43 protein-coding genes and 4 pseudogenes (2 of these 47 only partly in view) are annotated in these 57671 nt (G+C 73.3%); 29 read left to right on the forward strand and 18 right to left on the reverse strand.

Annotation, left to right across the window (positions count from 1 at the left end):
* A pseudogene (locus AB0910_RS13550) lies at positions 1 to 701 on the forward strand (SAM-dependent methyltransferase); its annotated part reaches 67 nt to the left of the window's first position; the annotation flags it as partial.
* Between the two features lie 66 nt (positions 702 to 767).
* Here the strand turns inward: AB0910_RS13550 and AB0910_RS13555 are convergent.
* From AB0910_RS13555 to AB0910_RS13575, 5 genes are all read right to left on the reverse strand, one after another.
* Positions 768 to 1061: a hypothetical protein gene (locus AB0910_RS13555; protein ID WP_366744789.1), complete on the reverse strand. Its 294-nt coding sequence runs from the start codon at positions 1059 to 1061 to the stop codon at positions 768 to 770.
* Positions 1062 to 1152: 91 nt separating this feature from the next.
* Entirely contained in the window at positions 1153 to 2223 is a 1071-nt protein-coding gene (locus AB0910_RS13560) for a prenyltransferase (protein WP_366744790.1), read from the reverse strand.
* A gap of 34 nt (positions 2224 to 2257) precedes the next feature.
* Positions 2258 to 2989: a class I SAM-dependent methyltransferase gene (locus AB0910_RS13565; RefSeq protein WP_366744734.1), complete on the reverse strand. Its 732-nt coding sequence runs from the start codon at positions 2987 to 2989 to the stop codon at positions 2258 to 2260.
* Between the two features lie 244 nt (positions 2990 to 3233).
* Positions 3234 to 4625 (reverse strand): glycosyltransferase family 4 protein, encoded by a 1392-nt coding sequence (locus AB0910_RS13570; protein ID WP_366744735.1) that lies wholly within the window; start codon positions 4623 to 4625, stop codon positions 3234 to 3236.
* 275 nt (positions 4626 to 4900) lie between these two features.
* Complete coding sequence (locus tag AB0910_RS13575) at positions 4901 to 5326, reverse strand: excalibur calcium-binding domain-containing protein (RefSeq protein ID WP_366744736.1); 426 nt, start codon at positions 5324 to 5326, stop codon at positions 4901 to 4903.
* A gap of 277 nt (positions 5327 to 5603) precedes the next feature.
* On the opposite strand from AB0910_RS13575, the gene AB0910_RS13580 reads away from it, so the two are divergent.
* The 3 genes from AB0910_RS13580 (at position 5604) to AB0910_RS13590 (ending at position 8324) form a co-directional block, all read left to right on the forward strand.
* A complete protein-coding gene (locus AB0910_RS13580) occupies positions 5604 to 6488 on the forward strand; it encodes an LLM class F420-dependent oxidoreductase (protein ID WP_366744737.1) in 885 nt (294 codons plus the stop codon).
* A gap of 123 nt (positions 6489 to 6611) precedes the next feature.
* Entirely contained in the window at positions 6612 to 8042 is a 1431-nt protein-coding gene (locus AB0910_RS13585; protein ID WP_366744738.1) for a prenyltransferase/squalene oxidase repeat-containing protein, read from the forward strand.
* A 123-nt stretch (positions 8043 to 8165) separates the two neighbouring features.
* On the forward strand, positions 8166 to 8324 hold the full coding sequence (locus tag AB0910_RS13590; protein WP_366744739.1) for a hypothetical protein: 159 nt from the start codon (positions 8166 to 8168) through the stop codon (positions 8322 to 8324).
* Between the two features lie 59 nt (positions 8325 to 8383).
* On the opposite strand, the gene AB0910_RS13595 is transcribed toward AB0910_RS13590, so the two are convergent.
* On the reverse strand, positions 8384 to 9562 hold the full coding sequence (locus AB0910_RS13595) for a 4-hydroxybenzoate 3-monooxygenase (RefSeq protein WP_366744740.1): 1179 nt from the start codon (positions 9560 to 9562) through the stop codon (positions 8384 to 8386).
* A gap of 152 nt (positions 9563 to 9714) precedes the next feature.
* Entirely contained in the window at positions 9715 to 10518 is an 804-nt protein-coding gene (locus tag AB0910_RS13600; protein ID WP_366744741.1) for an AraC family transcriptional regulator, read from the reverse strand.
* Between the two features lie 159 nt (positions 10519 to 10677).
* Here AB0910_RS13600 and AB0910_RS13605 point away from each other — a divergent pair, with 159 nt between their 5' ends.
* The 3 genes and pseudogenes from AB0910_RS13605 (at position 10678) to AB0910_RS13615 (ending at position 11966) form a co-directional block, all read left to right on the forward strand.
* The gene (locus AB0910_RS13605; RefSeq protein WP_366744742.1) at positions 10678 to 11097 is read left to right on the forward strand and encodes a nuclear transport factor 2 family protein; all 420 of its coding nucleotides are present in this window, start codon (positions 10678 to 10680) and stop codon (positions 11095 to 11097) included.
* A gap of 236 nt (positions 11098 to 11333) precedes the next feature.
* Positions 11334 to 11770: pseudogene (locus AB0910_RS13610) on the forward strand (Scr1 family TA system antitoxin-like transcriptional regulator); the annotation flags it as partial.
* A pseudogene (locus tag AB0910_RS13615) lies at positions 11760 to 11966 on the forward strand (DUF397 domain-containing protein). The pseudogenes AB0910_RS13610 and AB0910_RS13615, both read left to right, overlap by 11 nt.
* 94 nt (positions 11967 to 12060) lie before the next feature.
* Here the strand turns inward: AB0910_RS13615 and AB0910_RS13620 are convergent.
* From AB0910_RS13620 to AB0910_RS13630, 3 genes are all read right to left on the reverse strand, one after another.
* Complete coding sequence (locus AB0910_RS13620; protein ID WP_366744743.1) at positions 12061 to 14226, reverse strand: bifunctional glycosyltransferase 87/phosphatase PAP2 family protein; 2166 nt, start codon at positions 14224 to 14226, stop codon at positions 12061 to 12063.
* Positions 14227 to 14574: 348 nt separating this feature from the next.
* Positions 14575 to 15291 carry a hypothetical protein gene (locus tag AB0910_RS13625; RefSeq protein WP_366744744.1) on the reverse strand — a complete coding sequence of 239 codons (717 nt, stop codon included), beginning with the start codon at positions 15289 to 15291 and terminating at the stop codon, positions 14575 to 14577.
* Positions 15291 to 15953, reverse strand: a complete 663-nt coding sequence (locus AB0910_RS13630; RefSeq protein WP_366744745.1) for a hypothetical protein — start codon at positions 15951 to 15953, stop codon at positions 15291 to 15293. Before AB0910_RS13630 ends, AB0910_RS13625 begins: the two co-directional genes overlap by 1 nt.
* Before the next feature lie 362 nt (positions 15954 to 16315).
* Here AB0910_RS13630 and AB0910_RS13635 point away from each other — a divergent pair, with 362 nt between their 5' ends.
* Both AB0910_RS13635 and AB0910_RS13640 read left to right on the forward strand, forming a co-directional pair.
* A complete protein-coding gene (locus AB0910_RS13635) occupies positions 16316 to 17701 on the forward strand; it encodes a peptidoglycan-binding domain-containing protein (protein WP_366744746.1) in 1386 nt (461 codons plus the stop codon).
* A 311-nt stretch (positions 17702 to 18012) separates the two neighbouring features.
* Positions 18013 to 18687, forward strand: coding sequence for an HAD-IA family hydrolase (locus AB0910_RS13640; RefSeq protein ID WP_366744747.1), 675 nt, complete (start codon positions 18013 to 18015; stop codon positions 18685 to 18687).
* Positions 18688 to 18746: 59 nt separating this feature from the next.
* Here the strand turns inward: AB0910_RS13640 and AB0910_RS13645 are convergent, their stop codons facing one another.
* Positions 18747 to 19334 carry a TMEM165/GDT1 family protein gene (locus AB0910_RS13645; RefSeq protein WP_366744749.1) on the reverse strand — a complete coding sequence of 196 codons (588 nt, stop codon included), beginning with the start codon at positions 19332 to 19334 and terminating at the stop codon, positions 18747 to 18749.
* A gap of 517 nt (positions 19335 to 19851) precedes the next feature.
* Between AB0910_RS13645 and AB0910_RS13650 the strand changes: the two are divergent.
* The 13 genes and pseudogenes from AB0910_RS13650 to AB0910_RS13710 form a co-directional block, all read left to right on the forward strand.
* Positions 19852 to 20283: pseudogene (locus AB0910_RS13650) on the forward strand (hypothetical protein); the annotation flags it as partial.
* 54 nt (positions 20284 to 20337) lie between these two features.
* The gene (locus AB0910_RS13655) at positions 20338 to 20901 is read left to right on the forward strand and encodes an HNH endonuclease family protein (protein WP_366744791.1); all 564 of its coding nucleotides are present in this window, start codon (positions 20338 to 20340) and stop codon (positions 20899 to 20901) included.
* 70 nt (positions 20902 to 20971) lie between these two features.
* Positions 20972 to 21256 carry a hypothetical protein gene (locus tag AB0910_RS13660; protein WP_366744795.1) on the forward strand — a complete coding sequence of 95 codons (285 nt, stop codon included), beginning with the start codon at positions 20972 to 20974 and terminating at the stop codon, positions 21254 to 21256.
* A gap of 727 nt (positions 21257 to 21983) precedes the next feature.
* On the forward strand, positions 21984 to 30158 hold the full coding sequence (locus AB0910_RS13665; RefSeq protein ID WP_366744750.1) for an amino acid adenylation domain-containing protein: 8175 nt from the start codon (positions 21984 to 21986) through the stop codon (positions 30156 to 30158).
* Positions 30155 to 31855 carry a thioester reductase domain-containing protein gene (locus tag AB0910_RS13670; RefSeq protein ID WP_366744751.1) on the forward strand — a complete coding sequence of 567 codons (1701 nt, stop codon included), beginning with the start codon at positions 30155 to 30157 and terminating at the stop codon, positions 31853 to 31855. The genes AB0910_RS13665 and AB0910_RS13670 overlap by 4 nt, the downstream gene beginning before the upstream one ends.
* A gap of 120 nt (positions 31856 to 31975) precedes the next feature.
* On the forward strand, positions 31976 to 33067 hold the full coding sequence (locus tag AB0910_RS13675; RefSeq protein ID WP_366744752.1) for a cytochrome P450: 1092 nt from the start codon (positions 31976 to 31978) through the stop codon (positions 33065 to 33067).
* Between the two features lie 47 nt (positions 33068 to 33114).
* On the forward strand, positions 33115 to 34380 hold the full coding sequence (locus AB0910_RS13680; protein ID WP_366744753.1) for an acyltransferase domain-containing protein: 1266 nt from the start codon (positions 33115 to 33117) through the stop codon (positions 34378 to 34380).
* A 26-nt stretch (positions 34381 to 34406) separates the two neighbouring features.
* A complete protein-coding gene (locus AB0910_RS13685; RefSeq protein WP_366744754.1) occupies positions 34407 to 39782 on the forward strand; it encodes an SDR family NAD(P)-dependent oxidoreductase in 5376 nt (1791 codons plus the stop codon).
* Between the two features lie 68 nt (positions 39783 to 39850).
* Complete coding sequence (locus AB0910_RS13690; protein WP_366744755.1) at positions 39851 to 41440, forward strand: MFS transporter; 1590 nt, start codon at positions 39851 to 39853, stop codon at positions 41438 to 41440.
* A gap of 79 nt (positions 41441 to 41519) precedes the next feature.
* A complete protein-coding gene (locus AB0910_RS13695; RefSeq protein WP_366744756.1) occupies positions 41520 to 42122 on the forward strand; it encodes an NAD(P)H-dependent oxidoreductase in 603 nt (200 codons plus the stop codon).
* A gap of 7 nt (positions 42123 to 42129) precedes the next feature.
* Entirely contained in the window at positions 42130 to 42996 is an 867-nt protein-coding gene (locus tag AB0910_RS13700; RefSeq protein WP_366744792.1) for a thioesterase domain-containing protein, read from the forward strand.
* Positions 42993 to 43532 carry an NADPH-dependent FMN reductase gene (locus tag AB0910_RS13705; protein WP_366744757.1) on the forward strand — a complete coding sequence of 180 codons (540 nt, stop codon included), beginning with the start codon at positions 42993 to 42995 and terminating at the stop codon, positions 43530 to 43532. Before AB0910_RS13700 ends, AB0910_RS13705 begins: the two co-directional genes overlap by 4 nt.
* Before the next feature lie 40 nt (positions 43533 to 43572).
* Positions 43573 to 44436 carry a hypothetical protein gene (locus AB0910_RS13710; RefSeq protein WP_366744758.1) on the forward strand — a complete coding sequence of 288 codons (864 nt, stop codon included), beginning with the start codon at positions 43573 to 43575 and terminating at the stop codon, positions 44434 to 44436.
* A 139-nt stretch (positions 44437 to 44575) separates the two neighbouring features.
* Here AB0910_RS13710 and AB0910_RS13715 read toward each other — a convergent pair whose 3' ends face one another.
* The 5 genes from AB0910_RS13715 to AB0910_RS13735 form a co-directional block, all read right to left on the reverse strand.
* Positions 44576 to 44851 carry a hypothetical protein gene (locus tag AB0910_RS13715; protein WP_366744796.1) on the reverse strand — a complete coding sequence of 92 codons (276 nt, stop codon included), beginning with the start codon at positions 44849 to 44851 and terminating at the stop codon, positions 44576 to 44578.
* Positions 44852 to 45074: 223 nt separating this feature from the next.
* A complete protein-coding gene (locus tag AB0910_RS13720) occupies positions 45075 to 45497 on the reverse strand; it encodes a peptidase M23 (protein WP_366744759.1) in 423 nt (140 codons plus the stop codon).
* Between the two features lie 118 nt (positions 45498 to 45615).
* Entirely contained in the window at positions 45616 to 46212 is a 597-nt protein-coding gene (locus tag AB0910_RS13725) for a hypothetical protein (protein ID WP_366744760.1), read from the reverse strand.
* Positions 46199 to 46765 (reverse strand): RNA polymerase sigma factor, encoded by a 567-nt coding sequence (locus tag AB0910_RS13730; RefSeq protein WP_366744761.1) that lies wholly within the window; start codon positions 46763 to 46765, stop codon positions 46199 to 46201. Before AB0910_RS13730 ends, AB0910_RS13725 begins: the two co-directional genes overlap by 14 nt.
* A 63-nt stretch (positions 46766 to 46828) precedes the next feature.
* Complete coding sequence (locus AB0910_RS13735) at positions 46829 to 47407, reverse strand: TIGR03668 family PPOX class F420-dependent oxidoreductase (RefSeq protein WP_366744762.1); 579 nt, start codon at positions 47405 to 47407, stop codon at positions 46829 to 46831.
* 201 nt (positions 47408 to 47608) lie between these two features.
* Here AB0910_RS13735 and AB0910_RS13740 point away from each other — a divergent pair, with 201 nt between their 5' ends.
* The 3 genes from AB0910_RS13740 to AB0910_RS13750 all read left to right on the forward strand — a co-directional run bounded on the left by AB0910_RS13740 (position 47609) and on the right by AB0910_RS13750 (position 51163).
* Positions 47609 to 49279 carry an alkaline phosphatase D family protein gene (locus AB0910_RS13740; RefSeq protein ID WP_366744763.1) on the forward strand — a complete coding sequence of 557 codons (1671 nt, stop codon included), beginning with the start codon at positions 47609 to 47611 and terminating at the stop codon, positions 49277 to 49279.
* A 365-nt stretch (positions 49280 to 49644) separates the two neighbouring features.
* Positions 49645 to 50100: a DoxX family protein gene (locus tag AB0910_RS13745; protein ID WP_366744793.1), complete on the forward strand. Its 456-nt coding sequence runs from the start codon at positions 49645 to 49647 to the stop codon at positions 50098 to 50100.
* Positions 50101 to 50407: 307 nt separating this feature from the next.
* Positions 50408 to 51163 (forward strand): VTT domain-containing protein, encoded by a 756-nt coding sequence (locus AB0910_RS13750; RefSeq protein WP_366744764.1) that lies wholly within the window; start codon positions 50408 to 50410, stop codon positions 51161 to 51163.
* A 10-nt stretch (positions 51164 to 51173) separates the two neighbouring features.
* On the opposite strand, the gene AB0910_RS13755 is transcribed toward AB0910_RS13750, so the two are convergent.
* Positions 51174 to 51413 carry a DUF2277 domain-containing protein gene (locus tag AB0910_RS13755; protein WP_366744765.1) on the reverse strand — a complete coding sequence of 80 codons (240 nt, stop codon included), beginning with the start codon at positions 51411 to 51413 and terminating at the stop codon, positions 51174 to 51176.
* 144 nt (positions 51414 to 51557) lie between these two features.
* The gene (locus AB0910_RS13760) at positions 51558 to 52634 is read right to left on the reverse strand and encodes a LacI family DNA-binding transcriptional regulator (RefSeq protein WP_366744766.1); all 1077 of its coding nucleotides are present in this window, start codon (positions 52632 to 52634) and stop codon (positions 51558 to 51560) included.
* 205 nt (positions 52635 to 52839) lie between these two features.
* Here AB0910_RS13760 and AB0910_RS13765 point away from each other — a divergent pair, with 205 nt between their 5' ends.
* The 4 genes from AB0910_RS13765 to AB0910_RS13780 all read left to right on the forward strand — a co-directional run.
* The gene (locus AB0910_RS13765) at positions 52840 to 54246 is read left to right on the forward strand and encodes an extracellular solute-binding protein (RefSeq protein WP_366744767.1); all 1407 of its coding nucleotides are present in this window, start codon (positions 52840 to 52842) and stop codon (positions 54244 to 54246) included.
* Between the two features lie 19 nt (positions 54247 to 54265).
* On the forward strand, positions 54266 to 55198 hold the full coding sequence (locus AB0910_RS13770; RefSeq protein WP_366744768.1) for a sugar ABC transporter permease: 933 nt from the start codon (positions 54266 to 54268) through the stop codon (positions 55196 to 55198).
* Complete coding sequence (locus AB0910_RS13775; RefSeq protein WP_366744769.1) at positions 55195 to 56091, forward strand: carbohydrate ABC transporter permease; 897 nt, start codon at positions 55195 to 55197, stop codon at positions 56089 to 56091. Before AB0910_RS13770 ends, AB0910_RS13775 begins: the two co-directional genes overlap by 4 nt.
* Positions 56092 to 56168: 77 nt before the next feature.
* Positions 56169 to 57671 carry the 5' portion of a glycoside hydrolase family 3 N-terminal domain-containing protein gene (locus AB0910_RS13780; RefSeq protein ID WP_366744794.1) on the forward strand. The gene runs 843 nt beyond the window's last position, so 1503 of the gene's 2346 nt are visible here — the first part of the coding sequence; the start codon lies at positions 56169 to 56171; its stop codon lies beyond the right edge, outside the window.

The raw sequence follows: 57671 nt of genomic DNA on the forward strand, positions 1-57671 counted from the left end.
GCGACGTGAACCCCGTCGACCGGGAGGTCGCGGACCACGTCCTGCGCCGGACGCCGTGGATGCGCACCTCCATGCTCCGCAACCGCGAGACGATGCGGGGCATGGGCCACTGGCTCGCGGCGCGGGCGGGCATCCGGCAGTTCCTCGACATCGGCAGCGGCCTGCCGGTCGAGCCCAACCTCCACGAGGTCGTCCAGCGAGTCATCCCGGAGGCCCGCGTCGTCTACGTCGACAACGACCCTCTCGTTCTCGCCCACGCCCGCGGGCTCACCGGCACGCCCGAGGGGCGTACGGCGTACATCGAGGCCGACATGCGCTCACCGGACAGCCTGCTGGTCGCCCCGGCGCTGCACGACGTGCTCGACCTCGACGAGCCCGTCGCCGTCACCCTCATCGCGATGCTCCAGTTCGTCGAGGACGCACGCGGTCTGATCGAGGCACTGATGGCACCGCTGCCGGCCGGCAGCCACCTGGCGTTGACCACCGCCACGCACGACCTGGCCCAGGGGCAGGAACTCGTCGAGCAGACCTACGCCGCCCAGGGGATTCCGATGTACATGCGCACCCGGGAGGAGGTGGAACGCCTCTTCGACGGCCTGGAGTTGGTCGAGCCCGGCGTCGTCGGCATCCACGAGTGGGCGCCCCCGGGCCGGAGCGCCGACGGGAGCGTGACCGCCGACGAGGTGTCCATGTACGCGGGCATCGGCCGCAAACGACGAGTGAGAAGGCCCGAGCCCGGGCGCGCCTGCCCCGGCTCAGGCCCTCTCTCAGATGCGGCGCAGCCGGTTGGCCAGCCCGTGGCCGACGAACAGGTAGACCACGGCCGCGAGGCCGTAGCCCGCCACGACCCGGGCCCAGGCGTCATGGAAGGTGAACAGGTCGTAGGACCAGCCGGCGAGCCAGCGGGCAGCGTGCTGGATGAAGTTCACCAGTTCGTTGGCCCGGTTGGCGTCCAGCAGGTACATCACGATCCACAGGCCCAGGATGAGGGCCATGATGTCGGCGATGACGATGATGATCGTCGCCGCTGAGCGGTTCCCACTGCGTGAATGTGTGGCCATGACCTTCGTGTTGCCGGGTGCGCGGCGGTGAAACAGGTCACATGTGCGCGCGCCGTACGGCAGTTCGCCCGTACACCGCCGACGGCGACGCTCAACGGGCCTGCGGGCAGGGGCAGTCGGGCTCGACACCGCGCGGCAGCCGGCCGCCGCCGAACACGGCGGTGGTCGGCTCGTGGCCGCCGAGCGCGGCGACGGCGAGCAGCAGGGACGCGGCCGTCCAGGTGGTGCGCTCGCCCGGCCACACCGCCGTCTCGCCCTCGTAGACGTATCCCGTCCAGTACATGCCGTCGCCGTCCCGCAGGTGCCGGATGGACCCGAGGACGTCGACGGCGCGCCCGGACTCCCCCATCGCCCAGAGGGCGAGGGCGAGTTCGCAGCTCTCGCCGCCGGTGACCCACGGGTTGGGCACGACACACCGCACGCCGAGCCCCGGCACGACGAAGGTGTCCCAGCCCTCCGCGATACGGGACGCGGCCTCGGCGCCCGTCAGCGCACCGCCGAGCACGGGGTAGTACCAGTCCATCGAGTAGCGGCTCTTGTCGAGGAACCGCTCGGGGTGGGCGCGGATCGCGTGGCCCAGCGCACCGGCCGCCAGCTCCCACTCCGGCTGCGGCTCCGCACGCTCGGCGGCGAGGGCGAGCGCGCACCGCAGGGCGTGGTAGACGGAGGAGCAGCCGGTCAGCAGCGCGTCGTGGACGGGCGTGCCGTCCGCCTCGCGCTTCCAGCCGATCTGGCCGCCCGGCGCGCGCAGCGCGAGCACCCAGTCGACCGCGGAGCGTACGACGGGCCACATCGTGTCGAGGAACGCGTCGTCGCCCGTGGCCAGGTAGTGGTGCCAGACCCCGACCGCCGGATAGGCGCAGAAGTTGCTCTCGCGGTGCAGGTCGAGCGGGCGCTGCCCGTCCGGGCCGTCCTGGTAGGAGGCGTACCAGGAGCCGTCGTCGTTCTGGTGCGCGGCGAGCCAGGCGTACGCGGCGGCCGCCGCGGTGTGCTCGCCCGCCGCGTCGAGCGCCATCGCGGCCTCCACGTGGTCCCAGGGGTCCAGGTGGTGCCCGCGGAACCAGGGGATCGCGCCGTCGGGCCGCTGCACCGCGCGGATGCCGGCGACGGTCTCCCGGGCCTGACGCTCCGTCAGCACGCCCGGGAGTGCGAGGTGGCGCATGCGGCCGGGCTCCGCGCTCGACAGGGTCACCGGCTCACTCCGCGCCCGCGGCCTGGCGGGGCTTGGTCGCGTACGCCACGAAGCTCTTACCGATCACGGGGTTGAGGAGCTGCTCGGCCGCCCGGGTCGCGAAGGGCTTCTTCATGATGTCCCAGACCAGGAGCTTGTGGTAGGCGCGCACCGGCAGCGCCTTGTCGTTGTCGACGCCCAGCGCGCACTTGAGCCACCAGTAGGGCGCGTGCAGGGCGTGCGCGTGGTGGGTGCCGTACGGCTTGAGCCCGGCCTCCCTGATGCGGCCGAGGAGTTCGTCGGCGCGGTAGATGCGGATGTGCCCGCCCTCGACCTCGTGGTACGCGTCGGACAGCGCCCAGCACACCTTCTCCGGGCCGTAGCGCGGCACGGTCACCGCGATCCGGCCGCCAGGACGCAGGACGCGCACCATCTCGGCGAGCACGCCCTTGTCGTCATGGATGTGCTCCATCACCTCGGAGATGATGACGACGTCGAACGATCCGTCGGGGAAGGGCAGGTTGAGCGCGTCGCCCTCCATGGCGGCCGCCGTGGCGCCCTCGGGCGCCTCCCCCGCCTCCTTCATGGCGGCGAACCAGCGGGCGACCTCGCGGATCTCCTCGCCGTTGCGGTCGAGCGCGACGACGCGCGCGCCGCGCCGGTAGCACTCGAAGGCGTGCCGGCCCGCGCCGCAGCCCAGGTCGAGCACGCGGTCGCCCGCGGCGAGCGGGAAGCGGGTGAAGTCCACGGTCAGCACGGGTGCCTGCTTTCGCGGTCGGGAGTGGTTCTGTGCGGTACGGGGGCGGGCGAGGGTCTTTCGTTTGGGTCATGGCGGGCTCGCGTGCCCCGGTGCCTCCCCCAGCCTCCGGCCGGGGGGACCCCCACTCGCCGCGTTGTCGTCGGTCGCCATGGCTCCGCCATGACTCCCTCCTCCGCCTTGCGATACACAGCCACAGCACCGGACCCCGCTCCCACATCCGCCCTGATCCAAACGAAAGACCCTAGGCGAGCGGGGCGCTCCGCCGCCGCCCCTGCCGCGCGATCGCCTCGCGGTACAGCTCGACCGTGCCCTCTGCGGCCCTGGCCCAGGTGAAGCGGGCCAGCACCCGGTCACGGCCGGCCGCGCCGAGCGCGGCGCGCAGCGCCGGGTCGCCGAGGAGTCTGCCGAGCGCGGCGGCGAGCGCGCCGGAGTCGCCCGGCGGCACGGCGAGGCAGGTCTCCCCGTCCACGCCCGCGACCTCGGGGATCGCGCCGCCCGTGGTGGCGACCAGCGGGGTCCCGGTGGCCATCGCCTCGGCCGCGGGCAGCGAGAACCCCTCGTACAGCGAGGGCACGCAGGCGATCTGCGCACCGCGCACCAGGTCGACGAGGTCCGCGTCGGAGATGCCCTTGACGAACTCCACGGCGCCTTCGAGCCCGTAGCGCGCGATGGCCCGCGCCACCGGCCCGTCGTCGGCGCGCCTGCCGACGACGACGAGGTGGGCGGCGGGGTTCTCGGTGCGTACCTTGGCGAGCGCCTCCACCAGGTGCACGAGGCCCTTGAGCGGCACGTCGGCACTTGACGTGGTGACGATCCTGCCGGGCACCTCGGGCACGGCGGGGTCGGGCGAGAAGAGGCCGGTGTCCGCGCCGATGGGCACGACGTGGATGCGGCGCGCGGGCACCCGCAGGTCCTCGACGATCTCCCGCTTCGAGGAGCCTGAGACCGTCAGCACCGAGGGCAGCCGCCGCGCGACCCGCTTCTGCATGCGGGTGAAGCCGTACCAGCGGCGCACGGAGTACTGCCTGCGCCGGCCCTTGGCGGCCGCCAGGTCGAGCCTGCGGTCGACGGTGATGGGGTGGTGGATCGTGGTGACGAGGGGCGCGCCCAGGTCGCCGAGCAGGCCGTAGCCGAGGGTCTGGTTGTCGTGCACCACGTCGAACTGCCCGGCGCGCGCGGCGAGGTGGCGCCGGGCCCGGAGCGAGAAGGTGAGCGGCTCCGGGAACCCGCCGGTCCACATGGTGGCGACTTCGAGGGCGTCGACCCAGTCGCGGTACTCGCCCGCCCCCGGTGTCCTGAACGGGTCGGGCTGCCGGTAGAGGTCGAGGCTCGGCAGCTCGGTGAGGGTGACCCCGTCGGCCTCGTCGAGTACGGGATAGGGCTGGGCCCCGATGACCTCGACCCGGTGGCCGAGGCGGGCCAGCTCCCGCGAGAGGTGGCGCACATAGACGCCCTGGCCTCCGCAGAATGGATTCCCCTTGTAGCTGAGCAGGGCGATCCGCAGGGGACGCCCGCCGTCGGCGGCCGGGGTGCGGCCCGGCTCCTCCGGCGCGGCGGAACGGCGCGGCGCCGCGGTGGCCGAGGCGGGGGCCGGGTCGGGTGAGGCGGGGGACTGAGTGGCTCCAGCGGTCACTCCCGCCCCCTTCGCTTCCGGTCTGCCTCTTTGTCGACTTGACGTGCCGACGGAGCGTAACCGGCCGCTGCGAGCGCGGACAAGTCACGGCGGGCCGACGACAGGGTCCGAATCTACCGGCTGGTAGCGAGCGGGAAGCCGCCGGATCAGGTGATTCCCGCCACGCGGGCCCCGTCCTCGCCCCCGCGCCGCGCACCTGCCGGCCGCCGCGTCGCCCGCGTGCCCCCTGCGTCAGGTCCGTTGTCGGACCGCCGTGTCCTGCCGCCGTTCTTCCGCTACTCGCAGGCGACCCCGTCGCCGTCCCGGTCGAGATGGCTGTCGTACCCCGGCTGCCCCCGGTACAGGGGCGTGACACCCGCGGCGCGCGCGGCGGTGCAGTTGGCGTAGTAGGCGGAGCCGCCGCCTCCCCCGCCGCCGCCCGAGCCGCCGCTGCCGGTGGCCGCGCGCGGCGCCGCGGGCCTGACGGTGACGTGGACGGTGCGGGTCCTGGTGACCGTCACCGTGGGAGCGGGTTCCGCCGATTCGGTGACGGTGGCCGTCGCGGTCGGCTCCGCGGGCGGCGGAGTGGCGGTGACCGTGGCGGTCTCGGTGACGGTGGGCGTCACCTCGGCGGCGGCCGAGTGGGCGCCTCCGCCGCCGCATCCCGCGGCACCCAGGCCGAGGGCGGCGAGGCAGAGGGCCGCGGGCAGGAGCAGCGGCACGCGCCTCCCCCCGGCGGCCCCCCGACCGCCGTCAGATGCGTTGTACGGATGCGTCGCCCGCGGCCGTGCGGGCGGTTCGTTGCGAGCCATGTGCCCCCCCAGGACTGCTCGTTGGAGGCCCGAACGTATCGCCGTACGGCCACACAGCGGATGCAGATGTTCCACTGGTGACCAATTCGTGACGGAAGCGTGTGCGCTCTACGGCACACGGGCGGCACAGGCCCGGCGGGCACGGAACAACGGCCCCGTGCCTCCTGGTTGCACCACCATGGTCACCATGAACTCCACGAACACGACGGATTTCGGCAGGATCGGCGTCTGGAGCACGGCGCTGCGCACCGACAACCCCGAGAACGGGGACCGGGTCGGCGACGCGGTGGCGGAGCTCGAATCCCTCGGCTACGGCACGGTCTGGATCGGCGGCAGCCCCGGCGTCGCCCAGGCGGCGCCGCTGCTCGCGGCCACCGAGCGGCTCACCGTCGCCACGGGCATCCTGAGCATCTGGGACCACAGCCCCCTCGATGTGGCGGCGGCCCGCGCCGAGCTCGAACGCTCCCACCCGGGCCGCTTCGTCCTCGGCCTCGGGGCGAGCCACAGCGCGACGACCGAGCGCTACCAGCGCCCGTACTCCACGATGAAGGAGTATCTGACGGGCCTCGACGAGGCACCTGAACCGGTCCCCGCGAGCGCCCGCGTGCTCGCGGCCCTCGGGCCGAAGATGCTGAAGCTCTCCCACGACCGGGCGGCGGGCGCGCACCCGTACCTGGTGACGGTGGAGCACACCGCGCGGGCCCGGGAGGTACTCGGCAGCGACGCGCTGCTCGCGCCCGAGCTCAAGGTGGTGCTCGACCGGGACCTTGACGCGGCGCGCGCCACCGCGCGCGGCTATCTGAGCTTCTACCTCCGGCTGCCCAACTACACCAAGAACCTCGAACGCTTCGGCTTCGAGGAGGCCGACTTCGCGGACGGCGGCAGCGACCGCCTCCTCGACGCGGTGTTCGCCCTCGGCGACGCGGACGCCGTGGCGCACCGGGTCGGCGAGTTCCTCACCGCGGGCGCCGACCATGTCGCGGTCCAGGTCGTCGGTGACGACCCCCGCACGGACCTGCCCCTCGACGCCTGGCGCGCCCTCGCGAAGGCGCTGCCCACCAGGGGGGCGTGAGGGGGTCCGCGGACCGTACGGACGCGGGGCGCGCGCCCGTGCGGTCCTGGGGCGGCGGGCGGGCCCGCCACCGGTAGAGTGGCCCGGTCCCCCGCCGCCCGTCAGGGAAGTCGCGTCCGCACCATGAGCACCGCCGTCCGCCGCGCAGCCGCCTCTCTCCTCGTCTCCGCCCTGCTCTGCGGCGGCGCGGCCCTCGCGCCGTCCGCCGCGGCCGCGCCGGGCCGCACGGCCGGGGCGCACCCCTCGCCGAGCGCCGGCCAGAACGCGGCGGACAGACACGGCACGGGCGCGCACGGCAAGAAGGCGGCCGGGAAGCACCACGGCTACCGGCCGAGGCCGGGCGACGCCGCGCTCTACGGCAGGACGGACCCCGCGGGCGACGGCGTGGCCCGCCAGTCGCTCGCCCTGCTCGGCCTGTACGCGGCGGGCCTGCGCCCTGCGGCACCCGCGGTCGGCTGGCTCCAGGCGCAGCAGTGCGCCGACGGGTCGTTCACCGCGTACCGGCAGACGCCCACGGCGCCCTGCGACCCGGCCGCGCCCCGCGACACCGGCGCCACCGCGCTCGCCACGCAGGCCCTCGCGAGCGTCGGCGGCCAGCGGCCCCGGCTCAACGCGGCGCTCAACTGGCTGCGCACCCAGCAGAATCCGGACGGCGGCTGGGGTGCGGCTCCAGGCGCCCCGACCGACGCCACCACCACGTCCGAGGTGATCGGGGCGCTGGCGATGACGGGCGGAAGGCCCAGTTCCGTGCGGTCGCCGTTCACGGACAACCAGGCGTACGACGCGCTCGTCGCCCTCTCCCTCCCGTGCTCCTCCTCGCCCGGCGCCGGCGGCTTCGCCGCCCAGCCGCCCGCGGCAGGGCAGCGGCCCGTCGCCGACGCGCACGCCACCGCGGAGGGCCTGCTCGGCGGGATCGGCAAGCGCTTCGTGGTGGCCCCGGTGCAGCCGGGCCCCGCCCCGGACTGCGACCCTGCGGGCGCCGCCACCCCCGAGGGCGTGGCGCGCAACGGCGCCGCCTACCTCGCCCCCCTGCTCACGCCCGAGGGCGCGCATCTGACGACGGACGCGGGCGCGGCCGACCCCGCGGCGACGGCGGACGCGGTGGTCGCGATGTCCGCGGCGGGCTACGGGCGGCAGGCCGCCGGCGCCCTGCACTGGCTGGAGCGGAACGGCCCCGCCTGGGCGCGGCGCACCGGCCCGGCCGCATACGCCAGGCTGATCTTCACCGCGCACACGGCGGGTGTCGACCCGGCGCGCTTCGGCGGCACCGACCTCGTCACGGCGCTCCAGGCCACCGGCCTGCCCGCGGCGCCGCAGGTGACGCCGGGGCCCGGGAGCTCGGCGAGCGCGAAGCCCGCGGCCACGGCGTCCCCGAGCCCGACCCCGTCCGAGGCGGCGATGAACCCGCTGGCCGTGGCGCCCGCCGCCGACGCCGACACCAGCCCGGTGCTCTCCGGCGGGATCTGGTGGGTGGCGATCGCGCTGGTCATCCTGATCGCCGCCGGCGTCCTGTTCGTCAACCGGCACAGCGCGCACGGCCGTCCGCGCGGCTGAGGGGCCCGGCCGCGGCCCGATGTGGCATGCCCGGCGGGAAACCGGGTACGGGAGCGCTCGGCCCTGCCCACCGGCCGCCCGCCGCCGCGCGCGAGAACGCCGAGCCCGAGAAACGGACACGACATGAACGACTCCATCCACACCGTCGACGCGCTCATCTACGACTCGCTGATAGCCGAGCGGGGCGATGTGATCGCCGACGCGGCGCGCGTGGCGGAGCAGACCAGGCGGGAGGCGGATCGCGCCCTCGACTTCGGCATGCCGGACCTCCCCACCGACTGACGGCCGGGCCGGAGCCCGGCCCCGCGCGCCGCCCGCCGCCTGCGCCCCTGCGCCGTTCGCTAGTTCACGCCCGCGCTGAGCTCGCCGAACAGCCGGTTCGCCGCGGGTGAGTCGAAGACGCGGCGCAGTTCGGCGCGGGCGATCTGCTTGCGGAACTCTCCCTCGTGCGAGGCGTCGCCCGCGTTGTGCATGATCTCGGTGATCCAGGAGGCGAACGCCTGGTAGTTCCAGACGTGGCGCAGGCAGGTCTCGGAGTAGGCGTCGAGCAACCCGCCGTCGCCCGTGCGGACCTGCTGGACGAGGCCGCCTGCGAACACCTCCGCGTCGTACAGGGCGAGGTTGATGCCCTTCGCGCTCATCGGCGGCACGATGTGCGCCGCGTCGCCGAGCAGGTAGAGCCTGCCGTGGCGCATCGGGTCGTACACCACGCTCCTGAGGGGCACGAGGCGCTTCTCGGTGATCGGGCCGCTCGACACGGGGGTGCCGAACCTGGCGGTCAGCTCGCTCCACACCCGCTCGTCCGGCCACTGCTCCAGGGTGTCGTCGGCGGCGCACTGGAGGTAGAGGCGGCTGGCGTGCGCGCCGCGCGGGATCACTCCCGCGAGGCCGCGCCGGTGGATCGCCATGCCGGAGGGGTCGGCGGGCACCTGCGCGAGGACGCTGAGCCAGGAGTAGCCGTACGCGTGGGAGTAGCGGGTGAGCGCGCCTGCGGGTATCGAGGCGCGGCTGACGCCCCGGTCACCGTCGCAGCCCGTGATGTAGTCGCAGGTGAGGGTGTGCGCGGCGCCGGAGGGGTCGCGGTAGCCGACGGCGGGGTGCGCGCCGTCGAGGCCGTCGAGGGTGACGTCGGCGGCCTCGTACCTGAGGTCGCCGCCGTCGCGCAGGAAGGCGTCCGTGAGGTTCCGCACGAGGACCTGCTGGGGGCAGAAGACGCTGTCGTCGGTGTCGTCGCCCTCGAAGTCCATGGCCAGTTCCTCGCCGTCGAGCCAGAAGCCGCCCGCCATCTGCGGGAGCGGCTCGTCGTCCACGAGCACCTCCTCCAGCTCCCACGCTCGGAACATCCGCACCCCTCGGCTGTCGACGGTCCCTGCGCGCTGGCGGCGCTCGACGTACTCCCTGCTGTGCCTCTCCACGACGGTGCAGCCGATGCCGCTGCGCAGCAGGAGGTTGCCGAGCGTGAGCCCGGCGACCCCGGCTCCCACCACGACGACGGTGGTGTGTTCTTCCGTGCCGGCCATGTGTGTCCGTGTCCCCTCGGAAAGTCGGTGGTCGGACACACCACGTGCGGTGGGCCCGGGTCACCACTCTGGGCCGGGCCGCTGTTTCCGCCAACCGGCAGACGGCCAGCCGATACCGGAAACCCGCCAGGCTCCGGCGCGGGCGGCGCGGGCTACGAGGCGCCGCCGCGCAGTTCCGTCCGGTAGCGGCCGGGCGTCTGCCCGACGAGGGCCGTGAACGCCTCGATGAAACCTGAGGGGTTGGACCAGCCGCACGCCATCGCCGTGTCGGTGACCGACCGGCCGGCGGTGAGGTGGACCAGGGCGTGGTGGACGCGCAGGGTGGTGCGCCAGCTGTGGAAGCTCATGCCGAGCTCGGTGTGGAACAGCCGGCTCAGTGTGCGCTCGCTCGCGCCCGCGACGCGGCCGAGTTCGGCGAGGGTCGCCGGGGTGGCGGGGTCGGCGTGCAGGAGGTCGGTCACGGTGCGCAGCCGGTCGTCCCGGGGCTCGGGCAGGTGCAGCGACTGCTCGGGCGTCTCGGCGAGTTCGTCCACGGCGACGGCGAGCAGCCGCCGGTAGGCGCCCGGCCTGAACTCCTTGCGGTCGGTCAGCGCCAGCAGGGCCTCCCGCAGCAGCGGCCCCACCTCGAACACACTGGGGCGGGCGACGAGCCGCCCGCACAGGTCGAGGGGCACGTCGAGCAGCCGGACGTCGGTCCTGCCGTAGAAGTGGTGGGAGTGGTCGAAGCCGGGCGGCGTCCACGTCACGCGGTTGAACGGCGCGACCCAGGTGCCCCGCTCGGTCGTGGTGGTCAGCGCGCCTGCGGCCGCGTACACCAACTGCCCCCTGGCGTGGGAGTGCGCGCCGAGGTGGAAGCCGCCCGGCAGCCAGCCGGCGCCGCGCGACGGCGCGAGCGGCCCGGGCTCCCGGGGCGGCCCGGGTACGGGTGCGGGTGCGGGCTGGCTGTTTTCCGGCATCGGGCACCAGCCTACCGCCGCTACGACAGGGGGCGCGCGGCCCTCGACCGTACGGCCGCGGGGCCGCGCGCCGGGGCGCGGTGTGGTGTGCTGGGCGGACGACAGGACAAGCACCCGGCCCGGGGCCTCCCGCGTCCGGCCGGGGCGGAAGGGACCCGCGTGCCGCTCGCTCTCGAAGACCGCCTGGCCATCGCCGAACTCGTCGCGCTCCACGGCCATCTCGTGGACGACGGCTGCCTCGACCGGCTCGGCGAGGTGTTCACGCAGGACGTCGTCTACGAACTCGCCGACTTCGGCAGGGACCCGCTCGTCGGGGTGGCGGCCGTGGCGGCGGCCGCCGTCGCCCTGGGGGACGCCAACCCGGTGGCGCACCACGTCACCAACGTCGTCGTCACCGAGGCGGGAGACGGCCGCGCACGGGTCAGCTCCAAGGGGCTGGCCGTCAGGGCGGACGGTTCCTGCGGCTCCGTCACGTACGACGACACCGCGGTCCGCACCGGCGACGGCTGGCGCATCAGCCGCCGCACCGTGTCGGCCCGCCGCACCCCGCTGAGCACACCACCCGCGCCCGGGCGGTGACGGCGGGCGGATCCGGGAAGCGGGGGCGCGGGGCCGAGGGCGCGGGGGCGGGGCCCACGGGGCGTCCGGGGCGGGGTCGAGGGCGTCCGCCGGCCACCGCGCGCGGCGCCGCAGCCGGCGGAGCGCGAGCCGGTGGGACCTCGTGACGGCCCCGCCGAGGCAGACGACCCGCGCCGAGTCGCCCGCGCAGACCTCGGCGAGACATCCGGCGGCGCGATGCCCGGTCACGGCGTCACTCGCCGGGGCAGGCGGACGAGTGCGTGCTGATCCTGGCGGAGCGTCAGGCGGCGCTGGTGCGGCCCAGGCCGCCCATGGTGATGGTGGTTCTGGACGAGAGCTGCGTCCGCCGCCCCGTCGGCGGCCGCGAGGTGACGGCGGAGCAGTTGCGGGCGCTCGTCGAGTTCGCCGCGCTGCCCAACACCGTGCTCCAGGTCGCGCCGTACGCGCTGGGCAAGCGCCGCACGCTCGACCTGCCGGTGTACCTGCTGACCATGGCGGACCGCACCCTCGCCGCCTACGCGGAGGCCCAGGCGCAGGGGCACTTCGGCCGGGAAATGACGCTCCTGGCACCCCTGCTGACGGCCTACCATCAGCTACAGGCCGGGCGCCGTCCCAGGCGGCGTCCGTGGCGATGATCGAGCAGGCGACGAAAGCGATGTCCCGTGACGACTGAGCCCCGCTGACACAAGTCCTCCGACAGCAACAACGGCGGTGCCTGCGTCGAGATCGCGGCGAACCTCGCCCCAGCGCACGGCATCGTCCCCGTACGCGACTCCAAGAACCCGGAAGGCCCCACCCTCACCCTCCCCACCACCGCCTTCACGGCCTTCCTGGCGGACCTCACGTCGGACGAGCCACACACCCGCTGACCGCACGCCGAACGGCCCCGCCACGCACGCCCACTGCCGGGAAGCGCGGCGGGGCCGGACGCGTCGTACGGCGCCGCGGTGGCCGGCGCCTTCTCTAGCGCGGCGGGGCCGCCGGGCGGCCCGGGCGGTCCTGGCCTTCGGTGCCGTGCGCGCCGTCGTGCGGGCTGTGCGAGTCCCGTGTCGGCCGCGGGGGCTTGGCGGGGAACGGGTCGGGCGGGAGCACCGCGCCGAGGCCGGGGCCGCCGAGCGCGCCGGCCCGGGCGAGGCCGGGGACGAGCGCGCGCGGGCCCGCCAGCAGGTGGGTGAGGGCGAAGCCCGCCGCGACGACGGTCGCGCCGCCGACCGCGTCGAGGACCCAGTGGTTGCCGGTCGCGATGATCGCGGAGAGCGTGAACAGCGGGTCGAGCAGGGCGATCAGCTTCATCCACAGCTTCGGCGCGAGCACCACCACCGTCACGCCGCACCACAGCGACCAGCCGAAGTGCAGCGACGGCATCGCCGCGTACTGGTTGGTGACCGCGGTCATCGCGCCGTAGCTCGGGTGCGCGAGGTCCTGTGGGCCGTGCACGGTGTCGATGAAGCCGAGCCCCGGCATCAGCCGCGGCGGGGCGAGCGGGAAGAACCAGAAGCCGGCCAGCGCGAGGACCGTCGCGAAGGACAGGGAGGCGCGGGCCCAGCGGTAGTCGGCGGGGCTGCGCCAGAACAGGACGGCGAGGATCGCCAGCGGGAACGCGAAGTGGAACGTCTCGTAGTAGAAGTCGAAGAAGTTGCGGAGCCATCCGGCATGCACGACGGCGTGGTTGGCCCAGTGCTCCATGTCGATGTGGAGGGCGCGTTCGAGGCCGTGGACCTCCCGGCCGTGCGCCTCGGCCGTCGCGGGGTCGGCGGCCGCGGCGAGCCGGATCCACGAGTAGGCGGAGTAGCCGACACGGATCACGAGCAGTTCGAGCACCAGGTTGGGGCGGCCCGCCACCCGGCGCCACACCGGTGCGGCGAGCGGGACCCGGCGCAGGCGCGAGGGCACCGGCTGCGCGTGATCGGTCGGCACGGGTCTGTCGAAGTACGGGGACGTGCGGGACAGGAACGGCACGGCGCAGGCGGCGGCGAGCGCGGCCAGCAGCGGCACGTTGTCCCGTACGGGCGCGAGCACGGCCATGTTGGGCAGCAGGACGGTGCCCGGCAGGGTCATCACGAGGACCACGACGACCGGCCAGACGTACCGGTCCCTGGCCCGCCTGCCGACCCGCCCGGCGAGCGCGAGCAGTATCCACATCAGCTGGTACTGCCAGGCGGTCGGCGACACCGCGACGGCGACGCAGCCGGTGACGGCGACGGCGAGCAGCAGCTGCCCGTCCCACGCGTACCGCACGGCGCGCCGCAGCCCGGTCCCCACGACGGCGGCGGCGAGCACCCCGGCGAGCGCGCTGCCCCACGCGCCGTGCAGCCCGAAGCGGAGCAGGGCGCCGTGCAGCGACTGGTTGGCGAGGCCGGAGGCGGACTCGCCGAGGCCGATCCCCGCGAGGTGGTGCACCCAGTACGTGGTGGAGTCGGCGGGCAGGACGGCCCACGCGAGCGCCGAACACCCGGCGAAGGCCGCCACGGACGTCACGGCGGCCCGTCTGCGCCCCGTCAGCCACAGCAGCGGCGCGAACAGCAGCACGGCGGGCTGGAGGGCCGCGCCGAGGCCCACGAGCAGCCCGGCGAACCGCTCGCCGCGCGCGACGAAGCAGCCCAGCAGGACGAGCAGGACCGGGATGACGCTGGTCTGGCCGAGGTGGAAGCTGTTGCGCACGGGCAGCGAGACCATCAGCAGGCTGATGGCGACGGGGGCCGCCGGCACCGGCAGGCGGCCCGGCAGGGCGCGGGCCGCGATCACGCCGACCGCCGCGACGAGCAGCAGCGTGCCGAGGGTCCAGGTGACGCCGAGCGCCTCCTCGGCCGAGCGGGCGAGCGGCTTGAGCACGAGGCCGGCGAAGGGGGTGCCGGTGAAGGTGGAGCCGTGGCCGTAGAGGGAGCCGGTGACATGGAGGACGCCGCCGGGGCCCGTCCAGGTCTCCAGGTCGGTCAGGCGCCTGCCCGGCGGCTTGTCGAGCACGGCGGCCGCCTGGCGCACCGCGAGCGTCGCGGTGATGGCCCACAGGAGGGCGTGGGCCGCGAGCAGCCCGCTGCTCGGCCCTCTCGGCGCCGTACCGTCCCGGGCAGTGCCCTCCGCGTTCGCCACGTCCCGACGACCTCCCTCTCTGCCCGAAACCGCCATCATTGCGCCCCTTGAGCCACAGAGCCTGGCACTGTCCCCTTCGGAAGACTCAGGCAACCCCCTCTTCGCCTGCCTGTCATCCCCGTTTTGGACGCAACGGCACAGACCGCGCCAAGGTGCCGCAGGGGCTTGACACCGGTTCACCGGCTCGTAACCTGCCCAGGCTTCCGTTGTCACGAACACGTCATCCTGGGCGGCGCCCGTGCGGGCCCGCGGTCGGGCCCGCGCACACGGCGACGGGCGGCGGACCGGAGTCCGCCGCCCGTCTGCCGCTGTCCGTCTGCCTCTTGCCCCCTGTCCGTACGCGCCTGTGCCGGGCCCGGCCCGGGTGCCCGGCCCCGGGCCGTAGCCTCAGAGCGCGAGCAGCCGCTCCGTCGTCTCGCGGTAGGTGCGCAGGGCCTGGCGCAGCCGTTCCGTGTCGGCGCCCGCGGGCTCGGCAGGCGTGCCGTCCTGCCAGGAGGCGCGCAGTGCGCGCGGACGCTCGTCGAGCGCGGCCGACAGCCGCTTCGCGGCCTCTTCGAGCACGCGCGCCGCCTCCTCGACCGAGCGGCCGGGGTCGTCGACGAAGTGGGTCAGCGCGCCCTGGAGGCGCCGCCCGAACTCCTCGCTCTCGGCGCGCGGCATCAGCCGCCCCTCGGCGACCGCGGCCACGGACCCCTCGCCGCCCGCGACGCGCTCGGAACCCGCACGGCCCGCGCCCGACGTGCGCAGCGCCCCTGCGACTGCCCCGCGCCGCCCCGCACTGTCCTCGCGGCGCCCCGCGCCGTCCTCGCGCCGGTCGCGCTCCTGCTGGAGCGCGCGCTCACGCCGCACGATCCGCTCACGGTCGGCGAACAGCTCGCTCTCCGAGGTCCCCGGGCCCGTCCCGGCCCGCGCGTCCGCCTCCGTGGCCTCGCCCGCGGCCGAGCGCGGCAGTTCCTCGTCGGCGCCGGCGTCCCCCGCGCGGTCCTCGCTCCCTGCGTACTCCGCGCGCTCCCCGGCGGGCGGTTCTCCGAGCGGCCCTGCGGCCGCCTCACGGGCCGGTTCCACACCGGCCCCCTCCGTCCTGTCGTGCTTCCTGTTGAACATCAGACACCGCTTCCCTTGGGTCGTACGGACATCGCTTCCCCGCGGCCTGCGCGCCCCGCAGCGCGGCCCGCGCGGCCGCCGCCTCCCGGGCGGGCGGCGATCAGCTGCTCGAAGAGACCGCGCGCGCCGACCATCGCCTCGCGCAGCTCCTCCGTGTCGGCGCCGGACTCGCCGCCCGCGCCCTCCTCCGGTTCCTCCGGGTGCGCCACGGCGTGCAGCCTGCGGTACCCGTCGAGCCGGTGCGCGTGGTGCACCGAGAGGGCGTCGAGCTGCTCGTCGTACGCCTGCGGGCCGTCGGCCGCCGGATAGCCGCGCGCCGCGGCGAGTTCCGCGACGAGCCGGTCGGCCTGGGCGACCGCCTCGCGCGGCGACTCGACGAACCGCTCCTGGAGGCCCGCCCAGCGCGCGGTGTAGCGCTCACGCTCCTCGGCCGCCAGCGGCGCGAGCCGCAGCCCGCCGTGGCGGGCGACCCGCTCCTTGAGCTCGTGCTCGGCCTCGGCGGTGTTGCCGTCGTGCCGGGCGAGCGTCCGCTCGTACTCGGGGCCGAACCTGCGCCGCAGGCCCGCCTTGCCGCGCCCCCTGCCCGGCCCGATGTACAGGACGAGGGCGACGATGATCACGAACACCACGATCAGACCGACCACGGTCAGGACTGTGGACATGGCTCCCTTTCCCCGATTGCCGCTGCCGGGGAGGCCCCGGTCGCTCCTTGGCGTGTGTGGCCGCCCGCCGCGCGATGTTCCGTGCGTCACAGGGCGCCACAGGGCTCCGAGTTGCCCGTAATCCGCCACCGAAACGGCCCCGGGCCGGGGCGGATCCGACGGCCGGGAAGGAGGGCCCCGGACGCCGGGGCGAGCGGGGCCCTACGTAACAACTGCTCCCCATGTGGCGGTTTTTTGCACGGTTATCGCCGCGTTCTGTCTGTTTTACGACAGAGATGGCGGCCACCGGGATTCGTTTCCCGCACCCCTCGGCCCCTCAGGGGCTGCATAATCTGGGGCAGTTCCAGCGGAGGGATGCCACGGTGATCGGACAGTTCTGCCGCTCTTGCGGTACGCCGCGCGTGCCGGGCGGCGGCGCGGGCTGCTCGTGCGAGCACATGGAGCACGCGGCGCCCCCGCCGCTGCGCCCCGTGCCGCCGCACGCGTACGGTGCCACGCCCGCGTTCGTGCCGGACGGCGCCGACACGGCGGTCCTGCCGGCGTACGCGGCAGCCGCGGCGCCGTACGCCGAGCCCTGCCCGGACAGCGCGTACCCGGACAGCGCGTTCCTGCCGCCGCAGGGCGGGGGGCCGTACGGCCAGGCGCCGCACGAGAGCGCGCAGCCGTTCCCGGCGTACGCGCAGATGCCGCAGGACGGCCAACTGCCCGCGCCCTACGCGCAGCCGCTGCCCGCGTCGGTCCAACTGCCGTCGCCGTACGCGCAGGAGGCGCCGGCCGCGCCGCTCCCCTCGGTGCCCGCGCAGCGCACCCCCGAGCAGCCCGAAGCCCAACCGCCGTACGCACAGCAGCAGACGGCATCGAGCGGGGACACCGGACCCGCGGCGGAGCCGGCCCCCGCAGGGCCGCTGCCGCCGCTCGCCGCCACCCCGGCGCCGCCGGCCGGCGCGCTGCCGCCGCACGCGCCCGCCGCCAAGTCGGGGCGGCGCCCGATGAAGGCGGTCGCGCTCGGCATGACGGCCGCCGCCGTGCTGGGGACCGCCGCGTTCACGTCAGGGATGTTCTCCGGCGGCAGCGAGGGCGACGCGCTCGCCGACGCGACCCGCGCGGGACAGCCGGACAGCGTGCCCGACGACACGGCCGCAGGCCCCTCCCAGCCGGCGGCGCGCTCCGCGCTCACCACGCCCGACCGGCAGGCAGGACAGGCGCGGCAGGCCGCGAAGACGCCCGCGGTGCCCGCCGCGGCGCACCGCGCGCAGGACGCGGCGGCCACCTCGGACGGCACGCTCTCCCTCGGCGACAGCGGCCCCCAAGTGGCAGCGCTCCAGCGCAAGTTGAGCGCGCTGTACCTGTACCACGGCGCCGACGACGGCTCGTACGGCCAGTCGACGGCCTCGGCGGTGCGCATCTACCAGATGTACCGGCACGTGCAGGGCGACCAGCCGGGCGTGTACGGGCAGAACACGCGCCGCGCGCTCGAAGCCGAGCCCGCGCACCAGCAGGCGGCGCACCACTCGTCGGACACGCGGCAGGCCCCGGCCGAGCACACCGCCTCCAGCGGACAGGCGCGGCAGGCCGCGCTCGCCCGGCAGGCGCTCGCCCGTCGGCAGGAGCAGGCCGCGGAGGCGCGCATCCGCGCCGCGCAGGGCGGCGGCGGCCAGGGGGCGCACGCCCAGTCCCCGTACGGCGCCCACTGGCAGGGCGGCACCGGCCACGCCGGGGCGCACTACGGTGGGGCGCGCCACCGCTGAGCCCCCGGGCGCCCTCGCAGGTCCAGGGCCGCGGGTCCGGCCGAAGTCCCGCCGGGCCCGCGGCCCTTGGGGTGACCGGCGTCACCCGCGCTCTTGTGGTAACCAGCGTCACACCGCCACGACCTGCACGGATGCGCGTTCCCCGCCGTTCGTCTCCCGAGGGTGGCGCCGGACCCCCTCTCGTTTGTACAGTGAGGGAACAAAGTGGTTCCGCCCGTACCTCCCTGACCAGCGGGCGGAGCCGCTTGTGTCCCGGCCGCCCGCGCGCGGGCGCGCCGCCCGAACGCCGTCCCACCGCTGGAGCACCGCGCATGCAGGCCACCGCCCCCGAGACCGTCCTCACCTGCCGGGCCCTGCTGCTCGACATGGACGGCACCCTGGTCAACTCCGACGCCGTGGTCGAGCGCGTCTGGCGCGACTGGGCCGCGCGCCACGGCCTCGACCCCGAGGCGATCATGGGCGTCGTGCACGGCCGCCAGGGGTACGCGACGATGGCCGCGCTCCTTCCCGACCGGCCGATGGCGGAGAACTATGCGGAGAACGAGCGGATGCTCGCCCAGGAGACCGCGGACACCGAGGGCGTCGTGCAGGTGCCCGGCGCCGCCGCCTTCCTCGCCGCGCTCGGCGGCCTGCCGCACGCCCTGGTGACCTCGGCGGACACCGCGCTCGCCGCAGCGCGGATGGGCGCCGCGGGCCTCGCACTGCCCGCGGCGCGGATCACGGCGGAGGACGTGAGCGCCTCCAAGCCCGACCCCGAGGGCTTCCTCAAGGGCGCGGCCGAGCTGGGCTTCTCCCCCGCCGACTGCGTGGCGTTCGAGGACTCGGAAGCGGGCATCGCCGCCGCACTCGCCGCGGGCGCCCGCGTGGTCGGCGTGGGCCCGCGGGCCGCCGCGCTCGCACCCACGGCGCACGTGCGCGACCTGACGCAGGTCACCGTGGAGCGGGACACCGCCACGGACGGCATCGTGCTGCGCATCGCCGCCTGAGGGAGCGCACGGGGCGTCCGTGCGGGGGGCGGTTCGCCCCCGCACGCAACCCGGCGCCCTCAGCCCGCGATCGCCTCGTACAGGCTGAAGCCCGCGAGGGCGACCATCACCGCTGCGGCGATCCTGGTGATCAGCCGCAGCGGCACGTGCCTCATCAGGGTCCTGCCGCCGAGGATGCCGAGGCCGCCGACGGCCCACAGGCCGAGGACGGCGCCGACGCCCACGGAGACGGGACTGTCGTAGCGGGCCGCCAGGTTGGCGGTCATGATCTGGGTCAGGTCGCCGAACTCGGCGACCAGGATGAGCATGAAGCCCGCCCCCGCGACCTTCCAGAACGACTGGTCGGCGGGGCCCCTGACCGACTCGTCGTCCTCCTCCTCGTCCTTCTTGAACAGGAGGATCGCGGCGCCCGCGAGGAACAGCACGCCCACCACCCCCTGCACGAGCCGGTGCGGCAGCAGGGTCAGCACGCTGCCCGCGGCGATGGCCAGCGCGACATGGACGGCGAAGGCCGCGGCCACGCCGGCGAACACGTACGAAGCCCGGTAGCGGGTCCCCAGCATCAGGCCGGCGAGAGCAGTCTTGTCCGGCAGTTCGGCAAGGAAGATCACGCCGAAGACGATCGCCATGACGGTGAAACTGATCACTGGTCGTTTTCCTCAATCGGTCGGTCGCACCGCGCCGAGAGGCGAACCAGAAGGGATCGACCACGCCGGCACGGCAGCGTCGTCGGACCGCCGGATCGCTGTTCCGGCGGATTGCACCACGAGTCACTGCGGCCGAAGGTCTCGCTGACCCGGCACGTACGGCGGGTCTCCGGGCGCCGGCCGGGACGGGACGCATCCCTGTTCCCAGCAGTATGTCGACGGTCCGGCGGAAGGGCTTCCGTGGAGACCGCGGGCCCGCAGGCCCGGCACGGTCCGGTCGGGAGGCCCCAGGAGCTACTCCCCTTCTGACCCCCACCCTACGGCACCCGGGCCCCCGCCCGGCAGGTCCGCGACCCCCGGGTGGCTCACGTCACGCACGCGTGTTCCCGCACACGCCCCCTTGTCCTGACGTGCACACGACTTCAAGCTGTTATCCGGCGACCGCTTAGCGGAAACCCCACTTCGCCGCGCCGGCAACGGACTTGACCTTCGCACCCCACATCGAGGGAGTACGCACATGCCGCAGATCTACGCGCGTCACACGAGCCACGCCCGCCCCGTGCCCCCGCAGGCAGGACGCCGCAGGTCCCTGGCCCTGCGCGGCGGGATCGCCGCATCGGCCGCGGCGCTCGCCACCGCGGCGGGGCTGCTCACCGCCCCGGCGGCCGAGGCCGCGCCGCCCGACCCGATCGCCGTGTCGACGGCCCACAGCTACCTGAGCGGGCTGACGGTGCAGGCCGAGGGCTCGACCAGCGGCTACAGCCGCGACAAGTTCCCCCACTGGATCGTCCAGTCGGGCACCTGCGACACCCGCGAGGTCGTGCTGGAGCGGGACGGCACGGGCGTGACGACCAACGCGAGCTGCGCGGCGACCGCGGGCACCTGGAAGTCCGCGCACGACGGCGCCACCTGGACCGCCGCCTCCGACGTGGACATCGACCACGTGGTATCCGTACCCGCGACACAGACATTCGCCGTAGCCGCAGACCATCTCGTCACCGTCGTGCCGGCGACAACGGCAGCCACCGACTCCGCGGCGGCATCCGACCCGGCTCAGCAACTGGACGACCTCACCGTGGCAGCCCGCGGATCGATGGACGGCTACAGTCGCGAAAAGTTCCCGCACTGGATCAACCAGGGCGACAACTGCGACACCCGCGAGGTGGTATTGAAGCGCGACGGCACGAACGTCAAGACGGGCAGCGACTGCTATCCCACCAGCGGCACATGGAAGAGCCCGTACGATGGCGCCACCTGGACAGACCCCTCCGATGTGGACATTGACCACGTGGTCCCACTGGGAAACTCGTGGGTGAGCGGGGCGAGGAACTGGACCACTGCACAGCGCCAGGCCTTCGCCAACGACCTGACGGAACCGCAGCTGTTCGCCGTGACCGACAACGTGAACCAGTCAAAGGGTGACAGGGCCCCGGACGAGTGGCGCCCCCCGCTGAAGTCGGACTGGTGCGCGTACTCGACGGACTGGGTCGAGGTGAAGCACCACTACAAGCTGACGGTCACCGGCGCAGAGAAGACCGCGTTGAAGGACATGCTGGCCACCTGCTGAGTGGGGCCCGACTCCTCGGCCCACGGGGGTGCACGAGCAGGCCGCCCTGAAGTGCGTCTACATGGCGGCCATGTCGCTCGATCCCACCGGCACGGGCCAGGCCCGCTGGACCATGCGCTGGAAGACCGCGCTGAACGCCTTCGACACCACCTTCGACGGCCGCCCGTCAGCAACCCGCCAGCAGCCCCAACCACCTCAGGTACACCGCTCATTTGACGGCCCCAACTCCATCGAGCCCTATCAGGTCAGCGGCAATCACATCAAGTACGTGATTCGAGCCAAGAAGGGCGACGAAGGCACGCCCGACGGGTGCGGTGGAATGCCGGCGCTGCTCACATGTATGGCCGACCGCTGAACCGGAACGCAGGGGGTCGCGCGCGACCCTGGGGGCTCTCCCTCGGTCCGGCGGCGCTTGCCGGAAGGCGGAACAAGCCGGAGAGCTACCGGGGCTCACGACGACTACGACCACCCGTGAAGATGTCGGCCATGGTGACGCCGACGGTGCGACTCCGTCCATGACGGATGCCCCATGACGGAACCCGAGCCCGTGTTGCCGTTCCGCAGGCTTCCGGAACCGGAATTCAGCGAGCAGCACGGGGCTGCGGCGGGTGATTCGGGGTTGACCGTTGATTACTTTGCGTATTCGATTCCGTGCACAGCGTCACGAACTTTTGGATGAAATGCACTGTTTGTAGATCCTTTGGTAAAGGAATAGTCGGCTCAGTGCACGTGTCGCGTAAAGATTTCGGGTCCTGGGCTGTGGCCTGTTCGAGATGACGCCCGTTGACTTCTTCGGCTCTCGTCGGTGGCATTGGTTCGGGCGTCGGGGGTCGCCGCATTGCCCCTTGCGCCAGTAGTCAGGCAGTTTCGCCGACAGGCGCTCAAAGGGGGGATCAGGTATGCACGGGGGCCAGGAGTAGACGTCTTCATCGGCAGGAACGCGCGGGGCGCGGCTGCCGTTCAGTTCGCTGATTCCGCGTGACCTGGCGTGATGCCGTGGCGCGGTCGGACGCACCGTGCGCTCTGTCAGAGCCACGCCGGTGCACCCACCTTCTGGAACACGTAAGACGGAGAGAATTCTCGTGACTGACCCTGTCCGGCGCCTGCCTCTGTCCGCGGCGCAGCATGATGTCTGGATAGCGCACCAGCTTGATTCCGGAGGGAATCTGCACAACTGCGGTGGGTACGTCGAACTGCCCGGTGAGATTGATGAGAAGAACCTGGCCGAGGCGGTCCGGCAGGCCGTCGAGGAGACCGACGCGCTGCGGGTGCGGTTCGTCGTCGACCCGGACGACCGCCCCTGGCAGGAGCTCAGGGAGGCCGCTGACGCGCACATGGACCTGCGGGTACGTGACTTCAGCGGGGAGAGCGACCCGCGCGCCGCCGCAGAAGCATGGGCGAGAAGGGATCTCGCTGCCCCCGTCGACGTGCTGGCCGGTCCTCTGGTCACGCACACTCTGCTGCGCCTCGCGCCGGACCACCACCTGTTCCACCTGCGATACCACCACATCGTGCTCGACGGCTACGGTCAGGTGCTGTATTGGCGCCGCCTGGCCCACCTCTACACGGCCTTGTGCCGAGGCACGGAGGCCAGACCGAGGACCGCCGCCGGGCTGGTCGAACTGCTCGACGATGAGCGCGAGTACCAGACGTCGGCCGCACACGAGAGCGACCGGGCCCACTGGCTGGAGCACATCGCCGACTGGCCCGATCAGGTGACGCTCGGCGATGTCCACGCCGGAACGGCAGGTCCCGCTGCCCGCTTCCGGCCGCCGGTGTCCGTGCACGGGGTGGGGGCGGCCGCAGCCGCGTACCGCACCCACTGGTCGGTGGTGGCCCTTGCGGCCACCGCGGCCTACCTGTTCCGGGTCACGCAGCAGTCCGACATCGCCCTGGGGATGCCGGTGCGGGCCCGGACCACGCGCACTGCCCTGACCACACCCGGCATGCTGGCCAACATCCTGCCGCTGCGGCTGACGGTCACCGCCGACCTGACCGTTCGGGAACTCGTGCGGCACGTGACAGAGCGCGTCGCCGACCTGTTGCGCCACCAGAGGTTCCGCGGCGAGGAGCTCTACCGTGAACTGCGGCGCGCCCAGGGAGTGCAGAGCGCGCCCGGTATCGTCGCCAACGCCATCCCCTTCGACGGCGACATCGAGTTCAACGGTGTGTCCGGGAGCGTGCACCAGCTCTCCTCCGGGCCCGTGCGCGACCTGTCCTTCGAGTTCTTCGGCGGCACCGACGGCTCGGACGTGCGGGTCTCCCTCGACCCCCGCCCCGGGCTGCACGACTCCGCGGTCCTCGCCGCTCACCGCGAGCGGTTCACGGCCTTCCTGGACGCCCTCGCCGACGTGGACCCGCAGACCCCCGTCGGCGGACTCCCCCTCCTCACGGCGGAGGAGCGGCAGGAAACCGCAGTCGGCGACCGAGTGCAGGCACCGGCCTACGACCTGGGTCAGCCGCTGCACCTCCTCGTCGAGGAGCAGGCCGGGCGGACCCCCGACGCCGTCGCGGTGGAGACCGAGGACACCTCACTGACCTACCGCGAGCTGGTCGTTCAGGCCCACGCCCTCGCCGCGCATTTGCGGGCCCGCGGCGTCGTGGACGGCGATGTCGTCGGTGTGCACGACGAGCGTTCTCCCGAACTGGTCGTCGGACTGCTGGCCGTGCTCGCGGCGGGGGCCGCCTATCTGCCCCTCGACCCGGAACTGCCCGCATCGCGGCTCCGTTTCCAGATCGAGGACTCCGGTGCCCGGCACGTGCTGACGCGCTCCGCTTTCGCGGCCGGGCCCGCCTTGCACGGGGCCGAGACCATCGCCGTGGACACGGTGCTGCCCACCCTGGCGGCACCGGCGAGGCCGGTGCCACAGACGTCCGGGCCCGAGAGCATCGCCTACGTCATCTACACGTCGGGTTCCACCGGCCGTCCCAAAGGTGTCGCCGTCCCCCACCGCGGCGTCGTGAACCGGCTCCTGTGGATGCAGGACGCATACCGGCTCACCGCGGAGGACCGCGTCCTGCAGAAGACGCCCTTCACCTTCGACGTGTCGGTGTGGGAGTTCTTCTGGCCACTGCTCAACGGGGCTGTACTGCATCTGGCCGCTCCTGGCACCCACCGGGACCCGCGGGCCCTGGCGCGGACCATCGACCGGCACCGCGTCACCACCGTGCACTTCGTGCCGTCCATGCTCGACCTCTTCCTTTCCGAGCCCGCCGCCCGTGAACTGCCCGCCTTGCGGCAGGTGATGTGCAGTGGTGAAGTGCTGCGCCCAGAGACCGTCGGGCGCTTCTTCGGACTGTACGGCGGCCGCGGCAGCGCGCCGGAGCTGTACAACCTCTACGGCCCGACCGAGGCATCCATCGATGTCACCCACTGGCGCTGCACCCCCGGGGACGCGTCGCGGCCCGTGCCGATCGGCCGTCCCGTCGCAAACACCCGCCTGTACGTTCTGGACCGCCAAGGGCAGCCGCTCCCGGACGGTGTGGCCGGTGAGCTGCACATCGGCGGCGTCCAGGTCGCGGCCGGGTACCTCAACCGGCCGGAGCTCACTGCTGCGAGCTTCGTCCCCGACCCCTTCGCGGCCGGCACCCTCTACAAGACCGGCGACCTAGCCGTGCGACGGCAGGACGGCGTCTTCCTGTACCGCGGCCGTCTCGACCACCAGGTCAAGGTGCACGGCCTCCGTGTCGAGCCCGGCGAGATCGAATCGGTGCTTCTCACCCACCCGAAGATCGAGCGGGCGGTGGTGACCGCGCCCCAGTGGCCTGACGGGGAGAGACAGCTGGTGGCCCACGTGGTTCCCGTGGGCGAGGTCGCGGACACGGAGCTTCTCGCCCTACTGCACGAGAAGCTGCCCCCCTCCATGGCACCCGCCCACTTCGTCACTCTGGCGGCCCTGCCGCTCCTGCCCAACGGCAAGCTGGACCGCAAGGCGCTCCCGCTGCCCCAGGCACCCGCCGAAACCGCGCTCGTCGCGCCCGCCACCGATCAGGAGCGGCTGCTGCACACTGCGTGGTGCACGGTCCTCGGACTCGACCAGATCAGCGTCGAGGCGTCCTTCTTCACTATCGGCGGCGACTCCATGCACGCCATCCGGGTGCGGACCGAAACCGAGCGGCACGGACACACCTTCACAGTCTCCGACCTTTTCCAGGGCCCCTCGATACGCGAACTCGCCCGTCACATACGCCCGGTGGAGGCTCCACAGAGGCACGGTGCGCCCTTCGGACTGTTGACCGACGCGGACCGGGCGCTGCTCCCGAACGGCCTCGACGACGCGTATCCGCTCAGTGCCATGCAGGCCGGCATGCTGTACCACGCGGCCTACGCCGATGACTCCTCGGTGTACCGCGTGGTCACCAGCGTCCGGGTGGCGCGCCCGCTCGACCTGGACACCCTGCGCACCGCGATCGACGACACCACGCGCCGCCACCCCTCCCTGCGCTGCTCCTTCGACCTCGCCCGCTACTCCGAGCCGCTCCAGCTCGTCCACCGCGAGGTCACCGTTCCCGTCGAGGAGGGCGAGAACCTCGGCCCCCTCGGCGAGGAGGCGCGCCGCGACGCCCTCACCAAGTGGGTCGAGCGTGCCAAGTTCACCCGTTTCGACGTCGAGGCGGCGCCCCTACTGAAATTCGTGGCCCATCCCTGCGGTGACGACTCCTTCGAGCTGTCCGTGATCGAGCACCACGTCGTCCTCGACGGGTGGAGCGACATGCGGATGCTGGAGGAGATTGTCGACCACTACGCCGCCCGGCTCACCGGTGCCTCTCTCGACCTGCCGGACGTCGCCTCGCTCTATCGCGACTTCGTCGCCGCCGAGCGTGCCGCACTCGCCGACGAGGAGTCCCGCGCCTACTGGAGCGAACTGCTGGGCGGCGACACGCCCACCCGGCTGCCTGTCCGTGCCGCCGCGGGCGGCGGGCGCCCCGGCGGCGAGCCGACCGCTCACCGCCGCTACGACGTGCCGGTGAGCGGCGAGACCTCCCTTGCACTGCGGACGCTCGCTCGCCGCGAGGGGCTGCCCCTCAAGTCGCTCCTCACGACCGCGCACTTGGCCGTGATGCGTCTGGTCAGCGGCGACGACGAGGTGCTCACCGGCGTGGTGGCCAACGCCCGCCTCGAAGAGGCCGGCGGTGACGAGACCATCGGGGTGTTCCTCAACACGCTGCCGCTGCGGCTCGACCTGACCACGGCCACGCTCGTCGGCACCGCGCACCGGGTCTTCGACCACGAACGCGCCTCGGCCCCGCACCGCCGGTACCCCTTCGCGCAGATGCAGCAGGACACCGGCGGGGGGCCGCATCTGGACGCGTACGTCAATTTCATGGACTTCCACGCTCGGCGCCACCGCGGCGAGGGGACGCCGATGGCCGTCACCGTGGGCATCGCGGAGACGAACTACCCGCTCGCGGCCAACTTCATGATCGATCCAGTGGCGGGGGACCTCCAACTGTGGCTGGACTGCGACGTGGCCGCCCTCCCGGAAGACGTCTGCGACCGCCTCGCCGGCTACTACCGCCGTGCCCTGGCCGCGGTCGCCGAGCAGCCCGCCCGGCGTCTCGTCGACGCGGATCTGCTGGGGCCGGACGAGCACGCCCGGCTGGAGCAGTGGAACGAGACCACGGTCGCCTACGACCAGCGGGCCACCATGCACGCCCAGTTCGAGCAGCAGGTCGTGGACCGCCCTGACGCGGTGGCCGTGGCCCACCGGTTCGAACAGGTCACCTACCGGGACCTGGATGCCCGTGCCAATCAGCTCGCACACCACCTGCACGCCCGGGGCGTCGGCCGCGGCGATCTGGTGGGCGTCAGCCTGCGGCGCGGAACCGACCTGGTGGCCGCCCTCCTTGCCGTCATGAAAGCCGGCGCCGCCTACGTGCCGATGGATCCGTCGTTCCCCCGCGGCCGACTGGAGAACATCGCCGCCGACGCCGGCATCAGCTGCCTCGTCAAGGGTCCCGGCGCCCCTGACTCCATCGCCGCGCCACAGGTCATCGACCTCACGGGGGACTCTGAGGAGATCGCCGCACGGCCCGTCACCTCGCCGGGCACACCGGTCGGGGGCGACGACACCGCGTATGTCATCTACACCTCGGGCTCCACGGGCAAGCCCAAGGGAACCGCTCTGCGTCACCGCAACGCCGTCAACTTCTTCACCGGTATGGACCGCCGGATCGGCTGCGGACCCAGCGATGTCGTACTCGCGGTGACCAGTGTGTCCTTCGACATCTCCGTCCTGGAACTCCTGTGGCCGCTGGCCCGAGGGGCCAAGGTGGTCGTGGCCGGTGAACGCATCATCGGCAACCTGGTGCGCCGCCAAGCAGAGCCGCAGCGCCCCACCGGCTTCAGCCTGTTCTTCTTCGCCGCCTCCGCGGGCTCCTCCAACCGCGACGGCTACCAGCTGGTCCTCGACGCGGCCCGGTTCGCAGACCGGCACGGCTTTGAGGCGGTGTGGACCCCCGAACGGCACTTCCACGCTTTCGGCGGCCTCTACCCCAACCCGTCCGTGATGTCGGCGGCACTCGCCACCGCCACCGAACGCATCGCGCTCCGCTGCGGCAGTGTCGTCGCTCCCCTGCACGACACGGTGCGCATCGCCGAGGAGTGGTCGCTCGTCGACAACCTCTCCGGCGGGCGGACCGGCCTGGCCTTCGCCGCCGGCTGGAACTCCAACGACTTCGTACTGCGCCCGGAGAACTTCCCCCACCGCAAGGAGGTCATGGCCGAGCAGCTGGAGGAATTCCGGAGGCTGTGGCGCGGCGGATCCGTACGGCGCACCGGCGGGAGCGGCCAGAGCGTCGACGTGCGGATCTTCCCGGCGCCGGTGCAGGAGGAGCCCCCCGTCTGGCTCACCTCGGTCGGCACCGTGGCCACGTTCGAGAAGGCCGGCGCCTCAGGCGCCAACCTGCTGACACACCTGTTCGGTCAGAGCACCGAGGAACTCGCCGGGAAGATCGGCGCATACCGGACGGCCCGCGCGGACGCCGGACACGACGGTCCCGGCCAGGTCACCGTCATGGTGCACACCTTCATGTCGGACGACACCGAGGACGCACGGGCTCAGGCCCGCGAACCGTTCCGCGCGTACCTGCGCAGTTCCACCGAACTGTGGCGCACCCTCTTCGCCGCCACGGGGCAGGACCTGCCCGAGATGGGTGCCGAGGAACAGATCGACGCCGTCATCGACATGGCGATCGACCGCTACTTCGAGACATCGGGCCTGTTCGGGTCGCCGGACAGCTGCGCCGGGCTGGTACGCGAACTGTCCGCCGCCGGAGTGGACGAGGTGGCCTGCCTGGTCGACTTCGGCGTCGCCCCTGACGCCGTACTCACGTCCCTGACCTGGGTGGACCGGCTCCGCGACGCGCACGAGGAAGAAGTCGCCGAGAGCGCCCACTCGCTGTCCGACCTGTGCGAGCGGCACGGTGTGACCCTGCTCCAGGGCACCCCGTCACTGCTCACTGCGGTCGCGGCGGAGCCCGACGCCCTCGGCGCGCTGCGCTCGCTACGCTCCCTCCTCGTCGGCGGTGAGGCCTTTCCGTCGGGACTCGCGCGGCGCCTGCTCGACGCCCTGCCCGAGGTGCGTGTCTTCAACATGTACGGGCCCACCGAGACCACCATCTGGTCGACGGCGCACCCCCTGGACGCCACGCTCGACGGACACGCCGACACCATCCCCATCGGCCGTCCGATCGCCAACACGCAGGTCCGCGTCGTCGACGGGCGGGGCCGGCCACTGCCGGCCGGCGTCGCTGGTGAGCTGTGGATCGGCGGCGACGGCGTGGCGGCGGGGTACATCGGCCGTCCCGAGCTGACCGCCGAGCGGTTCGTGCCGGAGCCCGACGGAAGCGGTCGCTTCTACCGCACCGGGGACCGGGTCCGGTGGCGCCCGGACGGCAGCCTGGAATTCCTCGGCCGGGTGGACCGCCAGGTCAAGATCCTCGGGCACCGGGTGGAACCGGACGAGGTGGAGAGTGTGCTCTCCCGCCACACCCGGCTCGACGCGGTGGCCGTCACCGCCGTCGAGACCCACCACGGCACCGAGCTGGTCGCCTACGTGTCACCCGCCGGCTCCCTCTCCGACACAGCGGTCCAGGACGCCCACGTCCAGCGCTGGGGAGAGGTCTGGGAGAGCGCGTACACCACCCCGCCGGAGGACGGCGGCGGTTCGGAGTTCGCCGGCTGGCTCTCCAGCTGCACCGGGGAGCCGATCCCCCTGCCCGAGATGCGCGAGTGGCTTGGCCACACCGTCGACCGGATCCGCGCGCTGCGGCCCCGGGCCGTCGCCGACATCGGTGTGGGCGTGGGCCTCGTTCTGCGTTCGCTCGCCCCCGAGGTCGACGCCTACCACGGAGTGGACCTGTCCGCGGCGGCACTCACAGCCGCCGCTGCCAGCCTCGGCGGACCGCTGCCCGGCCACGTACGGCTGCGGCAGTCCGGACCCGAATACCTTGCCACGCTGGAACCCGGCAGTCTCGACACCGTCGTCATCAACTCGGTGGCGCAGTACTTCCCCGGCACCGACTACCTGCGGAACGTGCTCACGGACGCAGTACGCGCCGTGCGGCCGGGCGGTGCCGTGTTCGTCGGCGACGTGCGCTCCGTGGAGATGCTCCCGGAATTCCACACCGCCGTACAACTGCACCGCACCTCGCCTCTGCAGACCGCCGAGGAGTTGCGTGCCGCGATAGGACGGCAGCTCCAGGAGGAGCGGGAGCTGTGCCTGTCCCCCGCCTTCTTCCACCGGCTCGCGGAAGACCTGGACGGGATCATCGGGGTCCGCGCCGAGCTGAAGCGCGGGTCCTACGACAACGAACTGTCCCTATTCCGCTACGACGTGACCCTCTTCGTCGGCGGGGACGAGGCCGGGGACCGGCGCCCCGGGGAGTGCCTGGCGTGGGACGAGCTCGACGGGGGCCTCGACGCCGTGCGGGCCCGGCTGGCGTCCTGCGACGACGGTCTGCAGGTGACCGGCCTCCCCAACCGGCGCCTCACACAGGTCTCGTCGGCCGTGCGGGCCCTGGCGGAACTCGACGTCGCGGCCACGGCCTGGGACCTGGACCGGGTGCTGTGGGAGCTGGACCAGGACCCGGGCGTTCACCCCGAAGAACTGCACGGCCTCGCCGCCGAAGCGGGACTGGAGGTGCGGACGCTGGTGGGGCGGACCGGACGGCTCGACACCTTCGACGCGGTGTTCACCAGGCCCGCGGGCAGCCAGGACAGCCAGACCCACGACGACCGCGAGGACACGGTATGAGCACCAGCCGGCAACTGGCCAACGACCCTCTCACCTCCGCCTGGGCGGCCGGGCTGCGCTCGTCGCTGCGCGCCTACGCCCGGCACCAGCTGCCCGACGCGATGGTCCCCGCCCACTTCGTGGTGCTGCCCGACCTGCCCAAGCTGCCCAACGGCAAGGTGGACCGCGGGGCTCTGCCCCCGCTGACCGCCGACGAGAGTCCCGAGACCGCCTACGTGGCTCCGCGTACGGCGGTGGAGACACAGCTCGCCCGGATCTGGCAGGACCTGCTCGGCATCGCACAGGTCGGGGTGGAGACCGACTTCTTCGACCTGGGCGGGGACTCCCTGACAGTGCTGCAGATGGCCGCGCAGGTACGAGAGGTCTACGACGTCCGCCTCGACCTGCGGCGCATGTTCGAAGACCCCACCGTCGCCCAACTCGCCCGGCTGGTGAGCTCACAGGCCGACCCGGCTGTCACCGGCGCGGGCAACCCGCGCGGTGTCGGCGCCGAGGTGATGCTCGCCGACGCCGTGCTCCCGGCGGACATCACACCCGAGGAGGGTGCGCTTCCCGCCACCCGGGGCCCGTACCGCCACGTCCTGCTGACCGGCGGCACCGGCTACACCGGCGCGTTCCTGCTGCGGGAGCTCCTGGACCGGTCCGCGGCGATCGTGCACGTCGTGGTGCGCGCCGACGGGGCCGCGCAGGCGGCCGAGCGGGTGGGGCAGAATCTCGCCGAGTACGGGCTGCTGCGCGACGGGGACATGGACCGTATCGCGGGCGTTCCCGGCGACACCGGCCGCCCCTACCTCGGGATGACCAGGGCCGCTTACGCCGGGCTCGCCGCCGACGTGGAGCTGATCATCCACAACGCCGCCATCTCCAGCTGGATCGTGCCGTACCCGAAGATCAAGCCGGTCAACGTGTTCGGGGCCAGGGAGGTGCTGCGACTGGCCTGCCGCTCCCGGATCAAAGCCGTGCACTTCGTCTCCACCATCGGTGTCTACCCCGGCCGCCCCGGCGAGCAGACGTGGGGGGAGGGCCCGCTGACCGAGACGGAACACGTGGTCGGCGGCTACCGCCAGTCCAAGTGGGTGGCCGACACCCTGATGCTCCAGGCGCGCGCACGAGGCGTGCCGGCGCACGTGTACCGCCTCGGTGCCGTCACCGGCTCCCAGGCGACCGGCGCCTGTTCGTCCGACACCTTCATCAACCACCTGATCAAGGGCTGCATCCAGCTCGGCGCGTACCTCGACCTTGACCTCTTCCTCGATCTGGTGCCCGTCGACTACTGCGCCGCCGCGGTCGCCCACATCGCCCTGGGCGGAGGCAGCGAACAGGCGGTCTTCAACGTGCCGAGCGCCCGCTCCACCGCCATGACCGACATCTTCGAGCTCATCACCGGCTACGGCTACCGGCTGCGCCGGCTCGACTACAGCGACTGGTACCGGGAGCTGGCTGCCGCGGTGGAGCGCGGCGAGGACAACGAACTCGCCGTGTATCTGCCACTGTTCGGCAAGGACGAGCCGGCCGAAGAGGTCGGCTACGAGGGCAGCAGGCCGGTGTTCGCCACCGATCACCTGCGTTCCGCGCTGGACGATTCCGGCATCAGCTGCAAGCCCGTCGACCGCGAGCTGTTCGACCTCTACCTCGACCATTTCGTCAGCACCGGCTTCCTGCCTGCGCCCGACGCGGCACACCACCAGATCCCGTAGTCCGAATAAGTGGAGACCACTTCGATGACCACAGCACCCGCCTTCCCGCTACCGCGCAGACATCCCCTCGACCCCCCGCCGCGGTATCGTGAACTCGCCGCTCAGCAACCGGTGTTCCAAGTGCGTACCCCTCGCGGAGAGCTCGTGTGGGTGGTGACCCGGCACGAGGACGCCCGCGCCGTTCTCACGGACCTGCGGTTCAGCTCCGACCCGAAGACGCCCGGTTACCCGTCCTACATATCGGGCGACACACCGATCCCTCCGGGCTTCTTCCTCAACCAGGACGCGCCCGACCACACCCGGCTGCGCCGCCTGGTGACGCGGGAGTTCCTGATCACGCAGATGGAGGCCAAGCGGCCCCGGATGAAGGCCATCCTCGACGACCTCCTCGAAGCCATGGTCGCGCGCGGCAACTCGGCCGACCTGGTGCGCGAGCTCGCCTTCCCGATGGCGGCCACCGTCATGTGCGAGCTGCTGGACGTGCCGTACGAGGACCACCACATCTTCGTGAGGCTCACCGACGTCATCCTCGACCGCAGCAGCACCCCGGAGCAGGCGGGCAACGCCGCCCGCGACCTCATGGCCTACTTCGACGAGGTGGTCACGGCGCGGGAGCAGCGGCCCACCGACGACATGCTCGGTCGGCTCGTCGCGCACGAGGAGGCAGACCGGCTCAGCCACGACGAGTTCGTCGGGCTTGCCGCGCTGCTGCTGCTCTCCGGCTACGACACCATGGCCCAGATGATCGGCCTCGGCACGGCCACTCTCCTCGAACACCCCGCGCAGCTGGCCGACCTCAGGGCTGACCCGTCGCTCTACCCGCAGGCCATCGAGGAACTGCTGCGCTACCTGTCCATCAACCACGCGGGGCTGCCGCGTGCCGCAACCGAGGACCTCACTCTCGCCGGTCAGCGCATCAGGGCCGGCGACGGGCTCCTCGTGATGATCAACGAGGCCAACCGCGACGCCACGGTCTTCGAGGAGCCCGACACCTTCGACATCCACCGCAAGGACCCGCAGGCACACGTCGCCTTCGGACACGGCTTCCACAAGTGCATCGGCCTGACACTGGCCAGGGTCGAACTGAGCACCGTCTTCGCCGGACTCTTCGAGAGGGTGCCGACGCTCCGCCTGGACAGCTCCCTCGAAGACCTGCCGTTCCGTCACGACATGGTCCTCTACGGAGTGCGTGCGCTTCCCGTCACCTGGTGACCGACCGCGTTTCCCATCCCAGCCCGTTCTCCGACGAAGGACACACCATGCCGGTCAGCTCAGTCTTCCTCCTGCCGGGACAAGGGGGATACACCCCGGGCCTGTTCGCCGACGAGTATCCCAGCAACCCCCGGATCAGGGAGATCCTCGACACCGTCGACCGGGTGGCGGCCGAGTTCTCCCGCCCGGGGGTCACCACGCTGCTCACCCGCACCGACGCGCCCGATGCCGCGGAGCTGGTGCGCCAGGATCCCTTCGCGCTCCAACTGGCCGTGTTCGCGGCGGGGGCGGGCGGCTGCCACCTCGCTGAGCGGCACGGCGCACCGGACGTCCTGGTCGGGCACAGTATGGGCGAGATCGCGGCGCTGACCGTCGCAGGGGCCTTCGACCTGCCCGACGGGGCACGCCTGACGGCCCAACGCGCCGAGGCCCTGGCCGCACACTGCCCGGCCGGGGGCATGCTGGCCCTGGAGCTCTCCGCCGCCCGCACCGCCCACCTCGTCGGCGCGGTCGACGAACACGGGCTGGCGCTGGCGGTCACCAACGCCCCGCGCCAGACGGTGGTTTCCGGCCCCGCCCAGGCGCTGGCCGCCGTGCGGAAGGTGGCCTCCGCCCTTGATGTGCAGGCAACCCCGCTCAACGCCCCCTACCCCTTCCACGGTCCGATGCTCGCCGTGGCGGCACAGCGCTTCGCCGCCGCCGTCACCGGGATACGGCAGCAGCCGCTGCGGCTGCGCGTGTTCTCGCCCGTCGCCGCCGGATACGTGCACGACGACACGGACCTCAAGGCGCTTCTCGTCCGCCAGTTGACGGCACCGGTCGACTTCCTGGGTGCGGTGCGACACCTCCACGCCGACGGCGCGGAGCGGTTCGTTGAGTGCGGCAGGGCGGGTCTGTCGGGGCTGGTGCGGCGTACCGTGCCCTCGGTCACGACGGACAGCACTGCGTCGGGTGCGGCCTCCGTGCCGCGTCCGCCCGCCGAGTCGCCCGCGGCCGTCGAGCCGGTGCCGCAGCCCGTCACAGCCCCGGCCGCGGCGCCGGTCACAGCCCCGTTCGTGGATGCGGAGGAGGTGCTGCGGGAACTGCGGGAGCTGTACGCCTCGGCGCTGGAATACCCCGTAGAGGTGATCACCGCGGACGCGGACCTCGAAGCGGACCTCGGGATCGACTCCCTGAAACGGGCGGAAATGGTGGCGAAGGTGGCGGCCCACTTCGGGCTGGGCGAATCGGCGCAGGACGGCCGGTTCGTCGCCCAGTCCACTCTCGCGGACCTCGCCGGACTCGTCGTCTCCGCCCAGACACACGCACGCTGATGCGCCACCACGGGAGTCCAGCCAGCATGTCCCCACTCGACCTCTCCCACCGCACCGTGCTGGTCACCGGTGCCGCCGGGCAAATGGGCCGCGCCATCGCCCGGCAACTGGCAACGACCGGCGCGCACCTGGTGATCAGCGACGGACAGGGCCCGGACGCGGTGCGAGAGGCCCTCGTTCGGGCCGACACCCGGCCGGACGCGCTCGTCACCATGCTCATCGATACGGCAGACGCACCGGACGCCCGGACAGCACACGATCTCTTCCTCGCGAGCGCCCCGCAACAGGGTGCCGTACTCCTGACCGTGTGCAGGCCCGGGATCGAGGCCCTGGCCGCGGCCGAACTGAGCCGACTCGCCGCGGACCTCGGCGTTCCCTTCCGCGCCAACGCCCTCGTCGTGCCGGACGGAGCGGGAGAGTCGCAGGCCGAGGCCCTCGGCCAGCTCGTCGGCTTCCTCCTCTGCGACGCCGCCTCGGCGATCGACGGCAGGGTCGTCAGCCCGCACCCCGCGCCGAGCCTCGGGCCGGGCCCCGCGGGCCCGCCCGACGACGCGATCGCCGTCGTCGGCATGGGTCTGGCCGTGCCGGGAGCGAGCACACCCGAGGAACTGTGGGCCCTGCTCACCGAGGGCGAGCCGGTCTTCACCGAGCCGGGCGGCCGGCTCGACGTGGACGCCATCTGGTCGGCCGACCCGGCAGCACCGGACAAGACCTACTCCAGGGTGTCCGGCTTCATGTCCGGCTTCGTACCGCATCCGAAACTGCGCCGGGAAATCGCCTCCGGCGCTTTCGGCAGCGAGGAGTACACGGCAGTGTGGCTGCGCCACTCGCTGCTCGGCGCGACCGAGAACGTCACCGTACGCCCCGGCGACCGACAGCTGTTCGCCGTCGGACTCACCCCCGACGGCAGCCAGCACCTGGAGCAGAGCCTGATCACCTCCTCCGTACGCACCCACCTCACCCGTACGGGCCATACCGTCCCCGACACGCTCCGCGCGCACTATCCCCTCGGCGACCGACCGGCCGAGGACGTCCTGCCGTACCGCATCGCTCGCGACGCCGCCCACGACCTGCCCGCGGACGCGGAGATCGTCGTCGTCGACACCGCCTGCTCCTCCTCGCTGTACACCATCGACCTCGGGGCCCGCGCACTGCGCGCGGGCGAGACCGACATCGCGTTCTGCGGCGGGGCGTTCGCGCTCAGCGCGCAGAACCTGGTGCTCTTCGCCAAACTGCGCGGCCTCTCCCACACCGGACGCGTCCGCTCCCTCGACCGCGACGCGGACGGAGTGCTGTTCAGCGACAGCGCGGCGGTGCTCGCGCTGAAGACACACGCCCGAGCAGTCGCCGACGGGGACACCGTCCACGGCTACATCACGGGATTCGGCGGCTCTTCCGACGGCCGCGGCAAGGCCATCTACGCGCCCAACCCCGCAGGCCAGGTGCGGGCTCTGCAAAGGGCCTGGTCCGCCGCCGGGATCGCGCCAGGGGACGTGGACTGGATCGTCGCGCACTCCACCGGCACTCCGGCAGGTGACCGCACCGAGACGAACGCACTCACCCGGTGCGCGGGGGCCGGGAAGACGTGGACTGTGACGTCCAACAAATCGCTGGTGGGGCACTGCGGATGGGCCGCGGGCGCGGTCTCCGCCATTCACGCGCTGCTCGCCCTGCGGCACGGGGTGATCCCCGCGCAGCGGCAGTTCCGTGCACTGCCCGAGGACAGCCCGGCGTCCATCCGTGTGCCGACGCGTGACCTGCCCTGGCCAAAGGCCCGGGGGCACAGCCGCACGGTCGGGGTGTCCGCCATGGGCTTCGGCGGGACCAACGGCCACCTCCTCCTCAGCGACCAGCCGTCCTTCTCGCCCGGACCGCACGGCGCTCCCGGCCGGGACGACCCTGCCGTCGTCGTCGCCTGCGCCACCCATCTGCCGGACGAGCCCGACGAGGCGCGCTTGGCACGATGGCAGGCGGGCGCGGACCCGGACTGGCCGGCCTCCTTCGGCGACGACTACCCGCTGCCCACGCCTGCCGAGGCACGCCTGGCACCCTCGGCGATCGCGGCCATGGACCGCAGCCAGCTCATGGCGCTGCGCTGCGCCGACCGCCTCGTCGGCGACTGGATCCACGACACCGACCTGACCGAGCGCACCGGGGTGATCGTCGGGCACACCGGACCGACCCGGTCGGCCCGTGCCCACGCGCTGCGCTACAGCCTCGACGAACTCACGGAAAAGGTCACGGAACCCGCGGGGATTCCGGCCCGGGTACTCGGCGACCAGGTGCGGGCCACAACCCGTCCCATCAACGAGGACGTGTATCCGGGCCTGATGCCCAACATCATCGCCGCACGCGTCGTGCAGCGCCTCGACCTGCACGGACCGAACCTCACCCTCGACGCGGGCCGGGACTCCACCACCTCCGCGCTCGCCACCGCACTGCGCTACCTCCGCGACGGAGAGCTCGACCTGGCCCTCGTGCTCGGCGTCAACGCCGCCACGGAACCCGTGCCCGGCCGCGCCACGCCGGCCGAGGCGGCCATCGGTTTCGCCGTGACGCGGCTGAGCACCGCGCGTCGGCACGGCATGGAGGTCCTGGGCGAGCTCTCTCTCGCCCCGGGTACAGCCGCCACGGACGGGAACCCTCCCGGCACCGCCCGGGACCACCGCGGAGCCGAGGGCGCCGTCGCCGTCCTGCGGGCCCTGTACGCTGCCGGCACCCGGACGGCGATCCAGCCGGCGGAGGACCGGCACAGCCCGACGCTGCTGGTGACCCCGGGAGATCCGGCGGCCCGGATACCCGCGGAGGACAACCCCGCGGCCACCGCGTCCGGCGAGAGCGCCGCGCCGGTCCCCGCGGACAGTGTGCCCGCCGGGACGAGCAACCTGCGCGGGCACCTGGCCCGGCACGCCCTCGTTCTGCGCCCCGTGCCAGCCCAGAAGATCCGGGCCCGCCGGGCGGCGCTGCCGCCGGCCGCGCTCGTACTCACCGACGCCCCGGAGGGCCTTGCGGACGCCGGCATACCGGCCGATGCCCTCGTGGTGGCACCACGCACCTCCCGGCACGATGCCGACCGGGACGCGGCTCTGCCGTTCGCCGTCACGCGCGTCACCGAACCCGAGGAGCTGACTGAACTCCTCGCGGGCACTGGCCGGGAGGTTGGCGGCGACATCCGCGTCGTCGTCTCCGGGGCACCCGCGGCACCCCAGGAGGTGCCGCGGCACCTCCTCGACCTGCACGACCTGGCCTTCCTCGCAGCCCAGGCCCGGACCGGGCGGCTCGGCGCCGGCGGCAGCTACGCCGTCCTCGTCCACGACGCCGGCCGCGAGCCGACGCCCGCCCCGCACGCCGGCCTGTTCTGCGGGCTGGTCCGCAGCCTGGCGCAGGAACTCCCCGGATGTCTCGCCTACGCCCTGGTCACCGACTGCGGCGACGCCCTGACAGGACTCGCGGAACTGGCCGAGGAATCGACAGCACGCCGCCACATCCCCGTGGCCCACCGCACCGGAGGCATCCGGTACGAGTACCTGCTGGTGCCCGTCGAGGAACCCTCGGAGCGGGAACCGGTCGGCCTGCCCGACGACCCCGTCATCGTGGCGAGCGGCGGAGCGCGCGGCCTGACCGCCCATCTCGTGCACGAACTGGTCGCCGAGCGGGCCCCGCGCGCCGTATGGCTGCTTGGCACCGGGCCCGACCCCGACCCGCGCGACGCCGAGACCGACGTGGCTCCCCGCCCGCAGGCCCTGCGCGACCTGATGAGCCGCTTCCCCGGCGAGACCCCTGCCCAGCTCGGCAGGCGGTACGACCGTCTTGTGCAACACCACGAACGCGCCCGGACCATCGCCGGACTGGAGCGGGCCTGCGGTCCCGGACGGGTCCACTATCGGCAGTGCGACGTCCTCGACGAGAACGCCGTGCACAAGGTCGTGGAAGAGATCACAGCCGCCGAGGGCCGGGTGGACATCGTCGTCCACGGGGCGGGCCTCGCCCGCTCCGCGAGCCTCCCCCGCAAGAAACTCGCCGACTTCCGCGCCGTGCGCGACGTGAAGGTCCGCGGCTACGTGAACCTGCGGGACGCACTTGCCGGGCAGCGTCCCGCACTGTGGTGCAACATCAGCTCCGTCTCCGCCTTCACCGGGCTGCGCGGTGAGCCCGACTACGGCGCGGCCAACGAGTACCTGCTCCTGGCGTCCGCCCGGGCCCGCGCCGTCGAGGGCCGGGACGAGACGGCTCTCGTATCCGGGCTGTGGGTGGAGTCCGGCATGGCGGCCGCCCACACCCCCGGTGGTGCCTTCCTCGCCCGGCAGGGCGAGATCGGGCAGCTGACCGACGAGCAGGGCCGCGCGTTCTTCCGCAGCGAACTGCGTGGCCGGGGCAGTCACGGCCTCGCCACCACCTGGATCGGCGAGGCGGACTGGACGACACTCCAACGCACCGCACCCGGCTTCCGGGACATCTGCCGTGCGGCGGTCGAACACGCGCCTGAACCGCGGCACACCGTGCCGACCCGCTCCAGGCGCGCCTTCCTGCACGGCTCGCCACACCGCGAAGGCACCACCGCCGTCTGGACGTTCACCCTGGGCCTTGAGGACCACCCCTACCTCCTGGACCACCTGGTGGACGGCCGGCCCACCGTCCCCGGCACCTTCATCCTGGAGATGGCCGCCGAGGCGGCGGCCGAACTCGCCCCCGGTCTCGTCCCGGTCCGCTTCACCGACGTGAAACTGTCGCAGTTCATCCGAGCCACCCGGGCCCGCTGGCCCCGCACGCTCAGCGTGGCGGCCACCCGGGAGGACGACACGGTACGCGTGCGCGTCACCACCCCCGCGGCCGGCGCGGTACCCGAACGTGAACACACGCGCATGGTGGTGCACCTGGCCGTCGCACCACCGACCGGGCCGTGGTGCCCGCCCCTTCCCGGCTCGGGGAGCGCCGGAGCCCCCAACACCTACGAACTGCCCGGAACACCCGTCGAGCTGGGCGGAGTATTCACCTCACTGCGCTCCCCACGCCTCGAACCGGACGGCGGATCAGCCCGGTTCCAGCCGACGCCGCTTCAGGGCGGCGGCCCCTTCGGGGCATTCATCCTGCCCAGCACCGCCCTCGACTGCCTCCTGCGCACCAGCGTCCTCGACGGCCGGCAACCGGGTGAGGACATACCGGTGATCGTCCCCGTGGCCCTCGACTCCGTAGACCTCTACACGCAGGCCAACGACCTCGAACTGGCGCGGCAGTGGCCCGAGGGCCTGCAACTGCGCCACTGGTTCGGGCCTGCCGCACAGGACGAGGCGTCCGCCCTCGTCGGCCCTGACGGCCGTGCCCTGCTGCGGGTGACGGGCATCTCCGGCGCGGTACGCGACCGCTTCGATCCGGTCAACCGAACCTGGCGCACGGCGCGATGAGTTCGCGCGCCACCGTACAAGACAGCGAGAATGGCTCCCCACAGCCTTCCACCCCCGAGGAGAGCAACATGTCGGCCGAAACGACCGCCGAGGAGACACCGGCGGATCTGGCCCGCGGTGAGGCGGCGGGCCGTGCTCGCCCCTGGACTCTGGCCCTGGCCTGCGTGGCGATGTTCATGCTGATGCTGGACGTCACCGTGGTCAACGTCGCACTGCAGGACCTGCGCACCTCGCTCGGCGCCAGCTTCGCGGGGCTGCAGTGGGTGATCGACTCCTACACCCTGGCCCTGGCCGCGTTCCTGCTCACCGGCGGATCACTCGCCGACCGCCTCGGCCGCAAGCGCGTCTTCCTCGCCGGCCTTGTCGTGTTCACCCTGTCCTCCCTCGCCGCGGGGCTCGCCCAGGACGTGGTCACACTCAACATCGCGCGCGGCGCACAGGGCCTCGGTGCCGCGCTGTTGTTCTCCGTCGGTCCCGCGCTGATCGGCCACGAGTTCAGGGGCGCGGACCGGGGCAAGGCGTTCGGGCTGTTCGGCGCGATCGCCGGACTGGCGCTGGCCTTCGGCCCCCTCATCGGGGGCCTGTTGACCGACGCCCTCAGCTGGCGCTGGATCTTCCTCGTCAACGTGCCCATCGGACTGCTCGCCCTGGCCGCCGGCATGCTGCGGCTGCGCGAGTCCAGGCAGCCGGCGGCACACCGCGTCGACTGGTTCGGCATGCTCGCCTTCGGACTCGGACTCGCCCTGCTCGTCCTCGGCTTCCTGCGCGGCGAGTCGTCCGGCTGGACCAGCGCGACCATTCTCGGATGCTTCGCCGTGGGTGTGCTCCTGCTCGTCGCGTTCGTCCTCATCGAGAGGCGCCTCGGCGACCGCGCCATGTTCGATCTCTCGCTGCTGCGCATCGGCACGTTCAGCGGCGTCTGTCTGGCCACGCTGCTCTCCAACGCGACGAGCCTCGCCGCCGTGTTCCTCCAGCTCTCCTATGTGCAGAACGTCCTGGGGTATTCCCCGTGGGACACCGGCCTGCGGCTGATGCCGATGATGATGACGCTCTTCGTCGTGTCGGCGGTCACCGGCGGCCTGCTGGCCAAGGTGGCGCCCGGCGTCCTCATCGGCCTCTCCATCGCCTTCATCGCCCTCGGAATGGGCCTCATGGTCCTGGTGCACCCGCACAGCTCCTGGACGGCGATGCTGCCCAGCATGATCGTCACCGGCATCGGGATGGGGCTGTTCAACCCACCGCGCGCCGCCGTCACCATCGGGGTCGTCCGCCCCGAGAAGGCCGGTATGGCCTCCGGCATGGGAGAGACGTTCCAGCAGGTCGGTGTCGCCGTCGGTGTGGCGGCCTTCGGCGCCCTCTTCCACCACAAGGTCGTCGACGCCTTCACCGCCTCCCAGGCCGGCTCCGCCCTGGGCGGCACCGCGCACACCGTGGGCCAGGTGGTGGCCACCGGTGGTACGACGACGCTCTCCGGCAGCGTCGCCCCGGGGCAGCTCACCGCAGTCACCGAGGCGGCCCGCTCCGCGTTCGTCGACTCCCTGTCCAGCGTCATGGTGCTCTGCGCATGGGTCGCCGCAGTGGGCGCGGTCATCGCCTTCGTATGGATCCGCCGCCGGGACCTGCACGAGAGCGCCCAGGCTCCCGTGGCCGCGGACTGACGCCGCGCGAGCCGGCCCCATGCCCGGCCGACCGGCCCACACACCGAAGCACCGGAACAAAAGAGGGAGGCGCGACCCTGTGCAGCAGACCGTGAACGTGGTCGGCATCGGCGGTTCGAACCGGCCCCGATCGACGGCCGAACAGGCTCTGCGTGTCGCACTGGCCGAGGCGGCGCGCCGCGGTGCTGCCGTACGCGTCATCACGGGCCCCGAACTGGCGATGCCGCTCTACGGCGCCGCCGGGTCGGAGACCTCCCCCCAGGCCCGGCGGCTGCTGGCCGCTGTCGCCGACGCCGACGGGATCATCCTGGCCAGCCCCGCCTACCACGGCGGAGTCTCCGGGCTGGTGAAGAACGCTCTCGACCACATCGAGGAACTGCGCGAGGACACCCGTCCGTACTTCAGCGGACGGGCCGTCGGCTGCGTCTCGGTCGCCCAGGGCTGGCAAGGAGCCGTGTCCACGCTCTCCGCGTTGCGCGACGTGACCCATGCGCTGCGCGGCTGGCCCACCCCGCTGGGCGTGGCGATGAACACGGCGGCATCAGGCTTCTCGCCGGAAGGGCAGTGCCAGGACCCCCGCGTGCAGGAGCAGTTGGAGATCGTCGGGGCTCAGGTGGTCGAGTTCGCCACGCTGCGCGCGCTCAGCACGGCCGGAGCAGCGGCCGGAGACCGCGGTGTCTGAACGGACAGTGGCACCGCCGCGCCGTCCCGCGGCGGGGCGTCCGCTCCTGTCCGGAGCGGTCACGGTACCGTGCCCCGTACCCAGCGCCACCAGGCGGCTTTTCCTGTTCCACCACGCCGGCGGATCCCATCTCCTCTATCGTGGCTGGGAGTCAGATTTCCCTCCCGACTGGGAGCTGTGCCTCTTGGACGCGCCGGGGCGCGGCCGCCTCCTCGGTGAGCCGCTGATCGCCACCAGCGCCGGACTGGTGGATTTCTTCCTCAAGGAGCTGGAGCAGTGGACCGACCGGCCTTTCGCCTTCTTCGGCCACAGCATGGGTGCTTTGATCGCATACGAGTTGACGTGCCGTCTCGTGGCGGAGGAGCGGCCGGCGCCGGTATGGGCGGGGCTCTCCTCCTGCGGCGCCCCCCGCGCGCCCAGGGTCGGGTCGGGCCCGCGCCGCCATGAGTTCACGGACGTGAAACTGCGGGAGTGGCTGCGGGCGGCGGGCGGCACGCCGGACGCCGTCCTGGACCAGCCGGGCATGTGGCAAGCCTTCGGGCCGGTCTTCCGCAACGACTTCGCGCTGGTCGACACCTGGCGTCCGGCCCTCCCCGCCCTCCGCCTGCCGGTCGCGCTCTCCGCCTTCGGGGGCGCCGACGACGCCGTGGTGGGCCGGGACCGGCTCCTCGCCTGGGACAGGTACTCCCACCGCTTCCACGGCCCTCACATGTACCGCGGCGGCCATTTCTACCTCCGCGACCACCACCGCTCCGTCATCACCCGCATCGTCGAAGCGGTGGCCGCGGCGATCCCCGCGCCCGCGGGACCGTCACCCGCCGGCACCTCCGGCCCGACCGACCGCACAGACCGAAAGACAGGAAACACTCCATGAACTTTCTGGCGTTCTCCGGCAGCCTGCGGAACGCATCCCTCAACTCCGCAGTGGTCCGCACCGCGGCACGGCTGTGTCCGCCCGGCGCGGCGCTCGAGGTCTACGAGGGCATCGGGAGCCTGCCCTTCTTCAACCAGGACGTGGAGAGCACCCAGCCCCCCGCCGAAGTCCTCGACTTCCGGGCCCGGCTCGCCGCTGCCGACGCCGTGCTCATCGCCAGCCCGGAGTACGCGCACGGCACCTCGGGTGTCCTGAAGAACGCGCTCGAATGGGTGGTCGGCGGCGGCGAGCTCGTCGACAAGCCGGTCGCCGTGGTCACCGCCTCCCCTTCCATGACCGGCGGCGACCGGGCCCAAGCCTGGGTCAAGGAGACCCTGGAGGTCATGGGGGCGCGGATCCTGCCGGAATCGCTCCCCATCGCGTGTGCGGGGCCCAAGATCTCCGACGGCCGCGTCACCGACGAAACCACGCTGACAGAGCTCAGAGAAGTGATCGCAGCCATGGCGCGTGCGGCAAAAGCACGGCAGGACGCCTGACCGGCGTCACCCTTCCCGCCCCCTACCCCGGCTCAGGGACATGACGACCATCACCGCGCGCGAGGCCAGGCGCTGTTACAACGCGCACCACCCCCTCCACGCCGCCTACTACTTCGCCCCCGAGCACGACGACCTGTACGCAGGACTCGGCCTCGAACGCGGCCCGATGTCCTACCTGGCCGGACGGGCCGCGCCCCTGGGGCCCTGCACGGCCGGTGTGGTCACCGCGGTCTTCTACACCTTCCACCCCGGGCTCGTCCGGAAGCTCCTGCCCCCTGCGTGGCGGACGGCCACACCGGAACGCATACTCGACACCCGGCTCGAGATCGTCGACGCGTGTCTGACCCGGCTGCTCGGAGCGGAGGCCGTCGCGTCGCGAGAGATGGCCGAAGCCGCGGAACTCGCGCTCCGAGCGGCCGAAGCATGCACACAGCCCGGCCGCCCCCTGTACGGCGCCAATGCCGGTCTGCCCGTGCCGGCAGCGGCGCACCTGGCGTTCTGGCACGCGACGACCCTGCTCAGGGAACACCGCGGGGACGGCCACGTGAGCACTCTGGTATCCGCGGAGCTCACCGGGCTGGAGGCGCTCGTCACCCACACGGCGACCGGCACGAACTGGCGGCCCGCCTTCCTCCGGCGCACCCGGGGCTGGGCCGAGGCCGAGTGGATCGACGCACGCCGGAGCCTTCACGAGCGCGGACTGCTCACCCCCGTCGGCGCCCTGACCCCGCAGGGCGCCGACCTGCGCCGCGCCGTCGAGGCGGACACCGATCGCCTGGATGTCGCGCCGTACCGCCACCTCGGAACGGCGGGCACCGCCCGCCTCACCCAACTGGCCAGCGCCTTCAGCAGAACCGTCCTCGCGGGCGGCGGCCTTCCCCTTCAGGACATCGGCCGTCTGTGACGCGCGGGCGGGGCAGGTGGGCCGGGTGGTGGCCCGGCCGCCCGGCCCGGCTTTTCCCCGCGCCGTCGCCGCGCGGGAACGCGGACCGGGCTGCGGCCTCCCGGGCCCCCGGAGCGTGTCCGGCGGTCCGTGAAGTGCGTCACGGTGCCGCCGGGGGGAACTGCGGCCGCATGCCGGGGCCCGCGATCGGCAACGGTCCGCGCCCGGCGCGGACTCGGCGCTGCACGGCGCCGACGCGGGCGGGAGCGGTGCCCCGACCGCGCCGGCCAGAAACGGAACCGGGGTAGTTGGGGCGCCGGCAGGTTGCTGACAGGCGGCCGTCGAAGGTGATGTCGAAGGCGTTCAGCGCGGTCTTCCAGCGCATGGTCCGGCGGGCCTGCCCCGTGCCGGTGGGATCGAGCGACATGATCGCCATGTGGACGCACTTCAGGGCGAACGCTTCACAGTCCGCGACCCGGCGCAGTGGCTGCCGCCGAGTGCTGACCGGGCCTCGCCCCCGGCACCTTCCGCCCGCTCGGCGGCGCGCGCCCTTCGGCACCCCCGTGACCGGAGGGAGGCGCGCCGCGCGGCGGGGGCGCGGGCCGCGGACGCGGTGTGCCCGGTGGTCAGGCGGGACACCGCGCCCACGGCCCGCGGGATCAGCAGTCGGGCACGCCCGCGATCTTCTCGCCGCCCTTGATGAACACGTTGCTCATGTACAACGCGTCACTTCCACTGGGCAGTTCGACGAGGGACCACCAACTGCTGCTGCCCTGCGGCTCGGTGACCAGGTCACCGGGCGTCTGACAGATGTCGATCAGCGTGCCGGGCCCGAACTCGGCGGGTGAGGGCGCCGACACGTGCGGCGCGTTGTGCAGGCGCACGTTGCTCGCCCAGACCGTGACCTGGACGCCAGGGTCGGCCTGGGCGGCGTTCGGGGCCTCGGCCACGCCGGCGGCGGGCGCGGCCGGGGCCGCGGACGCGGCGGGCGCGAGCAGCGCCGCGGCGGCGGCGACGGCACCGGCCGTGAGGAAGGCTGCGGTGCGCGGGCGGGTCGGCCCGCGGCCGAAGGGACGGATCATGGCAACCCCGTTTCTGTCGTGCGGGCCGCTCCGCGGCCCGGTCACGCGGTACACGTCGGGCACGGGCCGCCCGTATGACACCCCGCCTTGTGGCGTACGTCACACAACACGGGTGCGGTCAGACGCAGTCCGGCACGCGGGCCGCGTCGCGCGTGCGGACGCCGGGCAGCCAGCCCGAGAGGCCGTGCGGCCCGCGCACCCGGTACCAGCGCGCGGAGGAGCGGCCGTCCTCGTCGCGCACGGGCGTGCCCTCGACCGCGCAGCTCGCGGTCAGCCTGTCGCCGTGCCAGACGGCGCCCGCGCGGTTGTCGGGCGCCGCGTAGCGCGCGTGCGGGTCCTTGGCCACCCGCAGGGCGCAGTCCGGCGTGCGGGGCCCCTGGCAGTCGCGTTCGGTGTTGTACACGGTGATCGTGACCGGCTTGGCGCCCGCGGGCGGCACGGGGCCGTGCGGGCGCGCAAGCAGCCAGGACCCGAGGGCCACGGCCGCGACGACCACGGCGGTCAGCCCGGCGAGGACGGCGGGGCGCCCGGCCACGGGGCGGCGCGGCACGGGGTCCGGCACGGCGCGGACCCGCTCCCACAGCCCCGGCGGCACGGTGAGCGCGTCGTCGGCCGCGCGCAGCCGGGCGCCGAGCGCCGCGGCGAGCCGCTGCTCGTCCGCCGGGGCCCCGGGGCCTTCGCGGCCTGCCGGGCCCTCGGCCTCAGGCCCGGTCATGGCCGCCCCCGCCGTCCGCGCAGGACCGGGTCAACTCGGCCCGCAGGGCGCCGAGCGCGCGGGTGCGGTGCCGGGCCGCCGTGCCCCGGTGCACCCGCATGATCCGGGCCGCCTGGTCGAGGGTGTAGCCGTCGAGGTCCACCAGGATCACCACGGCCGCCTGGCGCGCCGAGAGGCCGCCGAGGAGTCGCATCGCCTCCAACTCGCCCTGCCGCCGCTCGAATCCGCCGTCCCAGGCGACGGCGGGTGCGAGACCGCCCGCGGCGCCTTCGGCGCCCGCGAGGCTCTCCGGCGCGTCGGTCAGCACGTGGCGCTTCTCCTTCCTGCGGGCGTCGTGCACGGCGCTGAGCATCGCCCTGAAGGCGTAGGCGTACGGCTCGGGATGGCCGAGCAGCTTCTCCGGACGCGCCACCAGTTTGAGGTAGGTCTCGTGCACCGCGTCCTCCGCGGCGTGGGGCGTGCCCGCGAGCATGACGGCCCTGCGGTACAGCCGGGGCAGCAGTCCGCAGAACAGGGTGTCGAACGGGCTCTCGTCCGTCGCGTGGGGAGCCATCACGGAACATGATCCCGCGCGCGGCGCTGCCGTGCCGCCCGCGGTGCGCCGCCTCCACAAGACCTACGCGACCGGATCCGCGTATGCCCATCCGGTCAGCTTCCCGACGTCGATGACGATCACCGGCCCGTCCGGCCGTCTCTCCGCGTACTGCGGGTACTTGGCGGCGAGCAGGTCCCACACCGCCCGCCGCTCAACCTGTTCCGAGGCGTCGGAGCCGCGGCCTTCGCGGCGTCCGCTGCCGGGCCCGCCGTCCGGACCGTCCGGGATGTCCTGGCCGTCCTCGCGGTCCGGACCGTCCGGGCTGCCCTGGCCGTCCTCGCCCTCCCGGCCGCCTTCGCCGTACAGCACGCGCGCCGTGCCGTCCGCCCGTACCCACCACAGCCGGGTCCAGTCATCGCTGTACGCGTCGACGAGCGCGCACACCCGCGGCTCCGCCTCGATGTTGCGCAGGCGGCGCAGGTTCCGGTGGCGCTTGGGCTTGTGGTCGACGGCGATGGCGATGCGGTCGCCGCGCGGGCCCGCGTACCTGACGAAGGTCGCCGGCACCTGGTGCGGCGCCCCGTCCTGGTCCACGGTCGCGAGCCGCAGCACCCGGGCCTCGTCGAGCCGCCGTGCCGCCTCGTCGTCGGTGAGTCGCATGGTCCCCATTCGTACCGCGTCCGCGCCGTATGCCGGGGAGATCTCAGGGGTGTCCCCCGGGAAGTGCCCGGGTCCCGGCGAGTGGACGGGGGCCCGCCACGGGGCAGCAGTGACAGTGTCCGTAGCGTACGCCGGACGGGAGCGGGGCCGCGCGGGAAGCGCGGGCGCAGGACTGATGGAGGACGGATGGAGGAGGGGCGGGTGACGGGGCTTCGGCTGGGGCCCGTGCTGCGGCACGTCGCATGGGACGGCTCGGGCACGGCGACGGTGTGGGTGGAGGCGGACGCGGCGTGCACGGCCGAAGTCCGGTGCGCGGACGGCGCGTCTGGCGCGGCGCCGACGTTCGAGGTGGCGGGTCACCACTACGCGCTGGTGGAGGTGGCGGGGCTCACGCCCGGCACGTCGACGGAGTACGAGGTGCGGCTCGACGGCGGCCTGGTGTGGCCGCGCGGGGACGGCGCGTTTCCGCCGAGCGCGATACGCACGCCGGACGCGGGCGCCGACCGGGCCCGCGTCGCCTTCGGCTCCTGCCGGTGGGCCAGACCCGCGAAGGACGCGCCGGACCCCATCGGCCCCGACGCGCTGGACACGCTGGCGCTGCGGCTCGCGCAGGCGGACGCCGGGGACCGCCCCGACGTGCTGCTGCTCGTCGGTGACCAGGTCTACGCCGACGAGACCTCGCCCGGCACCCAGGAGTGGCTGGCCCGCCGCCGCGACCTGTCGGAGCCGCCCGGCACCCAGGTGGCCGACTTCGAGGAGTACACGCACCTGTACGACGAGTCCTGGGGCGACCCCGAGGTGCGGTGGCTGCTGTCGACGGTGCCGAGCTGCATGGTCTTCGACGACCACGACGTCATAGACGACTGGAACACCAGCGCCGCGTGGGTGGCGGAGATGCGCCGCACCGGCTGGTGGGACGAGCGGATCGTCAGCGGACTGATGTCGTACTGGGTCTACCAGCACCTGGGCAATCTCTCCCCCGCCGAGCTCGCGGCCGACGAGCTGTTCAAGGAGGTGCGCGCGGCGCCCGACGCGACGGCCCTGGTGCGGGAGTTCGCGCGGCGCGCCGACCGCGACCCGGCGAGCGTCCGGTGGAGCTACCGGCGCGACTTCGGCAGGACCCGCCTCGTGGTGATCGACTCGCGGGGCGCGCGCGTGCTGGCCGAGGACGCGCGGGCGATGGCCGGGGAGGACGAGATGGGCTGGGTGCGCGAGCAGGTGCTCGACGCGCCCGGTTCGTACGACCACCTGCTGCTCGGCACGTCGCTGCCGTGGCTGCTGCCGCCGATGATCCACGACCTGGAGAGCTGGGACTCGGTGCTGTGCGGCGGCGGGCGCGGCGCGCGCTGGACGCGGCTCGGGGAGCGGCTGCGGCGGGCGGCCGACCTGGAGCACTGGGCCGCGTTCCCGCGCTCCTTCGAGGAGTTGACCGGCCTGATAGCCGAGGTCGGCAGCGGCGCCGAGGCGCCGGCGACGGTGTCCGTACTCTCGGGCGACGTGCACCACGCGTACATCGCGGAGGCCTCGTGGCCCGGTGGCCGGGCGGCCGGTGGAATCGCCTCCCGTGTCACGCAGCTCACCTGCTCGCCCGTGCACAACTCGGTCCCCGGCTATATGAAGGTGACCTTCCGCGTGGGGTGGAACGCCCTCGGCCGGTGGGTCGGCCGGGCCCTGCGGCGCCACGGCCGCCTCGGCGCGCCGCCGGTGGCGTGGGACCGCACCGGTGGCCCCTGGTTCGGCAACCAGCTGATGACCCTGACCCTGGAGGGCCGCCGCGCCGGCCTGCGGCTCGACCAGAGCCGCGCGGACGGCTCCGCGCCGCCACGGCTGGTCACGGTCGACGCCCGCACCCTGACACCGCACGACGGCTGACCGCCCGGGCCCGGCGCCTCCCCGAAGCGAAGGCGCGGGGCGCCGGGAGCCCGCGGGTGCCGGAGCCCGCGACACGGAGGCCCGCGACACGGAGGCCCGCGACGCAGGGTCCCGCGGGCGCAGGAGCGCGGTTTTCGGCCGTCGGCCGGCGCGGGGCAGACCGCCGCAGACGGCGGGATGCCGCGCAATTGGGCCCTGCGGTAAGCCAACGTCTGCGGGAGAAAGGTGCGTTCGGGCTCGACGCGTTTCGTTCGTGCGAAACCATCGATCTCGGGGGAGACGATTCGGCTCCCGCACGCCCCGGGGAGATTCCACAGGTCCAGACCAACCCCCCAGGGCGAAGGAGTCCCCTCCTCATGTCACGACTGTCCGGCCGACTCGATCGGGCACAGCCGTACGCGCTCGGCCTGTTCCGCATCGTCGTCGGCCTGCTTTTCACCTGCCACGGAGTGGCCACCCTGTTCGGCGTCCTCGGTATGCGGGCGGTACCGGTGGGCGCCTGGCCCGGCTGGTACGCGGCCGTCATCCAGCTCGTGGGCGGCGCCCTCGTGCTGACCGGGCTCGCCGCCCGGCCGGTGGCCCTCGTCAGCTCCGGCTCGATGGCCTTCGCGTACTTCAGCGTCCACCAGGCGCACGGCGTGCTGCCGCTCCAGAACGGCGGCGAGGCCGCCGTGTTCTTCTGCTGGGCCTTCCTGCTGATCACCGTCATGGGACCCGGCGCGCTCGGCCTCGGCCGCGCGCAGGGCGCGGCGCGCGCCACGGGCGGCGGGGACGGGGCCGAGGGCGGCGAGCGCCCGGTGGGTGACACGGTCGCCGCCTGATCCGTTACGGCGCCCGTGCCCGCCGCCCACCTGCACGGTCGCCACGCTCGGCAGCCGGGCGCGCACCCCGCGCGACGGTATCGGCCCGGCCGGGCTGCTAGCAGGCGGAAACGAACTCCAAACATCTCGAAGTGGACAACATCACGCACGGCGGCGGAACCGCGCACAGCGTGCGGGCGTACGCTGTTTGGCTGGTAGGCCGCTTCCGCCGCTCCCCTGCGACAACCCGCGGCCGCGCATCAGGGCGCAGACCGGGAACCCGTTCCATCGGGCCCGGAGTCGAGACGGGATCGGGGAACAGGGCACCGTGCTGGAGAGTCTTGGGTCGCTTGCGAGCAGCCCGTGGATCTACGCCGTCGTGGCGCTCTCCGTCCTGCTCGACGTCTTCCTGCCCGTGCTGCCGAGCGGTGTGATCGTCGTGACCGCCGCCACCGCGACCGCCACGGCCGCCGGCTCCTCCACGGTCGTGCACGCAGCCGACCGGATGTCGGGCGCGAGCAGGCTGCCGCACGAGATCGCCTCGCTGATCCTGCTCGGCCTGTGCGCGACGACCGCCTCGGTCCTCGGCGACCTGGCCGCTTTCCATGTCGCGCGCAGCGGCAGCGGCAGGCTCACCCGCGCCCTGACGCGCTCGCGCCGCCTCGCCAGGGCGCACGCCGGCCTGGGCAGGGCGCTCGCCGCGGGCGGCGGCGCCCTCGTCGTGATCGCGCGCTTCGCGCCCGCGGGCCGCTCGGTGATGTCGTTCGGCGCGGGGGCCTCGCAGCGCAGGACGAAGGAGTTCCTCCCCTGGTCGGCGCTGGCGGGCGCGGCCTGGACCGTCTACAGCGTGGGCCTCGGCTACTTCGGCGGTCAGTGGCTCGGCACGAGCTGGTTCGGCACGGCGCTCTCGGTGCTCGCGCTGTTCGGCGCGGGTGCGCTCGCCGCGTATGTCGTGCGGCGCCCGCACGCACGGGCCGCCGCCGAGGCCGCGCCCGCGCTCATGCCCGCGCAGGCAGGGGCGGTGAAGGTGATCGGCTGCGAGCCCGCGCCCGCCGCCGACCCCGCGGCGGCCCGCGCCGCGTAACCCGGCCCGCTCAGCGGCCCGCGGGCTCCCGCCGCGCGGGGCCGCCCCGCACGTCGAGGCCCGCCAGCAGGCGGGCGGTGGATTCGGCGATCTCCGCTACGGCCCGGTCGAAGACCTCCCGGTTGTGCGCGGCCGGGGCACGGAAGCCGGACACCTTGCGCACGTACTGGAGCGCGGCGGCCGTGATCTCGTCCTCGGTGGCCTCTTCGGGGAGCGCGGGCGGGCGGAGGGTCTTGATGCTGCGGCACATGCCTCAAGTGTGCCGCGCACGGCCGCGCCCCGCGTCGACCGAGGCGCGTACGACCGAAGCGCCCGCGACCGTGCCCGGTACGACCGCGCCGCCTACGACCGCGCCCGTCGCGCGGCGAGACCCCGCGCACCCCGCCCGGGCCGCTCACCCCGCGGCGGGCTCCTTCGGGGCGCGCGTGCTGTCCCGCACGACGAGACGGGTGCCGAGCTCGATCCGGGTCTCGGGGCCCGCCTCCTCGGCACGGTCGTCCTGCCGGGGTTCCGCGCGGCCCGCGCCCCGGTCGCCGCGCAGCCGCAGCAGCATCTGCGCGGCCTCCTCCGCCATCCGTTCGAGCGGCTGGTTGACGGTGGTGAGGGCGGGGCTCGACCACTGGGCGAGCGGGATGTCGTCGTAGCCGACCACCGAGAGGTCCTCGGGGACCTGGAGGCCGAGGACCCGCGCGGCCTCCAGCACGCCCAGCGCCTGGAGGTCGCTGCCCGCGAAGACCGCGGTGGGCCGGTCGGGGCCGCGCAGCAGGTCGAGGGCGTGCTCACGGCCCGAAGCGACATGGAAGTCACCGAAGCGCACGAGCGCGGGGTCGGGGGTGATGCCCGCCATCCCGAGCGCGGAGCGGAAGCCGTCGAGCCTGGCGAGCGAGCAGAGCATGTCCTCGGGGCCCGTGATCACCGCGATCCTGCGGTGCCCGAGGTCGAGGAGGTGGCGGGTGGCGGCGAGGCCGCCGGCCCAGTTGGCAGAGCCGACGGAGGGCACGTCGGGCTCGGGGTCCCCCGCCGGATCGACGATCACGAACGGGATGGCGCGGGACCAGAGCTTCTTCTTCAGCTCGTCCGGCAGGGTCGAGAAGACCAGGACGACACCGAGCGGGCGGCGGCGCAGCACGCCCTCGACCCAGTCGGCGCCCGGCGAGTGCCGGGTGCCCGTCTCGGTGAGGACCACGCTGACGCCGTTGCGCTGCGCGATGTTCTGCACGCCCCTGATCAGCTGCATCGACCAGATGCTGTCCAGTTCGTGGAAGACGATCTCCAGGAGCGGCGCCTCGGGCGGGGTGGGCGCAGAGCGCCGGTAGCCGTGCTCGTCGAGCAGCTCCTCGACCCTGACGCGCGTCGGGGCGGAGACGTCGGGCCGCCCGTTGAGCACTTTCGAAACTGTCGAGAGTGACACACCGGCCTCGGTCGCGACCTGGGCCAGGGTGATCCTGCCCGCGCTCCTGTCATCTGCCATGGCTGAAGGATAGGGCACGGGTGTTCGGTAACGGTTTGATTGCGCGAAGCCGCCCTCGCGACCGGAGTGTTGACGCCGCGAGCGGCCGTCCCTACGGTCCCCATCCGTAGAGCTTTCGGAAATACTCTCGATACTTTCGAGACCTCTTTCCGAGCCGTCCTTCCGGACCCGCCGGTCCGGACCCATGTGTGCCGAAGGGGACCCGATGCGGATACCGACATGGACGTCGCTGCGCAGGCCGAGGCGCGGGCAGGCCCCTGCGAGGGGCGCGGCGGGGCACGCGGCGGCCGAAAAGGCCGCTGCCCGCCCGGGGACACCGCGCGGCCGCTCCGCCCGCGCCGCCGCCTGCGCGGGCGCCGCCCTGCTGCTCGGCGCGTCCCTGACCGCCTGCGGCGGCGGCTCGGGCCAGGGCGGCGCCCAGGAGTTCCACGTACTCGTCTACGGCGACGCGGGCAACAAGGTCGAGAAGCAGATCGTCGCCGAGTTCAACAAGACCTCCACGGTGAAGGCCGTACTCGACACCATCCCCGGCGCCGACTACCAGCAGAAGCTCCAGACGATCATCAACACCCCGCAGGCGCCCGACGTCTTCTTCAACTGGGGCGGCGGCTCGATCCAGCCCTTCGTCAAGGCCGGGCTGCTGATGCCGCTGGACGACGTGTTCAAGGACGACCCGAAGATCGGCGACCACTTCCTGCCGTCCGTCTACAACACCGCGAAGATCGACGGGAAGGCGTACGGCATCCCGATGCGCGGCACCCAGCCCGTGCTGCTGTTCAGCAACAAGAAGGTCCTCGCGGACGCGGGCGTCACCCCGCCGAAGACCTGGGACGACCTGCTCGCCGCGGTCAAGCAGCTGAAGGCGCACGGCGTCACGCCGATCGCGCTCGGCGGCGGCGACAAGTGGACCACCATGATGTGGTTCGAGTACCTCTACGACCGGATCGCGGGCCCCGGCCTGTTCGAGAAGGCCGTCGGCGGCGATCCCAGTGCCTGGGCGAGCCAGGACAGCAGGGCGGCGCTCGCGAAGATCAGGCAGCTCGTGGACGCGGGCGCGTTCGGCACCAACTTCGACTCGGTGAAGTTCACCGACGGCGGCTCGGCGCAGCTCCTCGCGTCGGGCAGGGCGGGCTTCGAGCTGATGGGGTCGTGGGAGTACTCCACGCAGAAGGACGCGAGCCCCGACTTCGCGGCGAAGGACCTCGGCTACAGCACCTTCCCGAGCGTGCCGGGCGGCAAGGGCGACCCCGCCGACCTGGTCGGCAACACCAACAACTTCTACTCCGTGATGAAGAAGACGAAGCAGCCCGCGGCCGTCGCGAAGTTCCTGAAGCTCATGTACTCCGACACGTTCGTCAAGGCGCAGCTCGCCATCGGCAACCTGCCGACCACCACCAACACGAGCGCGTTCCTCGACACCAGCGACGACCCGGCGTACGCGAGGTTCCAGCTCGGCCTCGTCTCCAGGGCGCCGTCCTTCCAGGTCTCCTGGGACCAGGCGTACCCGCCGGCCGCGATGACGCCGATCTACCAGGCGATCCAGCAGTTCACGGACGGCCAAAGCGACGCGGGCGGCTTCATCAGGGCCATGCAGGCCCTGGACGCGAGCTGACGGCGGGGACGGCGACGCCATGACATCCGCAGCGACAACGGCGGCGCGCGCCCGGGGCCGCGGCCGCGCCGCCGCCCGGGGCACGGCGCGCCCCGGCGTGGTCTGGGCCCTGCCCGCCCTCGTGTTCTTCGGCCTCTTCGCACTGGTGCCGCTGGTGCTGGTGGCGGTGCTCTCCTTCACCAGCTGGAGCGGGCTCGGTTCGCCCGCCTTCGCCGGACTCGCCAACTGGAGCAGGCTGTTCAAGGACCCGGTGATGCTCCAGAGCCTGTGGCTGAGCGTGCTGCTCACCGGGCTCGGCGTGCTGGTGCAGACCCCGCTCTCGCTGCTGATCGGGGTGTGGGCCGCCGGCCCGCAGCGTGGCCGCGCGGTGCTCGCCGCGGTGTTCTTCGTGCCGCTGCTGCTCTCGGTGACGGCGGTCTCGGTGCTGTGGCGGGCGCTGCTCGACCCCAACTTCGGGGTGCCTGCGCAGGCCCGTTGGCTGTTCGGGGACGGCAATCTGCTCGGCTCGCGCACCGGCGCGATCGGGGTGCTCGTCGTCGTCAGCGCCTGGCAGTACACGCCGCTGCACTCGCTGATCTACCAGGGCGCGACCCGGGCGATCCCGAAGGTGCTCTACCAGGCGGCCGCGGTCGACGGCGCGGGCCGCGTGCGGCAGTTCTTCCACATCACCCTGCCGCAGCTGCGCAACGCCGTCGTCACCTCGGTGATCCTGATGGTGGTGGGCGGGCTCACCACCTTCGACTCGGTGCTGATCCTCACCCAGGGCGGTCCGGGAAGCGACACCACCATCACCGCCTACTACATGTACGAGAAGGCGTTCAAGGGCTTCGACTACGGCGCGGGCGCGGCGATCGCGCTGCTGCTCGTGGTGGTGGCCACGGCCGTCTCGCTCGTCGTGGTGCGCCTCTCCGGCTACGACCGGATGGCCGGCACCCAGGAGGGTCTGTCATGAGCGCACTGCCGCACCCCGCGGGCACGGCACGCGCCCGGCGGTCGGCGCGGCGCGCCGAGGCGGCCGGCGCCGCGGTCGGCAGGCGGCCCAACTACCTCGCGGGCGCGGGCGCGTTCCTGTGGCTGTGCGTGGTGGGCCTGCCGGTGTACGTGATGCTCGGCGCGGCCGTGCGCGACCGGCCCGAGTACACGGCGAACGGCCCGCTCTCACCGCCCGCCGGCTTCTCCCTCGCCAACTTCGCCCGGGACTTCGAGGGCGGCTTCGGCCGCTACTTCCTCAACACCGCGGTGGTCACGGCGAGCGTGGTGGCGCTCGTGCTGCTGCTGGTGCCGCCGCTCGCCTTCGCGATCGTCCGCAACCGGGGCCGCGCCACGTCGACCGTCTTCCGGGTCTTCCTGCTGGGCCTCGCCGTGCCCGCGCAGGCGGTGATCGTGCCGATGTTCTACCTGATCAGCAAGGCCGGGCTCTACGACAACCTGATCGGAGTGATCCTGCCGACCGCCGCGTTCTGCCTGCCGGTGTGCGCGCTGATCCTCACCGGCACCATGCGCGACATCGGCGGCGAGCTGTTCGAGGCGATGGCCATCGACGGCGCGGACACCCGGCGGGTCTTCTTCCAGCTGGTGGTGCCGCTGTCCAGGGGCGGCCTCTCCACGATCACGGTGTTCTCCGCACTCCAGGCGTGGAACGGCTTCCTCTTCCCGCTGGTGCTCACCCAGTCGGAGAACACCAAGGTCCTCACCCTGGGCCTCTACAACTTCCAGACGCAGTACGGGGTCGACATCCCCGCGCTGCTCGCCGCGGTGGTGCTCTCCACCGTGCCCGTCCTGCTCGTCTACCTGTTCGCCCGTCGAGCGCTCGTCCAGGGCCTCATGGGAGTCGGAGGAAAGTGAACGCGACCGCAGAGACCACGGCCTTCGAGGACCGCGAGGCGCGCCGCGCCGCCCGGGTGGCGGAGCTGGTCGCCGCGATGACGGTGGAGGAGAAGCTCGCGCAGCTGTACGGGCTGTGGGCGGGCGCCTCCGCCGACGGCGCAGAAGTCGCCCCGCACCAGCACGAGATGACGGCGCCGCCGCGCCTCGGCGAGCTGCTGCCGACCGGACTGGGCCAGCTGACACGGCCGTTCGGCACCGCGCCCGTCGACCCGGCGCTCGGCGCACTCTCGCTGCTGCGGACGCAGCGCATGATCGCGGCGGGCAACCGCTTCGGGATTCCCGCGCTCGCGCACGACGAGTGCCTGGCCGGGTTCGCCGCCTGGGGCGCGACCGCCTATCCGGTGCCGCTGTCCTGGGGCGCGTCCTTCGACCCCGGCCTCGTACGGGAGACGGCGGCCGCCATCGGCCGCGACATGCGCGCGGTCGGCGTCCACCAGGGCCTCGCGCCGGTGCTCGACGTGGTGCGCGACGCCCGGTGGGGCCGGGTCGAGGAGACCATCGGCGAAGACCCGTACCTGGTCGGCGTGGTGGCGACCGCGTACGTGCGGGGCCTGGAGTCCTCGGGCGTGGTGGCGACGCTCAAGCACTTCGCGGGCTACTCGGCGTCCCGCGCCGGCCGCAACCTCGCGCCGGTCGGCATGGGGGCGCGCGAGCGGTCGGACGTGGTGCTGCCGCCGTTCGAGATGGCGGTACGGGAGGGCAGCGCGCGCTCCGTCATGCACGCCTACACCGACACCGACGGCATCCCGTCCGCCGCCGACGCCGCGCTGCTCACCGGGCTGCTGCGGGACACCTGGGGCTTCACCGGCACGGTCGTCGCGGACTACTTCGGCGTGGAGTTCCTGCGGACCCTGCACGGCGTCGCGGGCGACGATGCGGACGCCGCGGCGACCGCGCTGGGCGCCGGGGTGGACGTGGAGCTGCCGACCGTGAAGACGTTCGGCGCGCCGCTGCGCGACGCGGTCGCGGCGGGCCGGGTCCCGGAGGAGGTGGTGGACCGCGCGCTGCGCCGGGTCCTCGCGCAGAAGGCCGCGCTCGGCCTGCTGGACGACGACTGGTCGCCGGTGCCGCCCGCGCTCGCCGCGGTATCGGCGGAGGACGGCACGGCGGAGGACGGCGCCGCCGAGCGGCTGCGCGGCACGGTCGACCTGGACTCCCCCGGCAACCGCGCCCTCGCGCGCCGGCTCGCCGAGGAGGCGGTGGTCCTGCTCGCCAACGACGGCACGTTGCCGCTCACGGGCGGCGGTGCGACGGCGGCGGGCGGCGGCGCCGGGCTGCCGCGGATCGCCGTGGTGGGCCCGCAGGCCGAGAGCCCGACTGCGGTGCTCGGCTGCTACTCCTTCCCCGTGCACATCGGCGCCCAGCACCCCGGCCTGGACCCCGGGATCGAACTGCCCACGCTGCGCGAGGCGCTGGCGGCCGAATTCCCGGACGCCGAGATCGTCCACGCCGAGGGCTGCGGCGTCGACACGCCGGACACCGCGGGGATCCCCGGGGCCGTGGCCGCCGCGCGCGGCGCGGACGTGGTCGTCGCCGCG

It is taken from the genome of Streptomyces sp. NPDC047002 (assembly GCF_040704505.1).
Taxonomy (GTDB): domain Bacteria; phylum Actinomycetota; class Actinomycetes; order Streptomycetales; family Streptomycetaceae; genus Streptomyces.

Coding starts and splice junctions, on each gene's coding strand:
- AB0910_RS13630 (WP_366744745.1), bottom strand. CDS start 15,953: ATGTCCACAGTCCTGACCGTGGTCGGTCTGATCGTGGTGTTCGTGATC.
- AB0910_RS13595 (WP_366744740.1), bottom strand. CDS start 9,562: ATGGCCGGCACGGAAGAACACACCACCGTCGTCGTGGTGGGAGCCGGG.
- AB0910_RS13585 (WP_366744738.1), top strand. CDS start 6,612: ATGAGCACCGCCGTCCGCCGCGCAGCCGCCTCTCTCCTCGTCTCCGCC.
- AB0910_RS13705 (WP_366744757.1), top strand. CDS start 42,993: ATGAACTTTCTGGCGTTCTCCGGCAGCCTGCGGAACGCATCCCTCAAC.
- AB0910_RS13555 (WP_366744789.1), bottom strand. CDS start 1,061: ATGGCCACACATTCACGCAGTGGGAACCGCTCAGCGGCGACGATCATC.
- AB0910_RS13620 (WP_366744743.1), bottom strand. CDS start 14,226: ATGATGGCGGTTTCGGGCAGAGAGGGAGGTCGTCGGGACGTGGCGAAC.
- AB0910_RS13680 (WP_366744753.1), top strand. CDS start 33,115: ATGCCGGTCAGCTCAGTCTTCCTCCTGCCGGGACAAGGGGGATACACC.
- AB0910_RS13770 (WP_366744768.1), top strand. CDS start 54,266: ATGACATCCGCAGCGACAACGGCGGCGCGCGCCCGGGGCCGCGGCCGC.
- AB0910_RS13625 (WP_366744744.1), bottom strand. CDS start 15,291: ATGTTCAACAGGAAGCACGACAGGACGGAGGGGGCCGGTGTGGAACCG.
- AB0910_RS13590 (WP_366744739.1), top strand. CDS start 8,166: ATGAACGACTCCATCCACACCGTCGACGCGCTCATCTACGACTCGCTG.
- AB0910_RS13715 (WP_366744796.1), bottom strand. CDS start 44,851: ATGGCGATCATGTCGCTCGATCCCACCGGCACGGGGCAGGCCCGCCGG.
- AB0910_RS13735 (WP_366744762.1), bottom strand. CDS start 47,407: ATGCGACTCACCGACGACGAGGCGGCACGGCGGCTCGACGAGGCCCGG.
- AB0910_RS13690 (WP_366744755.1), top strand. CDS start 39,851: ATGTCGGCCGAAACGACCGCCGAGGAGACACCGGCGGATCTGGCCCGC.
- AB0910_RS13600 (WP_366744741.1), bottom strand. CDS start 10,518: ATGCCGGAAAACAGCCAGCCCGCACCCGCACCCGTACCCGGGCCGCCC.
- AB0910_RS13775 (WP_366744769.1), top strand. CDS start 55,195: ATGAGCGCACTGCCGCACCCCGCGGGCACGGCACGCGCCCGGCGGTCG.
- AB0910_RS13640 (WP_366744747.1), top strand. CDS start 18,013: ATGCAGGCCACCGCCCCCGAGACCGTCCTCACCTGCCGGGCCCTGCTG.
- AB0910_RS13580 (WP_366744737.1), top strand. CDS start 5,604: ATGAACTCCACGAACACGACGGATTTCGGCAGGATCGGCGTCTGGAGC.
- AB0910_RS13560 (WP_366744790.1), bottom strand. CDS start 2,223: ATGCGCCACCTCGCACTCCCGGGCGTGCTGACGGAGCGTCAGGCCCGG.
- AB0910_RS13710 (WP_366744758.1), top strand. CDS start 43,573: ATGACGACCATCACCGCGCGCGAGGCCAGGCGCTGTTACAACGCGCAC.
- AB0910_RS13685 (WP_366744754.1), top strand. CDS start 34,407: ATGTCCCCACTCGACCTCTCCCACCGCACCGTGCTGGTCACCGGTGCC.
- AB0910_RS13725 (WP_366744760.1), bottom strand. CDS start 46,212: ATGACCGGGCCTGAGGCCGAGGGCCCGGCAGGCCGCGAAGGCCCCGGG.
- AB0910_RS13730 (WP_366744761.1), bottom strand. CDS start 46,765: ATGGCTCCCCACGCGACGGACGAGAGCCCGTTCGACACCCTGTTCTGC.
- AB0910_RS13720 (WP_366744759.1), bottom strand. CDS start 45,497: ATGATCCGTCCCTTCGGCCGCGGGCCGACCCGCCCGCGCACCGCAGCC.
- AB0910_RS13765 (WP_366744767.1), top strand. CDS start 52,840: ATGCGGATACCGACATGGACGTCGCTGCGCAGGCCGAGGCGCGGGCAG.
- AB0910_RS13660 (WP_366744795.1), top strand. CDS start 20,972: ATGTCGCTCGATCCCACCGGCACGGGCCAGGCCCGCTGGACCATGCGC.
- AB0910_RS13760 (WP_366744766.1), bottom strand. CDS start 52,634: ATGGCAGATGACAGGAGCGCGGGCAGGATCACCCTGGCCCAGGTCGCG.
- AB0910_RS13755 (WP_366744765.1), bottom strand. CDS start 51,413: ATGTGCCGCAGCATCAAGACCCTCCGCCCGCCCGCGCTCCCCGAAGAG.
- AB0910_RS13670 (WP_366744751.1), top strand. CDS start 30,155: ATGAGCACCAGCCGGCAACTGGCCAACGACCCTCTCACCTCCGCCTGG.